Source organism: Perlucidibaca sp. (genome assembly GCF_057084925.1).
In genome coordinates this window covers 1-53926 of sequence record NZ_JBXMRC010000020.1, presented here as the reverse complement: position 1 = coordinate 53926, position 53926 = coordinate 1, and the positions used below count along the sequence as shown (strand labels likewise).

Genomic DNA, 53926 nt, shown 5'->3' with positions numbered 1-53926 from the left:
GCCGGAGCGTAAATATTGGGACTGGCGTGGTTTTGGGGGGGAATTTCTTGCGGGGTGGGGTTCCCGTTATTGAAGATGATGTGTTTATTGCATCAGGCGCAAAGATCCTTGGTCCTGTTCGAATCGGGAAAGGATCAGTGATTGGGGCCAATAGCGTAGTGACTACCGATATCCCGAGTGGTTCGGTTTATGCGGGCGTTCCCGCTCGTAAGATTAGGAATGTGCTTGAAGACTAGTATTTAGGCGTATTGGTGCAGATGGAAATGTAAATGTCCTTGATACTTTGTCACGCTAGCAACTGCGGCAGATGGTAATCTCCCCAGAAATTGATGGTTCTGAGAGTATTTATGCAGAGCTTGTTTTTTGTGCTGCTTTCGATAGTGTCTTCCTCGGCATTCGAATGCTGATTCTGACGATTCTGGTCCGCACCATGCGGCGGCTCGGTCAGGCAAAGGATAACGCCAACAAATTCGATGCTCTTCCACTTAATTTTGATTGCTTCACAATGGCTTTTGGCCCGTTTGGGGGGTATTGGCCCTGTGTTAGCGTCAGACAATTGTTGCGGAGTTACGATTCGGCGCACTTTCCCGGAGGCAACGCATGATAAGGCTGTCGATCTTGGTCTTGGCGAACTGGCGTACCTTTTGGAGATTGGGTGTAGCCAATCTTCTAAGGGCCCTAATTTATCGGATTCGCACAGGATTAGGTATCGGTAGGTTGTACTCCGACCGCGCGGGAGAGATTGCCGTGGGGGAGTTTTATGGTCGTCCTGAATTGTCATCATCTGGTATTCTGAGGTGTACTTCAAATTGGTGGCGTACCACCAACTTATTTGGATACATTGAGATACCGTTGGATAAGGAACATCCCCGTTGGCACAACAATCCTCTGACTGGGAAGGTGTTTCCCGGATCGAGCGATCCGTGGTGGAGGTTGCCTGATTTTTCCACATCATTCGGAGACATAAAGATCGTATGGGAGTCCTCCCGTTTCGATTGGTTGTTGAGCTTTGCTCAGAGGGCTGCTTCAGGTGAAGCCGAAGCGTCTGATAGACTAAATTTGTGGCTCCAGAGCTGGTGTGTAAGCAACCCGGCTTATCGAGGGCCCAACTGGAAGTGCGGTCAGGAAGCGTCTATACGAGTTATGCATTTGTCGATGGCTGCGCGTCTTCTTAAGCAGCAGTCGTCACCGTCGGCAGGCCTTCTAAACCTGATTGATCTGCATTTGCAGCGTATTGCCCCCACCATTTACTACGCGGTCTCCCAAGACAACAACCACGGCACATCCGAGGCGGCTGCGCTGTTCATTGGCGGAAGTTGGCTGTCCAGACACCGGCCTGCGTCGCGCGGAGCAAAGTGGCAGGCCATGGGGCGGCGCTGGTTGGAGGACCGGGTTGCCAAATTGGTCTCCTCGGACGGGAGCTTCAGCCAATACTCGGTTAACTACCATCGGGTGCTGCTCGACACCTTGTCGATGGCCGAACTCTGGCGTCGGGATCTTGCGCTGAATGACTTTACCGGGCAGTTCTATGAGCGCGCGCTGGCTGCAACGCAGTGGATGCGTGCAATGACTCGCGCGGACAACGGGGACGCACCAAATCTTGGCGCCAATGACGGTGCGCGCCTGCTGCCGTTGTCGGTAACTGATTACCGTGACTACCGGCCGTCAGTGCAGCTGGCCATGGCCCTGTTTGCCGGCAAATCGGCTTGGCCGGGTTCAGGTAGCTGGAATGAGCCGTTGTTTTGGCTTGGGTTGCCCGTGCCGGACCAGATTGAGCCGCCTCCCGCGACGCGTCTGTTTGATGACGGAGGTTACGCCTGCCTTTGCAGGGGGCATGCCTTTGCTGTTTTGCGCTATCCTCGCTTCCGTTTCCGCCCGGGCCAGGCTGATGCGTTGCACCTCGATTTCTGGCTGGGCGGCGACAATGTGCTTCGTGACGCAGGCTCTTACAGTTACAACGCCGGGGATGAGTGGCTGTCTTACTTTCCGGGCACCGGATCGCACAACACCGTGCAGTTTGACGGTCGGGACCAGATGGCGCGCATCAGCCGCTTCCTGTTCGGCGACTGGCTCAAGGTGTCCGGCAAGCCAGTGCTCACCACCACCGAAGTGGCCGATAGGGTCGATGTTGGATATCGCGATAGTTGGCGGTCGGAACACCGGCGCAAAGTAATCCTGGAAAATGGACGTATGGTGGTGGATGACCAGATTGCCGGCTTCTGCGATAGCGCCATCCTGCGTTGGCGCTTGCAACCCGGTGAGTGGACGCGTGAGGGCTGCACATGGACCAACGGCCGCATCAGTCTGACCGTGGTTACGGATCTGCCAGTTGAGCGTATGGGCCTAGCAGAAGGTTGGGAGTCGCGCTACTACATGCAAAAATCAAAGTTACCCGTTCTTGAGGTTGAGGTCAGACAGTCTGGCACGATAAGGACGATCGTCGAGTGGGATTCATGAATATTCTTTATTTTCACCAGCACTTTTCGACCCCTCAGGGATCGACCGGTACGCGGTCCTACGAATTGGCGCGTCGTCTCATCGCCCGTGGCCATGCAGTGACCATGGTCTGCGGCAGCACCGGGCACACGGGACTGGAGCAGGCCTTCGAAGACGGACGTCGTACCGGTAATGTCGGTGGCATAGATGTCATCGAGTTCGAACTGCCATATTCGAACAAGATGGGCTTCGTTCGACGAGTGATGGTGTTCCTGACGTTTGCTTGGCGCAGCATCATGGTCGCGCTGCGGCATGACTGCGATGTCTTGTTTGCCACCACCACCCCATTGACGGCCGGTATCCCCGGCATCTTCGCGCGGTGGCTGCGCGGCAAGCCATTCGTCTTCGAGGTGCGTGATCTTTGGCCTGAATTGCCCAAGGCCATGGGTGTTATCACCAATCCCGTTGTGTTGGCGATGATGTCGGCTCTTGAGTGGGTTTCCTATCACTCGGCTCATCGTCTGATTGGTCTTTCTCCGGGCATTGTCGAGGGGATCATGAAGCGTGGGATTGCGTCGGACCGTTTGATCGCGGTGCCGAACGGTTGTGACCTGGATATTTTTACCGAAGTGGTGGAGCCGTGGCGTCCCGAATCTGTGGCCGCCAGTGACCTTATGGCAATCTTTACTGGCACCCATGGCCTCGCGAATGGTCTGGATGCCGTTCTGGATGCTGCGGCGGTTCTGAGGCGTCGTGGGCGTAGCGACATCAAGTTGGTATTGGTGGGTGATGGCATGCTCAAGCCAGCCTTGCAGGAGCGGGCGGCACGCGAGGGGCTCGACAACGTGGTCTTTCATCCGCCGGTGACCAAAAAGACGCTGGCTGGCCTCATGGCATCAGCAGACGTTGGCATGCAGATCTTGGCCAATGTCCCAGCCTTTTATTACGGCACTTCTCCCAACAAGTTTTTCGATTATATTGCCGCCGGACTTCCGGTGCTGAATAACTACCCAGGCTGGTTGGCCGAGCTTATTCAGAAGAACCAATGCGGCTATCCCGTTGGCCCGGAAGCCCCAGAGGAGTTCGCCGATGCCCTAGTGCACGCGGCTGAACACCGCGACCTGCTGTCTGCCATGGGGCAGCGTGCACGCGAGCTAGCGAGGGTTGAATATGATCGGGATATTCTTGCATCGCGATTCGTGGCTTGGGTGGAGGGGGTGATGACATGATTAAGCGCGCCTTCGATATAGTTGCCTCTGCGGGAGGGCTGTTGGTGCTGTCCCCCGTGCTGTTGATCGTGGCCGGCCTGATTCGTTTCAATCTTGGTTATCCAATACTCTTTTGCCAGATTCGCCCAGGGTTGCAGGGTAAGCCGTTCCTGATGGTCAAGTTCCGCACCATGCGTGATGCTCTGGATGAAAAAGGTAATACATTGCCAGATGAGCTGCGACTGACTGCATTGGGGAGTTTCCTACGCTCCACGAGCTTGGATGAGTTCCCGGGGTTGTTTAACGTGCTCAAGGGCGATATGAGCCTAGTCGGACCTCGCCCCCTGTTGATGGAGTACTTGCCCCTCTACTCGACTGAACAGGCCCGGCGTCAGGATGCTCGCCCAGGTGTCACCGGCTGGGCCCAAGTCAATGGTCGTAACGCCATAAGTTGGGAAGAAAAGTTCAAGTTGGACGTCTGGTACGTGGATAACCAGTCGCTGTGGCTGGATATTCGAATTCTGTGGTTAACTGTGAAGAAAGTCTTGGTTCGTGATGGTATTTCGGCAGAGGGAGAGGCCACCATTTCTCGATTCACGGGTAGTTATAAGTCATGAGTTACCCACTGTACGGGGTGTATGGGGCTAGCGGGTGCGGCCGCGGCATAATGCCCTTGGCCAGAGCCATGCTGGCTGCGAAAGCCCTGCCGCAGAACAGGTTGGTGTTTATTGATGATACGCCCCAAGAGGGGCTGCTTAATGGCCATCCGGTTTGGTCTTGGCCGAAGTTTCTAGCACAGCCGGCCAGTCAGCGCCATGCCGTGATTGCCATCGCCAACAGCGCGATTCGGTCCAGATTGGCTAATCAACTGGCCGCGGCCGGCGTGTTGCCTTGGTCGGTGCAGGCCGGCAATGTGGTTGTGATGGATGAGGTGGTGCTAGGTGAGGGCAACGCCTTGAGTCCCTTTGTTACGCTGACCTCTAATATTCGCATCGGTCGATTTTTCCATGCCAATCTCTATAGCTATGTAGAGCATGACTGTGTGATAGGTGATTTCGTGACCTTTGCTCCCGGTGTCAAGTGCAACGGAAATGTGCACATCGAAGATCATGCCTACATCGGTACCGGCGCCATTTTGAAGCAGGGCACACCAGGCAAGCCGCTGGTGATTGGCAAAGGCGCGGTGGTTGGCATGGGCGCGGTAGTCACTAAAAGCGTGCCGGCAGGTGTTACGGTGGTGGGAAACCCGGCGCGAGCGATGACTAAAGTCTAAGTGACGCACGACCAAATGTAGGCTTTCTTCTAAAATGGGTAATGCAAGTAGTGCATGTTCCGCGCCTGCTAGTTAGTGACCAAGCCAATCCGTGTTTTGTCCAATCAAAGGCGTTTTTGTTCATGGAAGAGCAAAATGCGCACTGCCACTCTCATTGATGGCGGATATTTAGTAGGGAGACTACAGCAACTGGAACTCGCAACAAGTACAAACTGAACGTGCAGCGGATTGCGTCTTTCTTTGTCCTTGCGGCCAAGCTGCCGCGTCGAGAAAGAGTCGTATTAATATTGACTTGACAACCCCCTACAAATTCGATTGAGCAGTTCGATGGTCTAAGCTTTAAGTGTCTTAGCCTGAAAATTAAGACGTAGTTGTCGTAACATGCCATCTTGCGATTAGCTGCAATTTCACAAATCAACACAACACGCTTAACCTGAGCAAGATTACATGTTGAATACTCTATTTTCCCCTTGGCCCGCCTTTACAACTGAAGAGGCCGATGCTGTTCGTGACGTCATGCTCTCCAACAAGGTCAACTACTGGACAGGCACCGAATGCCGCGAATTCGAAAAAGAATTCGCTATCTGGGCTGATAGCCGTTATGCACTGGCGCTTGCTAATGGCACCTTAGCGTTAGATGTCATTTTTAAAGCATTGAACATTGGCCGTGGTGATGAAGTCATCGTTACCTCACGCACCTTCCTCGCCTCGGCCTCGTGCATTGTCACGGCAGGTGCTGTGCCCGTCTTTGCTGATGTCGATGCGAACAGCCAGAATATCACCGCCGAGACCGTGCGTACCGTACTCACGCCACGCACGAAAGCGATCATTGCCGTGCACTTAGCCGGTATGCCTTGCGATATGGATGCGCTGATGGAACTGGCGACTGAGCACAACCTGTATGTGATTGAGGATTGTGCTCAGGCTCATGGCGCTCGTTACAAGGGCCGCTCTGTTGGCAGCATCGGTCACGCCGCTGCTTGGAGCTTTTGCCAGGACAAGATCATGACCACCGGCGGGGAGGGTGGCATGGTCACGACCAATGATCGTGATCTCTGGCTGCGCATGTGGAGCTACAAGGATCATGGCAAAAGCTATGAGGCCGTCTACGAGCGTCAGCATCCGCCGGGCTTCCGCTGGGTGCACGACAGCTTTGGCACCAACTGGCGCATGATGGAGATGCAGGCAGTGATCGGCCGTATTCAGCTCAGGCGTATGGCGGCCTGGACGGCTACCCGTACCCGAAATGCCGAGGCGATCCTAGCAACAGCGGCGCTACTTCTGGCCCTGCGTGTACCGGACATTCCTGATCACGTGGTTCATGCGCATTACAAGGCCTATGTTTTCGTGCGGCCTGAACGCTTGGCGTCTGACTGGTCGCGAGACCGCATCATGGCCGAGATCAATGCTGCGGGTGTACCCTGCTTCAGCGGCTCTTGCTCTGAGGTGTACCTTGAAAAAGCATTTGATGACACCGGCTGGCGCCCGGCCGAGCGCTTGCCGGTGGCGCGCGAATTGGGTGAAACCAGCTTGATGTTTCTGGTACACCCCACGCTGACCGAGGCGGAAATTGCCAAAACGTGTTCGGTGCTAACCGAGGTGATGACGCGTGCCACAGCGTAAAAACACGCCTTCGATCTTGGCCCGTCACTGGTCCATTTGGCTGCAAGAGAGCCCGCGTCGCTTTAAACAAGGAGTATTGCTGGCCATTGATTGGATGGCACTACCGCTCATTTTGTTGGTAGCGCTCAGCATCCGTTATGGCGATTGGGGCTTTCATGGCCTAACACCACACACGGTGTTCTTATCCGGCGTGCTCATGACCCTGTGCTTTGTGATCTGCCACATCTACAGTGCCGTGGTGCGCGCCTTCGATGAGCATTTTTTGCAATCAGTGTTGCTAGCCTCGGTGGGCTGGTCGGTGCTTTTTTTGCTCTGCGTGACGGGTGGCTTCATGCAGGAATTGCCACGCAGCATTCCCATTATGAGTGGTTTCTTACTGCTCATGCATGTATGGGTAAGTCGTGCGGCGATTCGTGGCTTTATTGCTTACCGTTTAAGTCAGCATGAGCAAAAATCACGGCTCATGATTTATGGCGCAGGCCAGGCCGGGCGCCAGTTAATGGCCGCAGCCAGCGGCATGACAAAGTACCGGGTCTTGGGTTTTTTTGATGATGATGCCCAACTGATTGGTACCCAAGTGAACGGTTTGCCCGTATTTGCGGGCTTCGCAGCGAGCCACCACCTAAGTGCGTTAAAGGTGTCTGAAGTGATTGTGGCCATGCCTTCTGTGACGCGTCAGCGTCGCCGAGAAATTGTGGCGCAGTTGGAGAGGTCCGGCGTTTATGTGCGCTTATTGCCCGGATTAGATCAAATTGTGGCCGGCGATATTACTCTCGGTGATGTGCGTGAAGTCGATATTTTGGATTTGCTCGGCCGCGACCCCATGCCGCCCGATCTCTGCTTGTTTCAGCACCACATTAAAGATCGCGTGGTCATGGTCACCGGCGCGGCGGGTTCGATTGGTTCCGAGTTGTGCCGCCAAATACTCACTGCCGAGCCGGCATCCCTAATTTTGTTCGATCACAGCGAATTCGGCCTCTACAGCATTGAGCGGGAGTTGCGTGAGAAATTCCCGCAGGCCTGTTTAATCCCCTTACTGGGCAGCGTGTTGGAGCAAGAGCGATTGCAGCGCGTGATGCAGTATCACGGGGTGGAAACGGTCTACCATGCGGCAGCTTACAAACATGTGCCGCTGGTGGAGGCCAACCCGTTTGAAGGCATTCGCAATAACAGCGTAGGCACCTATTGTGCCGCCTTGGCGGCTCGCGATGCCGGCGTGGAAGTGTTTGTGCTGGTCAGTACCGACAAAGCCGTGCGCCCGACGAATGTCATGGGCGCTTCTAAACGGCTTTCGGAGTTGGTGCTGCAAGCCCTTGCGGCGGAGCCTATCCAGCCGAATCAGCTCGGTACGTGTTTCAGCATGGTGCGTTTTGGCAATGTGTTGGGTTCATCTGGCTCGGTGGTGCCCGTGTTTCGCCAGCAAATTGCTGAGGGTGGGCCCATTACCCTTACGCACCCTGACATTACGCGTTACTTCATGACCATTCCTGAGGCCGCGCAGTTGGTGATTCAAGCCGGTGGCATGGCCAAAGGCGGCGAAGTGTTTTTGCTGGAAATGGGCGAGGCGGTGCGCATTAAGGATTTAGCGCAGCAAATGATCCGCTTGTCGGGCTTAAGCGAGCGCACCCCGGAGAACCCAGAAGGTGATATTGAAATTGTCTGTACCGGGTTGCGGCCGGGTGAAAAGCTCTATGAAGAGCTACTGATCAGTGATGGCGGCGAAACAGAGACTGAGCATCCGTTAATTTACAAAGCACAAGAAGCGTTCATGAGCTTGCCTCAGGTTGAGGCTTTGTTTGCAGAAATCCGGGCATTGGCTGAAGAGCGCGATACCCAGGGCTTAAAGCGCTTGCTCATGCTGAAAATTCCCGGCTACAAGCCTGACTTCTCAGCGCCAGACTATTCCGCCTGCTTGCATGCGCGCCGTGAGAACCAAGAGTCGATTCGCTTGTTCGAGGCGGCGCTGCAGGAAGAAGCGGAGCTTGCGATGCAGAGTGATTTGAATGTCTGAATCTCGTCGTATTCGCCTTCGACGCACACTAGACCACCTAACTAGGCGTCACGCCTGGTTGGGTGATGTTCTTCGCAATCGCCGTTTAGCAAAGGTACTCGCGCTTTCCTATTGCGCACTGCTGCTGCTCATTGCCTACCAAATATTTTCGGCTTCAGCTCAAGGTGGGTTGGAGCTCTTGAAGTCGTTCTCGCCAGTATTTTTTGACTTGGCGTTAATCTTCACCATCACCGTGATGTTTCTGTTTTGGCGAACCTACTATGCGGATGAGCAGCACCGTATTGATCGTTCAAAATTGCCGGATGAGCGCTTTTTCATTTCACTTTCAGCCGACCATATTTCCGTATCCTTGAATGAAAGCCTGCATGAGCGCCACCCGGCCGTGGCGGCTATTCTATCTGCGCTGCCCATGGACTTGGATGAGTATTTCAATGTGCACGCTGGTGCTTTAGATGTTCCTAAGCTGACCTTACGTGAGCTACACAAGGACGCCACCGGAAATCTGCAGATACGCCTTGGTGTTGCCTCATTTCGAGAGTTCTTTTTCACTCATCACTTCCCTGATTTTGTCTTGTCGCGTAATGGATCGAGAGACATCGGGCATTCTGAAAGCCTGCGTTCCTTGTTTTCACCAGTCTATGAGCGTGTCTATCGGCGTTTTTTCAGTGGCGAATCCAGCAGCCTTCGCTTGTTAAACTACACCCCAAATACCCTAGGTATTACCGGGTTAGTGTGTATTCAGCATGAGCAGGATCAACTTTTTGTGATGCAAGTTAGGGGGCAACATGAATCTGCTGCCAAAGGCGTGGTGCAACTTACTTACGCTGGCACGATTAATGCTTTTCCAGACTTCATGCAAAACCCAGCCTTCACTTTGACCGATTTGATCGATGATGAATTTCGGGATGAGTTTGCCGGATCGTCTCTGGGTGTCGTATTGGGCAAATTACCGGCTGATCATCAAATTGTTGGCTTTTGCTGTAATTCGCAGTACTTATTTCAGCCCGAGCTCTTTGCGTTCACGCGCTTGCAAGTAGCCGATGCTGCAGTGATGCGAAGCCTGCGTATCAACTATGCCCATACTTCTAGCGGAAAATTTTTTGTGGTGAACTCAGTTGAAGAGTTATTGGCTATGGATGTTCGCGGCCAGATTTCCTTGCGACCGCTGTGCCGTCAGGCAATGCGTTCTGAGTTTTATGCGAATCTATCAACTTAAAGAGCTAGCTTTCTTACAGGCAACATCAAAAAGTGAACCCTAATCGCACACCGCTGAAACTACTGTGGTGTTTTCAGGTGCTGGTCATTTGGGCGCTCTTGCTGATTCCTATCACCGTCCCTGAAAGCCTGATGTTTAGCTGGGCCGACAAGCTCATCCACACCGGTTTATTTTTCTGGCTGACCGCGTCCGCGTTTTGGGTATGGCGTGCTGAATCCGTGGCGTGGTTTTTGTTGATGTTGGCGGTTTTAACGGAGTTGTCCCAGGCTATAACACCTTGGCGCAGTGCCGAAACCTTAGATCTACTCGCCGATGCCATCGGCATTGGTTTGGCGTGGTGTATTTGTCGCTGGCAACGGCAGCCCCCCGCTTAATGACCCGCTTCGGCGGGTTTTTTCTTTTTCAAAGGCCAATAGACGCAACCGCAATTTCAAACATAAGATGTGCGCACAATTCCATGCGCATGGAGATAAATATGCCACCTGCACAGTTTGGTGCCGGACCGCATCCTCGTTCACTGGGGAAGCGCGCGACTAACCTCAGCCTCAGTGCCGATGTGTTAGATGCTGCCAAGGCGTTGCAAATTAACCTGTCACAGGTATGCGATAGCTACCTGCGCGAGTGGGTTCAGCGTGAGCAGGAGCGTCGCTGGCGCGAGGAGCATGCGGCGTTCATTGCCGCTTACAATGCCACGATAGAGGCTGAAGGCTTGCCACTGGATGTGTGGAGAAGCTTTTGATGGCCAAGCCGAAATCACTCGTGCACTGGATTTCTTGTTTAACGGCTACTGAGTAGTCCACCCAATCTCTACAGGGAGTGTGATCGCGTGATCTCCACCGTTGTCTTACCCGTTGCCGGCCTCGGCACCCGTTTCCTGCCCGCCACCAAGTCGGTCCCCAAAGAGTTGCTGCCCGTGGTGGATCGCCCCTTGGTGCAATATGCCGTGGAGGAGGCCTTTCGTGCCGGTATTCGTCATGTCGTGCTGGTCAGTTCGCCGGTGAAGACGGCGCTGGAAAGGCATTTGCAGCCGGCCGATGCCGCATTAGTGGCAGAGCTGGAGGCCAAAGGTAAGCACGACCTAGTGGCGGCCCTGCAATCGGCCACGCCGCCCGGCATGTCGGTGACCGTGGTGTATCAGGAACAGGCCTTGGGGCTGGGTCATGCCGTGCTGTGCGCGCGTGATGTGCTGGCGGCCTTGCCCGGCGGTGAGCAACAAACCTTTGCCGTGATGTTGCCCGATGACTTTATTGATGCGCCCGTGGGCCAAGCCGGTTGCTTGGCCGACATGGCCGCCCTGCATCGCGACACCGGTGCTTGGTCGTTGGCGGTGGAAGAAGTGCCGCGCGCGCAAACCGACAAATACGGCGTGGTGAGCTTGGCTGAGGGTTCGCTGCGCATGACCGCCATGGTCGAGAAGCCGAAACCCGCCGATGCCCCGAGTAACTTGGCCGTGGTGGGGCGCTATGTGCTGCCCGGCGCGGTCTTTGCCGCTTTGGCCGACGTTAAGCCCGGTGCCGGCGGTGAAATTCAGCTCACCGATGGCATTGCTGCCTTGCTCGCGAGTCACGACATTCGCGCCCATCGCTTTGCCGGTGTGCGCTACGACTGTGGCAGCAAACTCGGCTACGCCAAAGCCAATATCGCTTTAGCCCTGCGTGACGCCGACATGGGGCCGGCGTTGAAGGCGTGGCTAAGCAGCGATATTCTTTAATTTTTGCATAGATAGTCGATTATTATTCGACTATCTATGCAAAAATAGCAGTCATGACAGGGCTTCCTCACGAAACGACCGTGCCGGTACCGCACCATGTCTTAATGGCCTCGTGGTCTGACTACCGTCGTCCAAAAGATAAATTAGCGCGTGCCGTGGCGGCAGGTGATTGGATCCCGTTGCGGCGGGGTTGGTATTTGTCTGGGCGCTTGCCGCCACAAACCCTTGAGTTGCCGGTTGTGGCCAACAGCCTCTGGGGGCCGTCTTATGTCTCTCTCGATTATGCCTTGAGTCATTACGGGCTGATTCCTGAAGGCGTGACGGAAGTCACCTCGGTCACGACGCGACGCAGCCAAATTTTTCAAACGCCCGTGGGGCGTTTTAGTTATCAGCATCTACCGCTGGCTTGCTATGCCTTGGGTCAGATCAGTCAGCCAACGGCAACGGGCATCGGCTACATGATGGCAAGCCCCGAAAAAGCCTTATGTGACAAGCTGCTACTCACGCGTCATCTCCAGGTCAGCAGCCCACTGGCGATGGCTCGACTGTTGTTTGACGACCTGCGGATCGACGAAGCACTGTTTCTGGACTTGCGCACCACGATCGTTCAGCAGGTCGTTTTCAGTGGCCATAAGAGGCAGGTGTTGTCCGTGTTACTCAAACTCATGGAGGCACAGGGATGTCGGTCTTGACGCAAATGCTGGCGCGTTATCCTCAGCAAACCCGTGATGATATTCATCACGCTTGGCGTGAAGTCCTGCAGGAAGTTGCCTTGGTGGGTCTGGCGCGTGGGGGTTTTTTTCAGCAGGCAGCCTTCTATGGCGGGACTTGTTTGAGGCTGTTTCATGGGCTGCCCCGATTTTCAGAAGACCTCGACTTTTCGTTATTGGCGGCAAAGCCAGGCTTTAGCTTTCAGCCTTACTTCAACGCTTTGCAAGATGAGTTTGCGGCCTTAGGCGTGCCTGTTGATATTTCGGAAAAAGTGAAGACGGCCGAAACAGCGATTGCCTCAGCATTTTTGAAGCCAAACACCACCGTTTACGATGTACGAGTTGCCGGCAAACGATCCCTTAAAATTAAATTCGAAGTAGACACCGATCCGCCGCTGGGTTTTGCAACTGAAGATCTGTTGTTGTTACAGCCTGCGGCCTGTTACGTGCGTTGTTTTTCGTTGCCTGACTTATTTGCAGGGAAAGTGCATGCACTGTTGTTTCGGCAATGGAAAAATCGAGTCAAAGGCCGCGATTGGTTTGATTTTGAATGGTATGTGCGCCAAGGTGTGCCACTGCATTTGAAGCATCTTGAAGCGAGAATGCGACAGAATGGCGATTGGGATGAGCGCGATTTAACCCCGATGGCGTTTAACTCGCTGCTGAAGGAAAAGATTGCCATGCTCAACATAGATTCTGTACGGGCAGATGTTTTGCGATTTGTGCCCGACGCCAATGCGTTAGCGATTTGGTCGACACAGTACTTTCAGCAATTAAGTCAACGGATTGTCCTGTTATGACGAACAAACCCCGCGAGCTTCGCCACCAGCTGCCCAGTTGGCAGCACCTGCGCTATGCTGAAGTGCCGCGCTGGCAGGCCTTGCATTTACGCGAGGTCTGGGGCGATGCCACGCAGGCGGCGCAGCGGGTGCGTGAGTTAACCCGGTGTCACGATGGCTTGCACCTCGATTTCAGTAAGCAACGCATCGACCCGCAAACCTTGTCGCATTTGCTCTCGCTTGCCGAGGAAGTGCAGCTGCCAGAGGCCATTGCGGGCTTGATGCGCGGTGATCGCGTCAACCTCACCGAAGACCGTGCCGCCTTGCACACGGCCCTGCGCTTGCCGAAAACTGCGGAGCTGGTGGTGGAGGGGGAGGATGTGGTGGCGCAGGTGCACGCCAGTTTGGCGCGCGTGCGTGGCATGGTGCAGCGCATTCATGAGCGTCAGTGGCGCGGCGTGACCGGTGAGGCCATGACCGATGTGGTGTGCATTGGCGTGGGCGGCTCCGATCTCGGCCCGTATTTGGTGACCAACGCCCTCGCGGAGTTTGCGCCGCCCATGGCCCAGGCCTTGCGAATCCATTTCGTGAGCTCCATTGACGGCACCCAAATTGCCGACTTGCTCAATACCCTGCGCCAAGACAGTACGCTGTTAGTCATTGCCTCGAAGTCGTTTACCACGCTGGACACCTTGTCCAATGCCGAGACCGCGCTGACCTGGATGCAGTCGCGCCTGAAACAGCGCGAGCGCATTTTGCAGCACCATGTGGTGGGCATCTCCGCCAAGCCAGAGAAAATGACCACTTACGGCATTCCCGAAGCGAATCAAATCCGCTTGTGGGACTGGGTCGGTGGCCGCTTTTCCTTGTGGAGCGGTATTGGTTTTCCCATTGCCCTGAAGCTCGGTATGGCCGGCTTTGAGCAGCTGTTGGCGGGCGCGCACGCCATGGATGAGCACTTCCGCACCGCACCACTGGCCGACAACCTACCGGTGATCATGGGCCTGCTCATGGCCTGGAACTCGACGTTTCTGGGTATTAACGGTCAGGCCATTTTGCCCTACGACGCCCGTTTGAAACTGTTCCCCAGCTACCTGACGCAGCTGGAAATGGAAAGCAACGGCAAATCGGTGGATCGCTACGGGGACCCCGTACCTTATGACACTTGCCCCATTCTCTGGGGCGAGGTCGGCTCCAACGCCCAGCATGCCTTTTACCAGCTGCTGCACCAGGGCACGCAACCGGTGGCCTGCGATTTTATTGCGCCGATTCGCCGTTACCAGCGAGCCGATGAGTCGGGCTTGGCCTTGCAGCATCAACACGAGTTGTCGTTGGCGAACTGCTTTGCCCAAGCGCGTGTGCTCATGCTCGGCGACGACACCGGCGTGGCGCACCGCTATTACCACGGCAATCAGCCGTCCAGTACGCTGCTCATGGACGTACTCACTCCGTACCGGCTGGGTCAGCTCATTGCGCTGTATGAGCACAAAGTGTTTGTGGCGTCGGTGATTTGGGACATTAACCCCTTTGACCAATGGGGCGTGGAGCTGGGTAAGCAGTTAGCCAGTAGCACGCACGCGGCCATGACTCAGCGACAGCCGGATCTTTCTGCGTTTGATGCCTCCACACAGGCTCTGTTACAGGCGGTGCGCTCATGAATTTAGTGATTCACGGCAATACCTTGTTTGCTTGGACGGCCGCGGCGCAAATGGCGGCGCTGGGCCATTCGGTGCTGCTCTGCCCGGCGTGGAGCGTACTCATTACGGTGCCCGACGATGAGGTGCTGCGCGAGCCCGGCTTGCGTGAGGCCGCGTTGGCGCAGCAGAGCGCGGGTCGTTTGCGGCTCGGCAAAGGCGTGGATGTGTTGTTGGCTGCCCCGGATACCGCTCCGGGTACCGCGCCGGTGCATCAGCATTGGCTGGCGCAAGATGCCGGCCCGCGGCGCTTGCAAGATCACTGTGAGGCCTTGCTCGTGGCTGCTTGCCAGCAGGCTAGCGCGGCCAGTGCTATGGCGCTGCCGGCGTTTGCCGTACTCACACCGTACCCGATTGGCACTTTGGTGAGCCTGAACGCGCATTTGCAGGCCGTTTTTGCCTATCAATGCCAGCAGGCCAAGGCTGACCAGCGGCCAGTGCCATCGCGGGCGCCCGTGCTCTACCACTTTCCGCTGTTCGTGCGTGGCGGTTTTGCTTTGCACGATTTCATGAACCCATCGCTGCTCCTGTTAGGTTGCGACGAGTCCGATGCCGAGGCATTTTTATTGGAAGGCCTGCGTCCGATTTTGCGCCGGGCTCAAGAAACGCTGTGGGTGTCGTTAGCGGCGGCCGAAGTCATTAAGAGTGGTGTTAATGCCATGCTCGCCACGCGTGTGAGCTTCATGAATGAGCTCGCCGAGCTCTGCGAAGTGTTGCAGGTGGATGTGGAGGATGTGCGCCAAGGTTTGGCCGCCGACCCGCGCATTGGCAGTGCGTATTTGGAGCCTGGCTGCGGTTTTGGCGGCCCCAGTTTTGCCGATGAAGTCATCGATTTTTCGCGGACTTTGGAGCAGTCGCTGGACAGGCCATCGCTGCTTGGCACCGTCATGAGCATTAACCAACGCCAGCGCGAGCTGTTGTTCCGCAAAGTCTGGCGCTATTTCCAAGGTGACTTGGCGGGGCGTTGTTTTGCCATTTGGGGGGCGTCTTACAAGCCGGGCTCCTCGAGCGTGCAAGGTTCGGCCGTGCATCCTTTGTTGCAGGCGTTGTGGGCACAAGGCGCCAGCACGGTGGTGTATGACCCCATGGCCGGTGCCAACTTGGCCGCGCAATACACCGACCAACCCTTGCTGACCGTTGCCAGCTCTCAGGCCGAGTCTTTACAGGGAGGTTCTGGGCAAGGCGTAGATGCCTTGCTGGTGGTCACCGCTTGGGACGAATTCAGTGCGCCGGATTACGCCTTGCTCAAGCGCGCCTTGCGTACGCCGGTTATTTTTGATGGCCGTAATGTCTACGATCCAGCGTTTATGCAGAGCCAAGGATTTATGTACGTAGGCATTGGTCGCGGCGAGATTGTCTAGTATGATTTTGTCTATGCTTTGTATAAGAAGGTTTTCATACACATGGGCTACCGAGTCAAAGTTAAGCGCGCCACTGGCCTGTCCTTAGTGATGCTGCGTGTGTTCCAGCAGCCGTATCGCTTAGTCAATGCGCGAGAGCTGCACATCTTGCCTGAGCTTTATCGTGAAGCAGCGGTGATTGATCAGGCCATGGATGCCTATATATTGCGGCGTCAAAAAGGCTGGTTGGCATTTTGGCTAGACCAACTGCTGGTGCTTTTGCATCTGCGCACGCGTGAGCTATCCAGCCCCTCCACACACTAAGCGCGTTGCAGATTTTTCCACGCCGTGTGAGTAAACTCACACGGCGTTTTTATTGGAATTTCACCTGGAAAATCGGCTTATGACACACCCTGCCAAGCTCCCCGCGTTTAAGGCCTACGATGTGCGTGGCCCGGTGCCGGCACAGCTGCACATTGATATGGTCTATGCCATTGGTCGTGCCTATGCGCGCGTGATTCAGCCGCAGGGCCCGGTGGCCATTGGCTACGATATTCGCGATACCAGTGCGGCGTTTGCCCGTACGCTGGCCGCTGGCTTAAATGCCGAGGGCGTGGCCACGCGTGACATCGGTCTGGGCGGTACGGAAATGGTCTATCACGCGGCAGGCCAGCCCGGCATGGGCGGCGGACTGATGGTCACCGCCAGTCATAATCCGGTGGGCGATAACGGCATCAAGATGGTGCGTGGCGAAGCGCGGCCCATCAGTGGCGATGATGGCTTGGCCGAGATGGAGGCGCTGACGCGCCAATTACTGGTTGAACAGGCGCAGGCGTTGGCGCAGGGCAATGGTTATGCCTTTGGCCCGCTGACTGATGGTAGCCAATATCAGCCGGACCCCCAGTTGCACGCCACGCTAGACTTGCACGCGAGTTACATCGAAAAAGTCCGTTCATTTGTGAGTTTCCCGGCCTTGCAGCAGGCCTTGCAGGCGCGTGCAGACGCTTGCCGCCCCTTGAAACTGGTGGTCAACGCCGGCAACGGCTGCGCAGGTCCGACCTTTGATGCACTGGTGGACGGCTTGCCGCTCAGCATCACCCGGGTTTTTCACACGCCCGATGGCCGGTTCCCGAATGGTGTGCCCAACCCGATGTTGGCCAAATGCCAAGAAGATACGGCCAGCGTGGTGCGCGCAGAACATGCTGACTTGGGGATTGCCTGGGATGGCGACTTTGATCGCTGCTTCTTCTTTGATGAAGCCGGGGGCTTTATTGAGGGCTATTACCTCGTGGCCTTACTCGGGACGCAACTGCTGCAGCATGAGCGCAACGGCGCCGTGGTTTATGACACGCGCTTAACGTGGAACACCATCGCGCAGGTGGAGGCGGCAGGTGGTCGCGCCCTGGTGAGCAAATGCGGTCATAGCTTTATTAAAGCGGCTTTGCGTAGCGAAAATGCCGTCTACGGTGGCGAGATGTCGGCGCACCATTATTTCCGCGATTTCCATTATTGCGACTCCGGCATGATTCCCATGTTGTTACTGCTGGAGCGCTTAGCGCTGAACGAACAACCGTTGTCGGCCTTGGTCAATGAGGCGCAGGCGGCTTATCCCTGCAGTGGCGAGATCAACTTTAAGGTCAGTGACGCCCGCGCAGCGATTGCGCGGGTGGAAGCGGCTGTGCAGGCCGAGTTGGACGCAGGGCGTGAAACGCTGGTGGCCGAGTCTGCGCTCGATGGCCTGAGCCGTGAATTCCCTCAGTGGCGTTTCAACCTGCGCATGAGTAATACCGAGCCGGTAGTGCGTTTAAACGTGGAGTCGCGTGCCGATGCTGCCTTGATGCAGGCCAAAACCGCGTGGCTGCATGAGCTGCTGACCGCATGATTCGCGATGACCGGCGTTGGTATGTCCTGCAGTGCAAGCCGCGTGAAGTGTTTCGCGCGGTGGAACAGTTGGCTAATCAGGACTATGAGGCGTTTGCGCCATCGTTTCGTCGCGAGGCGATCCGCAAAGGCAAGCGCGAGGTGGTGGTTGAGCCCCTATTTCCGCATTACTGCTTCGTGCGCCTCAGTGATATCGCCGATAACTGGGCGCCGATTCGCTCTACCCGCGGCGTGAGTAAGTTAGTGCGTTTTGGCGATTTGCCCTTGGCGGTGCCGGATGCCATTGTGACCGCGCTGCAGGCGCGGGAGGCCGCACTGGATAACCCGCATGCGCAACCGGAAGCGCTCTTTATGCCGGGCCAAACGGTGACGATTACCGAGGGCCCGCTGTCCGGATTGTCGGCCGTATTCGATGCACGTGATGGCGATGAGCGCGTGATTTTGCTGCTGAAATTGCTGCATCAACAGCAGCGCGTTCATCTGCCCATTAGCCATGTGCAGGCCGTAAAGGATTAAACTACGCGTCTGTTTGGCCGCGCTCACGAGAAGTCAGTTATGACCCGCTATTTGCTTTCCATCGACCAAGGTACGACCAGCACCCGCGCCATCGTCTTCGACGAACTGGGCAACAAACGCTCCATGGCACAGGTCGAATTGCAACAGCATTTTCCTGCTGACGGCTGGGTCGAGCACGATGCCATGGACATTTGGTGGGCCACCGAAACGGTCTGTCGCGACGTGCTGCGGCGCGTCGGCCTGCATGCTCGTGACCTCGCGGCGATTGGCATCACCAATCAGCGCGAAACCACGGTGCTATGGGATCGTAGCAACGGCATGCCGCTGCACAAAGCCATTGTCTGGCAGGATCGTCGCACCGGCGAGGCCTGTGCTCAGCTGAAAGCGGCGGGGCATGAGCCGATGGTGCAAGCCAAGACCGGCCTGCTGCTCGACCCCTACTTCTCCGCCACCAAACTGGCTTGGCTACTCGACAACGTACCCAATGCCCGCGAGCGTGCCGAACGCGGTGAACTGGCCTTTGGCACCATCGATAGCTGGTTACTCTGGCGTCTCACCCACGGCCGCCAACATGCCACCGATGCCACCAATGCCTCACGAACCTTGCTGTTCAATATCCACACCCAGCAATGGGATGACGAGCTGCTAACGCTGTTCCGTATTCCGCGTTCCGTACTGCCCGTAGTGAAAGATTCCAGCGATGATTTTGGCATTTCAGCGCCCGATTTCCTCGGTGCCAGCGTACCGATTTGTGGCATGGCGGGCGATCAACAAGCGGCACTCATTGGCCAAGCGTGTTTCCAGCCGGGCATGGTGAAAAGCACCTATGGCACGGGCTGTTTCATGGTGCTCAACACTGGCTCCACGGTCGTGAAGTCGGACAACCGTCTGCTCTCCACCGTGGCGTATCGCTTGAACGGTCAGCCCACCTATGCAGTGGAAGGCTCGATTTTTGTGGCTGGTGCCACGATTCAATGGCTGCGTGACGGCCTCAAGCTCATCGGCTCCGCTTCCGAAACTCAGGCGATTGCTGAAGCCACCGGCGATAGCCGAGGCGTGTATATGGTGCCGGCCTTCACCGGCCTTGGTGCACCGTACTGGGATCCCCGCGCGCGCGGCGCTATTTTTGGCCTCACGCGTGACACCGGCATCGGTGAAATTGTCACCGCCGGCCTGCAGTCCGTTTGTTTCCAGACACGTGACCTGATGGAGGCCATGACGCGCGATGGCGGCGATCCCGTCATTACCCTGCGTATTGACGGCGGCATGGTGGTGAATAACTGGGTCGCGCAATCGTTAGCGGACATCATTGGTGTGCCTGTTGATCGCCCCACTGTGACCGAAACCACCGCGCTGGGCGCCGCATTTTTGGCCGGCTTGCGCGTTGGCGTGTTCGCGTCTTTAGATGACATCACTGCGCTCTGGCATTGCGATCGCCGCTTTGCGCCAACGATGCCCGCAGATAAGCGCACTAGTCTCTATGCGGGCTGGCTCGATGCGGTGCGCCGCGTGGCGTCGCAGCCGCCAGCGGCGGAATAACGTAAGGATTTTTTTGCTGGTGCGGGGCTATGTTCTTTCTGACGCGTTTAGAACCCCAAAATGCGGTGAGCAAATTTTAATCACCGCATTTTGGGGTTCTAAACGTGTGCAAAACAGATGCACCCTCCCAAGGAGTTTCAAATGTCGACGTATTTAGTGACTGGTGGCGCAGGTTATATTGGCTCTCACACGGTGCTGCAGTTGCTGGAGCAGGGCGACCAGGTGGTGGTGTTTGATAACCTCAGCAACAGCAAGCCCACTGCCTTGCGCCGAGTCAGAGCCATCGCTTCGACTACGCTAGGCTGTGCGCCAGCGGAGGTGCCGCTGACGTTTTGCCAAGGTGATATTCGAGATGCCCATGCGTTGAGCGTTGTGTTTCAAACTCACCCGGCGATTGAGGCGGTGATTCATTTTGCGGGATTGAAAGCCGTGGGTGAGTCGGTGCAGCAGCCCTTGCGCTATTACGATAACAATGTGGTTGGCAGCGTGCGACTTTTGGAGGCGATGGCAGCGGCCGGCGTGACGCGTTTGGTCTTTAGCTCATCCGCCACGGTGTATGGCGACCCGCATGAGGTGCCGATTCGTGAGAATTTCCCGTTAAGCACGACGAATCCTTACGGTGCCAGTAAGTTGCATATCGAGGATATGTTGCGCGACTTGCATGCATCAGCGCCGGAGCTCTGGCAAATTGCGATCTTGCGCTACTTCAATCCGGTCGGTGCTCATGCAAGTGGCGACATTGGTGAGGACCCGAACGGTATCCCGAACAATCTCATGCCTTATATCGCCCAAGTGGCCAGTGGCAAGCTAGATCAGTTGCGAGTGTTTGGCAGTGATTATGCAACTCCGGATGGCACGGGTGTGCGTGATTACATTCATGTCGATGACCTTGCGCGTGGTCACTTGCTGGCCTTGCAGCGTCTAGCGCGCGGAACCGCGGCGGCAACGGGTGAGCTGGCTGGGAATTTGGTGACGGTCAATTTGGGTACGGGTAAGGGCTATTCCGTGCTGGATATGGTGGCGGCGTTTTCAGAAGCGGCAGGGCGACCTATTCCCTATCAGCTTGCGCCTCGTCGAGCCGGTGATGTGGCGCAATGTTTTGCTGACCCGAGATTAGCCGTGCAGGAGTTGGGCTGGTCAGCCACCAAAGATCAAGCCGATATGTGTCGAGACCACTGGCGTTGGCAGTCTAAAAATCCGCAAGGCTATGAAGACTAAGCGGATCACGAGGCTGCCTAGGTAGTAGGCAGCCCCACCAGTAAGAACTCCAGCAGCGCCTTCTGAGCGTGGAGCCGATTCTCGGCTTCATCCCAAACCATCGCGCGCGGGTCGTCGAGCATGTCTTCCGAAATTTCTTCGCCACGATGTGCCGGCAGGCAGTGCATGAACAGGGCGTCGTCTGCCGCTAAATCCATGAGGCGCGGATTGACCTGATACATGGCGAAGCGACGTTTGCGCACGCTCTGCTCCGACTCCTGGCCCATGCTGGTCCAAACATCGGTGGCAACTAGATGTGAGCCCTCGGCGGCTTCCTCAGCGGTTTTTACCAGTTCGGCGCAATGGGCGTACTGTTCGAGCAGCTCGGGGTCGGGCTCGAAGCCGTAAGGGCAGGCGATGCGCAGCTTGAAGCCGAACTGATGCGCCGCATGCACATAGCTGTTGCACATATTGTTGCCATCGCCAATCCAGGCAAATTCGCGGCCGGCCAGCGCGCCGCGGTGCTCAACAAAGGTCTGTAGGTCGGCGAGCAGCTGGCAGGGGTGATGATCATCGGTCAGCGCGTTGATGACCGGCACGCGTGAGTACGCGGCAAATCGCTCGATGGTGTTGTGCTCGAAGGTACGAATCATCACGGCATCGACCATGCGTGAAATCACGCGGGCCGAATCTTCGATGGGCTCGCCTCGGCCGAGCTGAGTATCACGAGGCGACAGGAAGATGGCCGAGCCACCAAACTGCGCCATGCCGGCTTCGAACGAGACGCGGGTACGCGTCGATGACTTCTCGAAGATCATCGCCAGCACACGATTTTTCAGCGGCTCATGCACCACGCCATCGCGCAGCATTTTCTTCAGCACGATGGCGCGGTCGAGCACGGCCTGCAGTTCGGCCGGCGTGAGGTCGAGTAGGGTGAGAAAGTGACGCGTACTCATGCCGCCACCACACCTTCGGCGGTCAGGAAGTCGCGCACCAGCGTGCTGATGCGCTGTACCAGTTCATCGGCTTCGGCAGCATTGATGATCAGTGGCGGCAGCAGACGGATGCGATTTTCTGCGCTGACGATGAGCAGGACGCCAGCCTCGCGGGCCAGTGCCACCAGTGGTGCGGCAGAGGCGACCGGCAGAATCACGCCGATCATTAGGCCGGCACCTTCAACGCAAACACCGTAAGCGCCGAGTTCGTCGCGGAAACCCTGCATGATGCGCTCGCCCATCGCACCGGCATTGGCAATCGGACCTTTCAGCAACTCCTGAACGGTGGTCAGCGCCGCACGCGAACCCAGCGGCGTGCCACCGTAGGTCGTGCCGTGCTTGCCTGGGCTGAACAGGCTGGCGGCCTTGCCGGCAACCAGTGTGGAGCCTATCGGGAAGCCGTTGCCCAGACCTTTGGCCGTGCTCACCACATCGGGCAGGATGCCAGCGTGCTGATAGGCAAAGTACTTGCCGGTACGGCCGTTGCCAGTCTGGATTTCATCGACCATGAGCAGCCAGTCGTGCTGATCGCAGATATCGCGCAGATCCTTGAGGTAGCCAAAGCCGTTGTGTGCGGTACGTACGCCGCTTTCGCCCTGAATCGGTTCGACCAAGATAGCGACGATATTCGGGTTGCTTGCGGCCACTGACCGGATTGCGTCTAGGTCATCAAACGGTACGCGTACAAAGCCTTCAACCAGCGGCCCAAAACCTTCTTGAATTTTGGCATTACCGGTAGCCGTGAGCGTGGCCATGGTGCGGCCATGAAAGCTGTTTTCCATGACGATGACGGTGGGGACGGCGATGCCTTTTTTATGGCCGTGCAGACGCGCCAGCTTGATGGCCGCTTCGTTGGCTTCGGCACCGGAGTTGCCGAAAAATGCGTGCTGCATACCTGAGACTTGGCAAAGCAGGTCGGCCAGCTCCTCTTGCAGAGGGACACGATACAAATTCGAGGTGTGTACCAACGTCGCGGCTTGGTCAGCAATCGCCGCCGCAACAACAGGATTCGCATGGCCGAGACCACATACCGCGATGCCTGCGGTGGTGTCTAAATAGCGCTTACCGTCGGTATCCCAAAGCCACACGCCTTCGCCGCGCACAAAAGCCACCGGCTGACGGGCATAAGTCGGCATCAGGGCGGGCGTGATCGGGGGCAGTGCAGGCGTGGTCATAACAAATCTCGACGGCAAGTCTTGGGGTAAAAAGGCTCAAGGCCAGCAGGGTAATCGCGGAGTGTAGCGCGGGTGCTGTTGCACGCCAAGAACGCGCAACATCTGCTACCATTTAAAACATCCTGTCACGGGTTATTTGGAGAGCACCATGGACATCGAAACCCTTATTAAGAAACAAATTGCCGACAACAGCGTCATCCTTTACATGAAGGGCACGCCACAGTTTCCGCAGTGCGGATTTTCTGCACGTACGGTGGAAGCACTGACGCAGGTTGGCGAACCGTTCGCTTATGTGAATATCTTGGAAAACCCTGAAATTCGTAGCACGCTGCCACGCATTGCCAACTGGCCGACCTTCCCGCAACTGTGGGTGAAGGGCGAGCTCATCGGTGGCTGCGACATCGTCATGGATATGGTTCAGAAGGGCGAATTGGCCCCGCTCATTAAAGAAGCGGCTGTTAAAGTCTAACGCGGTAATGTCACCATGAGCCCGGAGGCTTCCATGTTATCCATTGTCATGATGGCACTGCTGTTTCTTGCAGTGCTGGTTGTTGTCCTGAGTGTTAAGCAGGTTCCGCAAGGCTATGAATGGACCGTGGAGCGCTTCGGGCGCTACACCCATACATTAGGCCCCGGCCTACACTTCATCATGCCGTTTTTCGATCAGATTGGTCGCAAACTCAGTGTCATGGAGCAGGTGCTGGACATTCCGGCGCAGGAAGTGATTTCGCGCGATAACGCCATGGTGCGTATTGACGCGGTCTGCTTCTATCAAGTCATCGATACCGCGCGCGCGGCCTATGAAGTGCAGGGCCTTGGCTACGCGATTCAAAACCTCGCCATGACCAATATGCGTACTGTCATCGGCTCGTTGGATCTGGATGAAATGCTGTCGCAGCGTGACCAGATTAACGGTCGTTTGCTGGCAGCCATTGACCAAGCGACCAGCCCGTGGGGCATCAAGATCACCCGTGTTGAAATCAAGGACATCACGCCACCGACCGATCTGGTCGAGGCCATGGCCTCGCAGATGAAGGCTGAGCGTATGAAGCGCGCCTCGATTCTGGAAGCGGAGGGCCGTCGTCAGGCAGAAATTCTCACGGCTGAGGGTGAAAAGGTCGGTCAGATTTTGAAGGCAGAGGGTGAGCGCCAGGCGGCTTTCCTTCAGGCTGAGGCACGTGAGCGTCAGGCGCAGGCGGAGGCGAATGCCACCACAGTGGTGTCAGATGCGATTGGCAGCGGTAACTTACAGGCGATTAACTACTTCATTGCACAGAAGTATGTTGAAGCCTTTGGTCAGCTCGCCGCGTCAAACAACACCAAAGTCATCATGATGCCGGTCGAGGCCACGCAGCTGGTGGGCAGCGTTGCCGGCATCGGCGAGCTCATGAAGGCCATCCAGGGCGGCAGTGACGCCGTCACGAAGCGCTAATCATGACCGCCTCGCTGTGGTGGATTGCAGCGCTGGTGTTGGGTGGCTTAGAGCTGCTGAGCGGCTCTTTCTACCTGCTCATGTTGGCTATTGCGGCCGCGGTGACTGGCATTGCAGCGTTTCTTGGCCTAGCAGATACGATGGCTCAAGGTGCTCTGTTTTCGCTCTTGGCGCTGCTGCTGTGTGTGCTTTGGTCGCGGCGCAGACCGGCGGTACTGAAGTCTCAGGCCAATGTCATTAATCGCGGCAGTGCTCGTTGGCTGGGACGCGAAATCACCTTGCCCGAGGGTATCGTGAACGGTATAGCCCGCGTACAGCTTGACGATAGTCATTGGACGGTTCGCGGCCCGGACTGCCCGCCAGGAACCCATGCGTTTATCACGGAAGTGGACGGTAATGTCCTCGTGGTGACGCTGAAGGATTGAAAAACAATGCTGCGCCAAGCATGCTTAGCGTAGAAATGATTAACCCCCCACTCTTATAGGAGATGCCTCATGGCCGTTCTCGTTGGCAAACCAGCACCAGACTTCACCGTACCTGCCGTTCTCGCCGATGGCACCATTGTTGAAGACTTCAGCTTCAGTGCAGCCACTAAGGGCAAGTATGCCTTGGTATTTTTCTACCCACTGGACTTCACCTTTGTTTGCCCATCCGAGCTGATTGCTCTGGATCACCGCATTCCAGATTTCAAAGCCCGCAACGTGGAAGTGGTTGGTGTGTCCATCGATTCGCACTTCACCCACAACGCCTGGCGCAATACGGCTGTGAACGACGGTGGCATCGGCCAAGTGAAATACACGCTCGCCGCTGACATCACCCACGAAATCGCCAAGAACTACGACGTAGAGTCCGCCGGTGGCGTTGCTTTCCGTGGTGCCTTCTTGATCGATCCAGAAGGTGTTGTGCGTTCGCAAATCGTTAACGACCTGCCGCTGGGCCGTAGCATGGACGAAATCCTGCGCTTGTTTGACGCCCTGCAATTCCACGCTGAGCACGGCGAAGTCTGCCCAGCTAACTGGAAGAAAGGTGACAAGGGCATGGACGCATCGCCAGCCGGTGTTGCCAAGTACCTGTCTGAGAACGCAGACAAGCTCTGAGCTCAGCGCGCTGTAACTGACAGTTGAAAGCAAAAGGCCTTGTTTCGCCGGCTAATCATGCCGGTGAAACAAGGCCTTTTGCTTTCACGGCCAGCGTACCGGTGTCCGAATTCAGCACGCCTCTGAATTCGAAAGCCCCTGTCCTCGATCCCTGAGATGCTGCAAAGACCGAGAGCCGCCGTCCCTGCGGGAAGAAGATGCTTTTAGCGGGCATTCTAGCCCGCAAAAAGCATCTTCCTCCCGCAGGAGCTATCCAATCCATGCACCATTACATGGCATAAGGCTTGCAATGAGTCTTGGGTAACCAGGACGGAATGCCATGAGTGTGATTGCAACCCCTTTTGATGAGATGTATGCCGGCAACGGCAGCGTACGCCCGCACTACCGTCACTATGGCGACTGGCTGACCCAGCGCCCAGCCGAAGAGATGGCGCAGAAGCGTCAGGAAGCGGATCTGCTGTTTCGCCGTGTCGGTATCACCTTTGCAGTCTATGGTGATGAGGCCGGTGCCGAGCGCTTAATTCCCTTTGATACCATCCCGCGCATGATTCCCGCCTCAGAATGGGGCGTTTTGGAGCGCGGTCTGCGTCAGCGTGCACTCGCGTTGAACCTTTTTCTGCACGATATTTATCATGAGCAGAAAATCCTCAAAGCGGGCGTCATTCCTACCGATATCATTCTGAACAATGCCGATTACCAGCAGGCCATGGTCGGTATTACGTTGCCGAATCAGGTTTATGCGCACATCGCAGGCATTGATTTGGTGCGTGGCGATGACGGTACCTACTATGTGCTCGAGGATAATCTGCGCACGCCGAGCGGCGTGTCGTACATGCTCGAAAATCGCAAGATGATGATGCGCCTGTTCCCTGAGCTGTTTGCGACGCATGCGGTGGCACCGGTCGATCACTATCCAACGCTGTTACTAGAGACGCTGCAAGCCGCTGCCCCCGCTGGGGCTAACAGCCCAACGGTGGTTGTGCTTACCCCTGGTCGATACAACTCGGCTTACTTTGAACACGCTTTTCTCGCTCAGCAAATGGGTGTGGAGCTGGTGGAAGGGCCTGACTTGTTCGTGCGCGATGGCTATGTGTGGATGCGCACCACCTCTGGCCCTAAGCGCGTGGATGTCATTTACCGCCGTATCGATGATGCTTTCCTCGACCCACTGGCCTTCAATCCTGACTCTGTGCTTGGCGTGCCCGGCATTCTTGCCGTGTATCGCGCCGGTCGCGTGGCCATTACCAATGCGGTTGGTACTGGCGTGGGCGATGACAAGTCGATTTACCCCTATGTGCCCGACATGATCCGTTTCTATCTCAGCGAAGAGCCGATTCTGCAGAATGTGCCCACGTGGTTGCTGCGCAATCCGGATGATCTGAAATATGTGCTGGATCATCTGCCCGAGCTGGTCGTAAAAGAAGTTCATGGCTCCGGCGGCTACGGCATGCTGATTGGGCCGACCAGTTCTAAAGCGGAAATCGAGGCCTATCGATTGCGTATTCTCGCCAACCCCAGCGAGTTCATCGCGCAGCCCACGCTGTCTTTGTCGACCTGCCCGACCTTTGTCGAAAGTGGGGTGGCGCCGCGCCACCTCGATTTAAGGCCGTTTGTCTTGTCCGGCAAAGACGTGGTGATGGTGCCCGGCGGTTTGACTCGCGTCGCGTTAAAAGAGGGCTCATTAGTGGTGAACTCGTCTCAAGGCGGTGGCACCAAAGACACGTGGATTGTGGAGGATCGTGCATGTTAAGCCGTACCGCATCCTGCCTGTTTTGGATGGCGCGTTACATGGAGCGCGCGGAGAATTTGGCTCGATTACTGGACGTAAGCCAGCAGCTGGCGTTAATGCCGGGAGCTGATGAGTCCGTGGTGGCGATGCCGCTCGACATTATTGATTTGCGTGAGCAGTTTATGGCGAACGGCAAGCCGCTGAATGCCGAAGAGATCGCCTATTTCTTAATGCTGCAACATGACAGTCCCTCAAGCATTTTTGCGTCCCTAAAACAGGCTCGTGAAAACGCCCACGTGGTGCGCGGCACCATTACCGGCGAACTTTGGGAAGCGGTCAACGCGACGTGGCTGGAAATGAAGTCGATCAGTCGAGCCAAGCTCAAAAGCCAAGGCTTCAGTCGTTTTCTGGAGTGGGTGAAGGAGCGTTCGCATTTGTACCGAGGCGTATTGGTCGGCACCAGTCAGCGCAACGATGCTTTTCACTTCTCTCGTCTCGGGACTTATTTAGAACGAGCCGACAACACCGCGCGACTATTTCGTTATCACCTAGAGGCGTTTGCTGCACCCGATCAAACCGGCCGACCCTCCTACTATGCCTGGGCCGCGCTGCTGCGTTCGCTATCAGCGTTTGAAGCGTATCGTGATAGTTACCGTGACAGTCTTAGCGTGGATCATATTGGCGAGTTACTCGTGCTGCGAGAAGACTTGCCACGCTCCCTGCATGCTTGCTTCGCGGAAATAAACGACACCTTGGCGCACATTCAGGGCGAGCAGGCTCGCGAAGTTCGTCGTCTGGTTGCTGAAGGCTATGCGCGCTTACGTTTTGGCTCATGGCACGATGATTTTGCTGCCGATCCGGTGGCTGTGCTCGATCAGCTCATCATTGACTTTGCTATTATTGGCGAAGCCATTGCTCAAGCGTATTGGGCAGAAACCTAACGGATCAAACCCTCTCATGACGTACTGTATTGCCCTCAATTTGGCCGAAGGCTTGGTCATGGCTTCGGACACACGCACCAATGCGGGCGTCGATCATATTGCGACGTTTGCCAAAATGACGGTGCTGGAAGCGCCGGGCCGCGCGGTGATGGTGCTGATGTCGGCAGGCAATCTGGCGACTACGCAAAGCGTCTTGAGCTTGCTGCGTCAGCGGGTCAGTGACACCGGACAGCCAGCCATTCTGAATGTGCGATCGCTCTACGATGCTGCCGTGGAAATTGGCCAGCTACTGCGTGAGGTGATTTCTCGCGACTCCGGTCAGCACGCCAGTGGCGTCGATTTTGGTTCGTCGTTTTTGCTCGGTGGCCAAGTGGTGGGCGAAACCCCGCGCTTATTTAACATTTATCCGCAAGGCAACTTTATTGAAGCCACGGTAGATACGCCTTATTTTCAAATTGGTGAGGCCAAGTACGGTAAGCCTATTATTGATCGCGTCGTGAATTTTCAGACGCCGCTGAAGGAAGCCAGCAAGTGTGTGCTGATTTCCTTTGACTCGACCATTCGCTCGAATTTATCGGTGGGCTTGCCCATTGACCTGATGCTGTATCGACGAGATGGCTTTCAGGTCAGCAGCAAGCAACGCATTGGCGAAACAGATCCTTACTATCAGATGATTCGCCAAACGTGGTCGCAAGGTCTGCGCGAGACCTTTGCGCGTTTGGCAGATCCTGACTGGGCTAATTAATCGCTGGTGACTTCGTCGCTAGCGGATTCCGCAAACGGATAGGCCATTTCCCAGCGATTCACGATGCCGCAAAACAATTCCGCAGTGATGTGCGCATCGTAGAGTGCCGAGTGCGCCTCACTTTGATTGAACGCTAAACCCGCCGCTTCGCAAGCTCGGGCCAACACCGTTTGGCCATAGGCCAGACCTGCGAGGGTGGCGGTGTCGAACACGGAAAACGGGTGGAAGGGGGACTGATTTTTCAGGTTTTGCCGATCTATCGCTGCGTTCAAGTGAGCCAAATCGAAGTTAGCGTTATGCCCGACCAAAATGCAGCGCTTGCAGCCCGTCTCTTTTTGAACTTTCTTTAAGGCCGCGAAAATGGTTTTTAATGCATCCGCTTCGCTAACCGCCAATCGCAGCGGATGATTGGGGTTGATGCCGTTGAACTTCAGCGCTGCGGGATCTAACACCAAGCCTGCTTCGGGTTTAAGGTGAGCATGAAAACGTTGTACGGGCTGCCATTGTCCTTTGGCATTCGGTAGTACGACGACGGCAGCGACCTCTAGTAGGGCATGCGTCCCGGCATCAAAGCCCGCTGTTTCGACATCCACAACCACGGGCAGAAAGCCGCGAAAGCGCGCTTTAACCGCGGGGTTGCTCGCCAGTGTCGCGAGATCGGGCGCTGTCTCGAAATCACTCACGCTTGCACCTGCCAGCTGATGTGTTCGCCGGCACGAACGGGCACAACTTCTGTGCTGCCAAACGGGTAGCTGGCGGGAACTGACCACGTCGATTTGACCAGCGTGATCGTGTCTTGATGGCGCGGAAGGCGGTAAAAGTCTGGCCCGAAAAAGCTGGCAAAGCCTTCCAGTTTGTCGAGTGCGGAAACCGACTCAAAGGCTTCGGCATAGAGCTCGATAGCGGCATGTGCGGTGTAGCTACCGGCGCAGCCGCAGGCACTTTCCTTGGCACCTTTCGCGTGAGGTGCGCTGTCTGTGCCGAGGAAGAATTTCGGACTACCACTGGTGGCCGCTTCCAGTAATCGAGTCTGGTGGCGACCGTGCTTGAGGATGGGCAGGCAATAGAAGTGCGGGCGAATACCCCCGGCCAACATGTGGTTGCGATTGAATAACAAGTGATGGGCGGTGATGGTGGCGGCCACGCGATCGGGCGCGGCGTTGACGAAGTCCACGGCATCGCCGGTGGTGATGTGTTCAAGCACGACGCGTAGGGTGGGGTGACGAGCCACTAGCGGGGCCAACACGGTGTCTAGAAAGACTTTTTCGCGCTCGAAAATATCGATATGGTTGTGCGTCACTTCGCCATGAATCAGCAGGGGCATGCCAACTTCTGCCATGGTTTCAAGAACGGCATCAACCTTGCTTAAATCTGTTACGCCGGATTGCGAGTTAGTCGTGGCCCCGGCAGGGTAAAGTTTGACGGCATGAACAAAGCCGCTGGCCTTGGCACGCAAAATGTCATCACGCGAGGTGCCTTCGGTGAGGTAAAGCACCATGAGAGGGTCGAAGTTTGATCCTGTTGGGCGCGCCGCTAAAATACGCTCACGATAGCTGCCGGCTTGCTCGGGCGTGACCGCAGGCGGTACCAAATTGGGCATAATGATTGCACGGCCAAAATAACGAGCCATGGCAGGAACGGTATGGGCTAGTAGATCGCCATCACGCAGGTGCACATGCCAGTCGTCGGGGCGGGTAATAGTCAGTGATTGCATGGCCATTCCAGGGGTCGTCAAACGCAGTAAAGACGCATAGGCTACCGGATGGCGACGAGTCGGCAAAGGTCGCAATGACATTGAGTAAAAATATGGCAGGCGATAAATCCGCAAAAGCAGCAGCCTGGGAGGCTGAGTACGACGCAATACGCGAACTCTTGTCGCATAAATTCGGTGTTTTGCGCTTTCCTAGGCCGCTAGAAACAGACGTTCGTCAATACATGCACCAGCGTGCAGTGGCGACGTTGCGTGAAAGTTATTGGATGGTCTTTCTCCTGTACATAGGTTCAGTGGCTTTGGCTGTTCAGCAATTTGCGGCACCTTGGCGTTTACGTCAGTTCCCAGAGGATTTTCAGGTCACGCTGTGGTTATTTACCGCGACGGGTATCGCCGTGGTGCTGGTGGCCGTGTGCATTCGGTTTAAAGCACTCGATCGTTATCACCTGTGGTACGTGGCAGCGGGCTCAGCCATTGCCCTCATTTCGCTCACCATTGGGCCATCGTTTTACTCGGACGACGCGTTACAGCAGCAATCCTCGTATTTCATGATTTATGTGCTGCTGATTATTTATGGCGTAGCCAACCTGCGCTTGACGCAAGCGGCGGCGATTGGCGGTTGCAGCTTATTGGCGTCCTTTGCCATTCTCTATGCCACCGGCAGAACCCAAGAAGTGGGCACCTTATTGCAGTATGGCGTCATGGCTAATCTGGTGGGTTGTGGCAATGCCTATGTGCTCGAAGTACGCGACCGCCGCTTATTTTTGCAATCACGGTTGCTGGAGCTGGAGAAGCGCCAGCTCAACCGACTGTCTGAGCGCATGGTGCAATTGGCGCGTGAAGATGGTCTGACGGGCTTAGCCAATCGTCGCCACTTTAACGACACCTTTATGGTGGAGTGGGAGCGTGCGCGTCGAGAGCGTCAGCCGCTGGCGCTGATTTTTGTCGATGTGGATCATTTCAAAGCTTATAACGACAACCATGGACACCTTGAAGGGGATAGGGCGCTGGTCGCGGTCGCTGCCGCCATGAAACCGTTGGCTCGTCGTGCCGGTGACTTAGCAGCGCGCTATGGCGGCGAGGAGTTTGTTTTATTGCTCCCCAACACCACGAGTGAGGGTGCCAATGACGTTGCTCAAGAGTTACTGAGCCTTGTCGATAGCCGCCAAATTCCGCACAAAGCGTCATCGGTAGGGCGCTTTCTGAGCGTCAGTATTGGCGTCGCCAGTATCGTGCCCGATGTCCATTTGGCGCCTTCTCAGCTCATTGATCTGGCCGATGCCGCGCTGTATGCGGCGAAAGAGAGTGGTCGCCATCAAATCGTGGTCAATGATCTCGGCTGATACCACGCGATGGCAGCGGTTCCCCGCGACGCGCAGTTTCGCGTACAATTTGCCGCCTGCTTTCGCTGCAACCTGTTTCAGCGTCTGCCCCCATTTTCCTGCGCGTGAGTTCAATTCATGGCTGATATCAAGAAGGTCGTTCTGGCCTATTCCGGTGGTCTCGACACCTCCGTCATCGTTCGCTGGCTGCAAGACCACTACGGATGTGAAATCGTTACCTTCACCGCTGATCTCGGTCAGGGCGAAGAAGTCGAGCCGGCGCGCGCCAAGGCTCAGGCCATGGGCATCAAGGACATCTTCATTGAAGATCTGCGCGAAGAGTTCGTGCGCGATTACGTGTTCCCGATGTTCCGCGCCAACACCATCTATGAAGGCGAATACCTGCTCGGCACCTCGATTGCACGTCCGCTGATTGCCAAGCGTCTGGTCGAAATCGCCAACGAAGTCGGCGCCGATGCCATCTCGCACGGTGCTACCGGCAAGGGTAACGACCAGGTTCGTTTCGAGCTCGGCGCCTATGCGCTGAAGCCAGGCATCAAGGTCATTGCACCATGGCGCGAATGGGATCTGACCTCGCGTGAAACGCTGATGGCCTATGCCAAGACCCGCGACATCCCCATTGATTTCGCCAAGGCCGGCAAGAAGTCGCCGTACTCCATGGACGCTAACCTGCTGCATATCTCCTATGAAGGTGGCGTGCTGGAAGATCCGTGGACCGAGTGCGAAGAGTCCATGTGGCGCTGGTCGGTGGCCCCAGAAGCAGCTCCCGATGTTGCTACCTATATCGATCTGACTTTTGAGAACGGTGATGTTGTTGCCATCAATGGTGAGAAGCTGAGCCCAGCCACCGTGCTGACCAATCTCAACCAGATCGGCGGTGCCAATGGCATCGGCCGTCTTGATCTGGTCGAGAATCGCTACGTCGGCATGAAGTCACGCGGCTGCTACGAGACGCCGGGCGGCACGATTTTGCTCAAGGCGCATCGTGCCATTGAATCGATCACGCTGGACCGTGAAGTCGCCCATCTCAAGGATGAGCTGATGCCGCGCTACGCCTCGCTGATCTATAACGGCTACTGGTGGTCGCCGGAGCGTCTGCTGCTGCAGGGCTTGATCGACAATTCGCAGGTGCATGTGAATGGCGTGGTGCGCCTGAAGCTGTACAAGGGCAATGTCATTGTGGTGGGCCGCAAGTCGGAAGCTAACTCGCTGTTCGACACCCGCATCTCCACTTTCGAAGATGACGGTGGCGCTTATAACCAGGCTGATGCTGCCGGGTTCATCAAGCTCAATGCGCTGCGCATGCGCATTGCCGCCAACAACGGACGCGCACTGCTCGGCAAGTGATGTCCGCCGCTCCTGCCGCGCTTATGTTTCCAGGGCTACGGATGCCCGAGAAACATAAGCGCGGCAGCGGACTAGGCTACGGCGTAGTCAGCTTGAGCGGCACCACCAACATCCCTTCGGTGGCTACCCCTTGCCCCTGATCCAGCAAAAATATCCGCTCAGCCGGCACCACTTTGCTCTCCAGCAGCGCCGTGACAATGACCTGCCCGCGTTGCTGCGCCAGTGCATTGAGCGCGTTGTCGCTGACGGCTTGCAGCCCGGCAAGGGCATCCACTAAGCGTGCTTCATAGCCGGCCTCGTTGAGCTCCATTTTGCCGCTAGGCGCGGGCACTTGCGATAGCTCGCGCAGGGCGCTTACGGCTGATCGGCTTTGGGCCTGACGCAGCAAATATTCCAAGGCTTCGATGCGACTGTCTTTGCGGCCTTGCAGACGCTGGGCAATGGCGGCGTCGACTTTCTGGCGCTGCAACGCTGCACGATCCGCTTTGGCATCGCTGAGTCCGCGTACTTCAAGTTGCAGGGCGGGGCGTGCGCTCAGTACCTTTTCCAGCTTGCCAAGGTTGTCGCGAGCCGCCGGGCTGAGCTCCGTGCTGCCGAGTGCGAACGGGACTTCGCCGAGGCTTGCCCCATCACCACCCAAAAGGTTGCCGAGCACGCTGAAAGGCGCAGTAATGGCGCGTTGCAGCAAATTCACGAAGGCCTGCCAGATAATCGGACCGATAGAAAACTCGGGGTTGTCGAGGCTGCCGCTCAGGGGTAAATCGATGTCGATGTTGTCATCGACATCGCGCAGGATGGCGACCGCCAGTTTCAGCGGCAGGCCAATAGATTCCGGCGAATCGACCTTTTCACCCAGACGTAGCTGGCGCAAGACCACCTTGTTGTCGGCTTTCAACTGTCGCTTTTGAATTTGATAATTGAGGTCGAGATCGAGCTTGCCACGGTCGATGCGGTAACCGGCAAAGCGTGCGGCATAAGGTGTCAGGCTGCTCAGTTCGAGCTGGCGGAACTGTAGGGCCATATCGAGGCTAAGGTCGCTGGCAAGCGGATTCATCTGGCCACGAATGCTGACTTCGCCGGAGGGTGAGACCACGCCTTTCAGATCGACTTTGGCACTGGCAACATCACGACTGTCGAGGCCGGTAATGCGGCCTTGCAGCTTTTCGATGCCGGTAGCAAAGCCCGGCGTCATGCTTTGGTCACCAAAGAGCATGGCGCTGCGGCGAACGCTTACCGTGTCGATACGGACAGACATCGGCTTGCTGGCAGTAGCAGGTGGAGGCGGCGGTGTTGTGGCCTCGGCCTTGGGCGCGATGGCCAATTGCGCCAGATTGAGCTGACGATCCGGAGAAATGAGCACCTGCCCGAAGAGGCCGTCGGTATCGATGTTGTTGATACGCAGCTGATTGCGCTCAAGTTGCAGGTTGAGCCCGTTAATTTGCAGGCGCTGGGCGGCGAGTAGGCGAACCTGGTCCTTGCTGTTGAGGATGTTGAGCTGAGAAATGCCCGCATTACCGGTCAGGCGCACACCCGATTCTGGGTCCCATTTCAGTGCCAGCTCGCTACTTGCGGTGCCTTGTTTGAGCTCGATGGCCAGTTGTTGTGCGAGATAGGGTTGTGCCAGCGTCAGCGGCAGGGCGCTGCTGTTCAGGTTGAGGCTAACGGATGGCTGCTCAATGTCGACCTCACCCGCGATGGCGATGCGCCCTTGCTGGAGCTGCGCGGTGACTTGCAGTGGCAGTGGTTTAGGTGCTGGCCAGAGCAAGGTACCCGTGCTGACATGAATGTTGTTCAGCGTCGCTTTCATGGCGGGTTGCGTGCTGGCATCACGCCAATGGATGGCCCAGTCAGTCAAAGCCAGTTGATCTAGGGTGAGTTGCCAAGGTTTTGCCGGGGCAGTGGTTTTGGCCGCAGTTTCTGCAGCGTCGGCCTTGGCATTGCCGCGCTTGTTAGGCTGCGCCAGTGCCTGCAGCAGGGGCAGATTACCTCGGCTGTCGCGCTGTATCTGCAATTCAGCGGTGGCGGCACTGATCTGGCCAATGTGCACTGTCTGCGCCGGCCAAGCGACATCGATTTGGCTGATGTCTAGGCTGGGTAGATCAAACAGTGGTTGCTTAAGCTGACGCGGAAGGCGCAGCGAGAGGTCGCGTAATTGCAGGGCCGCTTGTGAGATTTTCGCCGAGGCCTGAGCGTTCACGACCTGGGCTTGATAGGGGAGTTGCAGTGCAAGCCGACCACTGCTCACGGTCAGCGGTAAAGGCTCTGGCAGCATGGCTTGCACGCGGGTGAGTGGCAGATTGGCGAGGCTGAACTTGCCTTGGCTGCTGAGGTTTTTCAGATCGATGCGGCCATCCCACGTCAGCTCGGTATCGTCATCGAGACGTGTGCTGAAGGCGATGCGGCCCTCTTCTTTGCTGGCATAGGAACGCAGATCGCGCACTTCAATGCGGCTAGAGGCCAAGCGCACATCGACCACCGGCTTCATCTTTTCATCGCGGAAATGCAGCTTGCCCTGATCCAGCAAAAAGTGGTCGATTGCCCAGCGCAGGTTGGATGGCGGCTCGTTAGGGTCCGATGCGGGCACCAGTTTGAGCAGATTGAGCTCACCCGCAGGGTTGATGATGGCGTTCACTTCCGGGCCGATTAGCGCAACATCATCGAGGCTGATGCTGCCGCGCCAGAGCGAGGCCAGCGAGAGGTTGACGCGAATCTGCTCAGCGGCGACTAAGACATCGCTGCCATCTTGAATCTTTAGGTGTTGCAGCGCCAACTCGCCTTGCAGTGGATTGAGACGGATGTCGCCAACACTCAGCTGCACGGGTAGTTTTTGCGCGACCGCCCAAGGCAATAGGCGTTTCAGTAAGGGTGGGCCGCCGAGCCAAAGTAGCAGGCAAAATGCCAGCCAAGCGACCAGCAGACGAAGGCTCCATATTTGCCAGCGAGGGCGTGTCTTAGGCGCTGTATTCGGCGTCGCGCCACTGAGTTGCTTGCCTTGTGTAGCCGTGGCTTCAGTCATATTGCTTGTCCTTGAAATCGCATAAGTCCTCGATCCGGCAGCTTCCGCAGCGCGGTTTGCGCGCGATGCATGTGTAGCGTCCGTGGAGGATGAGCCAATGATGGGCATCTTGCCGGAATTCTTGAGGTACGTGGCGCATCAACGCTGCTTCCACGGCATCTACATCTTTGCCTTTGGCAATGCCTGTGCGGTTGCTGACGCGGAAAATATGCGTGTCCACCGCAATAGTGGGCCAGCCGAACGCGGTGTTGAGCACCACATTGGCTGTCTTGCGGCCAACGCCGGGCAAGCGCTCCAAGGCGGCACGGTCTTCCGGTACTTCGCCGCCATGCTCGTCGAGCAGAATGCGGCAGGTTTTAATGGTGTTCTCCGCCTTGGTGTTAAACAGGCCAATCGTTTTGATGTACTGCTTCAGCCCCTCAACGCCAAGGGCCAGCATTTTTGCTGGGGTGTTGGCGATGGCAAACAATGGCCCCGTGGCCTTATTCACGCCAACGTCGGTGGCTTGTGCCGAAAGCAATACGGCAATGAGTAACTCAAAGGGATTGCGATAATGTAGCTCAGTGGTTGGGTGCGGATTGTCGGCACGCAGGCGAGCAAAAATTTCCTGGCGTTTAGCGGCATTCATGGCGGGCAACACAGATGTTTAATTTCAGGCATTCTATCGTGCAATTTAAGCAGTGGTATGAATTGGAGTGATCACGATGACGAATCGTAGTGGGAAGGGTGCATTGATTACCGGCGCATCAGCGGGTTTAGGCGAGGCATTTGCTCGCTTGCTGGCTGCTGAGGGGCACGATGTGATGTTAGTGGCGCGCCGCGCGGAGCGACTGCAAGCGCTCGCCGATGAGCTGTCGGCAACGCATGGTGTGCGAGCGATTGTCTGTGCACTGGATTTGTCGGCAGTAGGCTCGGCAGCTCAGGTCCAGGCAGCAGCGGATTCTGCCGATTTTCAAGTGGATATTCTGATTAACAATGCTGGGCTAGCCGAGCCGGTCTCGTTTCTGAATTTCCCCGTCGACAATGTGCGCGCCATGATTGAGGTGATGATTACCGGACTCACCGAGCTGACTCATCGATTTGCTCAGGGAATGGCTGATCGTGGCTGGGGTCGCATTATCAATGTCTCGTCCTTGGCCGCCTTCGCACCCAACTCACCCGGCATGCTCTACACCGGCATTAAGTCGTATGTGTTGAATATCTCGCAGGCATTAGACATGCAGCTGAAGCCCTCTGGCGTGCACGTCACGGCATTGTGCCCGGGCTTCACATGGACAGAGTTTCATGACACCCAAGGCACACGGGAGTGGGCGAATCAGTTGCCGGCCTTTGCTTGGCAGGATGCGCCGACCGTGGTGAAGGCAGGTTGGGAGGCGGTGACTCGTGGTGAGCCGGTGTGTGTGCCGGGTGTGGTGAACAAAGCCGTGGCATCGTTTACCAAGCATTTGCCTGAGCGTCTGCGCTATTTATTTGGCAAACACGCGCGGATGGTTCATTAAGCCAGCGCGGATTTCTCTAAAGCGTCCTGGGCTGCCTGGGCTGCTGCGCGCAGTTCAGGCAGCTGCGCCAGCAATACCTCACTACTCTCTCCCCGTGCTTGTAAGGCACTGAGCTGTTTCTCTGCTTTTTTGAGCTGGCTGCGCGCCATGGCGGCCGCAATCATCAGGGCGCTGCGTTCAGCATCGGTGAGCGCGGGCTTGGCTTTTTCGGCCTTGCGCTTAGCCAGCGCCTCTGCGGCTAAGGCTAAGCGGCTATTACGAGCCAGAAAGCGTTCGCGGGCTTTATCGGCGCGATTTTTTGCCTGCTGAAGGGCATCAGCAGACGCGTTCTGCGGTGGGTGCCACGTGAGCGGAATGTCAGCACCCGGCACTAGGTCAATACAGTCCACGGGGCAGGGGGCCACGCAGAGATTGCAGCCCGTACACTCCGCCTCAATGATGGTATGCATGAGTTTAGCCGCGCCAACAATGGCATCGACCGGGCAGGCTTGAATGCACTTGGTGCAACCGATGCATTCATCTTCGCGAATAAAAGCCACCAGGCGATGGCTGGGTGTGATGCCATAGTCGGGGTCGACCTGCTCCGGGGCTGGCACCTGTAACAAGTGGGCAAGTGCCTGAATCGTCGGGATGCCACCGGGTACGCAATGATTGATGGCCTCGCCCTGAGCCATTTGTTCGGCATAGGGACGGCAGCCGGACGTTTTGCACAGGCCACATTGGGTTTGTGGCAGCAGGGCATCAATCCGATCCACGAGGTCGATCGTGACAGTTGCGATGCGAGAGTTGGGCGTGGGTGACGACATGGGCTGAGCTGGCTTAAGTCAAAAATCGGCGCACTGGCAGCGGAATAATGGGTTGATTATTGCATCGTGACGCAGACTACGGCAAAGTCGGTCGTCTTTTAATTCTGGCAATTGACCATGTCTGATCTTTTACATCTCTCGGCAACGCAATTAGCCGCTCGAATTCGCTCCGGTGAAGTCTCATCGGCCGTGGTAGTAGAAGCGCATATTGAGCGCCTGCGTCAGGTTAACCCTATCATTAATGCCGTGGTGGTAGAGCGTATTGCGGATGCCCGAGTAGAAGCAGCGAATGCCGATCGTGAAATTGCTGCGGCACGCGCAGCGGGCACGCTCGATCAGCTGCCACCCTTTCTGGGCGTACCGTGCACCATCAAAGAAAGCTTCCATTTTGCAGGCATGCCTAATACCTCGGGTTTGGTCAGCCGCGTGGGCTTGAAGGTCGCAGAGGATGCGCCTACCGTGGCGCGCCTGCGAGCAGCCGGTGCAATTCCGCTGGGTGTGACCAATACCTCCGAAGTCTGTATGTGGATGGAAAGCTATAACCATGTCTATGGTTTAAGCCGCAACCCCTACGACCCTTCGCGTACCGTTGGCGGTTCCTCGGGTGGCGAGGGCGCGATTGTTGGCAGTGCCGCATCGCCCTTTGGTTTAGGGGGGGATGTGGGTGGCTCTATTCGCATGCCGGCGTTTTTTAATGGCGTCTTTGGCCATAAGTGCTCGCCGGGTTTAGTGCCAAATGAAGGTCAATTTCCTGGCCCCTCCGGCAATATTGATCGTCACCTGTCAACGGGCCCCTTGTGCCGTCGCGCAGAAGATTTAGAGCCCCTGCTGCGAATTATGGCGGGTGATGGCGCGGATCAGTTGAAGTCGGTTGGCGACGTTGATGTGTCTCGCCTGCGTGTTCTGCAATTTGCTCGTGAGCTAGCCATTTCGCCAGATGCCGATCAAATGGGCGCACGCGATCGTGCCGTTCAAGCCCTGATGGCTCGCGGCGCTCGTGTTGAGGCCGTGCACTTGCCGTTAATGGCCAAAGCTCGTGATTTGTGGACTGCCATGCTGGCTACTGCTGGCAGTGAGCACACGTTTGCAGACCACTTGTTTGGTTCGCGCAGCCCCTTACCGGCGCTGAAAGAGTTTGGTAAGTTGGCATTAAAGCGCTCGGATCACACCTTCCCCTTGGTGGTGTTGGCGCTGTTTGAACGCCTGCCCGAGCTGACCCCGGCGCGCACCGCAAAATTGCGAGCAGAGGCCCTCACCTTGAAGGCTCAACTGGAAGATTTGCTCGGCGATGACGGTGTGCTCATCACGCCGACCTATCCCACGGTGGCGCCTAAACACCACAAGGCTTTGTTGCCGCCCTTTAACTTTGTGAATTGCGCGGTATTTAATGCCCTGTCCTTACCCGTCACGGCCGTGCCGACCGGCCTCAACGCGGCGGGCGTTCCCACCGGTGTGCAGGTGGTTGCCAAAGAAGGTAACGATCACCTGACCCTGGCAGCGGCACTGGCGCTCGAAACAGCCTTGGGTGGCTGGGCTTATCCTGTGGTTCAAGGCGCTGTAGCGCGATAAGGAGTAGTAGATGGAAATTCGTCGTGGCATCGCCGAGGCTAATGGTATTGAACTGGCCTATGAAGATATGGGAGATGTCCTGCATCCCACCATTCTGCTGATTATGGGGCTGAGTGCTCAGCTCACCTTATGGCCACTGGGCTTTTGTGAGCAGCTGGTGAAGGCGGGCTATCGTGTAGTTCGCTTTGATAACCGCGACATTGGTTTATCCACCAAGCTGTCGCATTTGAAAGTCACCGGCCCGGTGTGGAAGCGCTTTCTGCGCGCTCAACTCGGCTTGTCCAGCCCCGTGCCTTATACGCTGCACGATATGGCGGAAGACGTGCGTGGTCTGCTCGATTTCTTGCAAATTCCTAGCGCGCACGTGGTGGGTGCATCCATGGGCGGCATGATTACTCAGGTCTTTGCGGCCAAGTATCCGCAGCGCGTACGCTCGGTCGGCATCATTTTCTCCAGTACCAACCAGCCCTTCTTGCCACCGCCCAAGCCGTCTGCCTTAAAGCCATTGATGTCCGGACCGGGCAAGGGTGCTACGCGCGAACAGATCATCGCTCATTCCGCTAAGTTCATGCGCACCATCGGCAGCCCCAAGTATCCGTTCACGCAGGATGAGTTGGTGGCCATGGCAACCGAGCTGAATGCGCGTAGCTATCATCCTGCCGGTGTGGTGCGTCAATTCAACGCCATTATCGGTACCGGTAGCCTGAAGCCGCTCACGCGTCGTATTGATAAACCCACCGTGGTTATTCACGGCACAGCCGATCCGCTGGTGCGTCCTGCTTGCGGCAAAGCCATTGCGCGCAATATCCCCAAGGCGCGTTTGGTGATGATTCCGGGCATGGGTCACGACCTGCCGCCTGGCGTGTGGGAGCGCATTACGCATGCGTTAATCGTGAACGCTAAGCAAGCCTAAGCAATCGGGCACTGTTGATGAGTGCCCTCATCGAGTCTGTCGCCAGCGACTAGGCGGCAGACCGGTCCACGCTTTAAACGCCCGACTAAACACCGCCAATTCGGCATAGCCCAAGTCAAGTGCCAGCCGTGTTAGGTCAATATCACTCTCGGCAAGGTGTGTGCAGGCCAGCTCAAATCGCACGGCACGCAAGCGCTCGTCGTAGTGGGTCTGTTCCGCCTTCAGCCGATCCTGCAACGTCCTTGGATGCAAGCCCACTAAGCCCGCCACCGCCTCTAGAGAACATTCACCCGTTGGCAGTAGCGCTGAAATACTCCGATCTACTTGCATGCTGATAGAGATGGGCGCCAGCTGCCAGTCATCGCGCCAATGCTGCGCTAGTCGAGACTGTAAACGAGGAGTTACCGCGACGGGTTGCGCCAGCAATGTCAGCGGGTAGCTCAACGAGTTAGTCGGCTCATCGAATTGCGGAGAACAATGAAAGGTCTCTTCCAGCGTGCGAACCAAGGCCGCAGTTGGGCGTGGCATGCTCATACAGACACGGATTGGCGGAGGGTGAGAGGGTTGCAGATCGCTCATGCCGCGTTCAAGCAGCGTGAGGCTAAGCATCATCATTTGTTGGCAGTTCACTTGCTCAGCAAAGGCTAACTGCAAGTCCAATTGAATTGCCTCAGCAGTAATCTCACTGTGTATTTGTATGCCTCGAGCATGAAAACCGAGGTTGCGTTGCAAGCCAAGCAGCGCCTCTCCCATGGTGCGCTGCCGGCATAACCAAGCACCCAGCGCCCCGACCACTTCTAAGCCCTGTTGGCGTCCCAATAAAAGGCCAAACGCGGGTTCAGCTAGGGTTTGTGCGGTGTGTTCGTATAGCCATGCCAATTTAGGGTAGGACAGGTATATGTCCGGATTCTCCAGAGCAGCTATCGGTAAGCCAACATCGGTGAGTAGGGCTCTGGGGTCATGTCTATAGCGACGAACGAGTTCGGCATAACCGAGTAAACCGCCACTGCGCGCAAGGTAGCGCATCAATTTCCTGCTCCAATGACGCTATTTTCGCCAGAAAGGCTCGCGATTTATCAAATCATGACCGGTTTTCAGCCGTATTGTCGATGCTTAACGATAACAATAAGTAGAGGCAGCTCAGGATATGACCACTCGCTACGATGTGCTGATTCAACGTGGACGCTACTTTGATGGCACGGGTGGCCCGTCAGCCATTCGCGATGTCGCCATCAAAGACGGGCGCGTGCTCAAGGTCAGCGCTGATCCGCTCGATGCTGCTCAGGCGGCACGGGTGATTGATGCCACTGGCCAGTGGATCACACCGGGCTTCCTCGACACGCACACGCATTACGATGCCGAGGTTATCGTTTCACCCAGCCTGTCAGAGTCGGTGCGCCACGGTGTCACCACGGTGCTGGTCGGCAGCTGCTCGCTGAGCATGATCTGCAGTGATGCAGAAGATGCCTCCGATATTTTTACCCGAGTAGAGACTGTGCCGCGGGAAAAGGTGCTGCCGATTCTGCAGCAGCACAAGACTTGGCGCACGGCTCGCGAATGGGTCGATTACATCAAGACGCGTCCGCTTGGGCCCAACCTCATCTCCTTCCTCGGTCACAGCGATTTACGCGTGGCCACGCTCGGCCTGCACCGAGCCACCGATCGCGCGGTGAAGCCTACCGAGGCCGAGCTGCAGACCATGGAGCGTCAGCTCGAAGATGCGCTGGATGTTGGTTTCCTTGGCCTGTCCACCATGCGCCTGAAGTGGGACAAGATTGACGGTGATCGTGAGTGGTCGAAAAGCCTGCCCAGCACCTATGCCCGCTTTGCCGAGATGCGCCGGCTCAATCGCATACTGCGCCGTCGCGGTCGCGTCCATCAGGGCGCACCGAATGCGGCTAATCCATTCCAGATATTTGAATATATTGGCGCCGCGCTGGGCTGGCTGCGCCGGCCCATGAAAATGACGCTGATCGCGCTCATCGAGCTGAAAGGCAACATCACCGTGCGGCCGATGGCGCAGATGGTCTCGCGCTTAATTAATGCGTTGGGCGGCAATTTCCGCTGGCAGTTCCTGCCGACGCCGTTCACGGTCTACGCCGATGGCATCGACGTGGTGTTCTTCGAGGAGTTCGGTGCCGGCGAAATGGCGCTGGACCTGCGCAATCAGGTCGAACGCAACGAGCTGCTAAAAGATGAAGCCTATCGCCGCAACTTTCGCAAATTCTATGGCGAGAAGCTGAGCCCGCGCGTCTGGCAACGCGACTTTGGCGATGCCATTGTGCTCGAATGCCCGGACGGCTCGTTGGTCGGCCGAAACTTTGCGGATATTGCGCGTGAACGCTCGGTGCATGTGGTCGATCTCTTTCTGGATCTGGTGGTTGAGTTCGGCCGTGCGCTGCGCTGGTACACCACCGTCGGCAACGATCGCGAAGCCACGCTGCTCAAGCTGGTGCAGGACCCGCGCACACTGATCACCTTCTCGGATGCCGGCGCTCACATCCGCAACATGGCGTTCTACAACCTGCCGCTGCGCTTTCTCAAGCTGATCAAGGGCGCTGCCGATCGCGGCCAACCGGTGATGACCCTGGAGAAGGCGATTTGGCGCTTGACCGGCGAGCAGGGCGAGTGGTTTGGCATTGATGCCGGGCATATCCGCGAGGGTGATAGAGCCGATTTGGTGGTGCTGGATCCCGCCGGTTTTGATCAGGACCTGCAGCAGGTGTCATGGGCCGACATGGAAAACTTCGGCTTGCAGCGCTTGGTCAATCGCAATCCGGGCTTGGTCCGCCATGTTTTCATCAACGGCCGTGCTGCGGTCAGCGAGGGTGAGGTGATGCCGGAGCTGGGCCGTGAGCAGGGCTTCGGCACCTTCTTGCCGGTGCGCTGAATCATGAACAACACCTCTTTGAGCGCCTGGCGCGCACGCTTTTTGACACTGGCGGCCCCTGCGCCGGCATCGATTCCCGGGTTTCGCCGGGTGGACTTTGTCGGGCCGTTCTGGTTGCGCGGCAGTGCGCCGTCGGCGATTGCGCTGGGTGGTTTGCCGGGCTGGCTGGGCAAGCGTTTCATCAGCGATACGCAGGCGATCAATGTGCTGAAGGGGGGAGAGGAGCGTTTGCCCATGCAGGTTGAGCTCACCGCCTCATGGCTGGATGGCAAGCCGGTGCTGGTTTGCCACTACGGCTCGGAGTCGCCATTCCCTTGGCGACGGGTGCGTGACGAGTTCCGCGAGTTGTCAGAAACGACCTGGCTGGGCATGACGATGATTGACTTGCCCGGCCTGCGTCGTGTGGGTTGGCCGTTTCTGCTAACGCGCGTCTGCTAACGCGGGGAGATCAGGCCGCTTTCGCGACCTCACCCTCCAGCTTTTCACGCCAGTAGGCCACGAGCGCACTGTTTTCGTGATCCCAGGGATGGAAATCCGGCTTGAAGAAGTCCAAGTATTCGCGAGTCAGGCCACTGAGAATGCCGTTGCGGCCGAACAGCTTGTTCAGACCGAAAGCCCAGCTGCGCAGATTGAAAAGCTGTTTGTCACGCGCCATGAACTGCAGCTGGAAAGCTGACACCACGGCGGCAAGGATGACCGACGCAAAGACCTGAAATACCACGCGCTCGGCATAGTTGTTACCTGGTACTTGCTTGTAAAGATCGAAGGCGACGGCCTTGTGTTCGGTCTCTTCGATGGCATGCCACATCCAGATCGGGCGCATCTCGTCCGACAGATTGTTCATGGTGTCGGTATCGGTGAGCAGGCGGTTGGCGATGATGCCGGTGAAGTGCTCCAACGCCACCGTCACTGCCAGCTGCTGACGCTTAGTCAGGATGCGACGGCCGAGGTTGAGCAGGCCCAACGTGAATTTCTCAGCACGTAATGCTGGCAGACCCTTGGCTTCCAGCATGTTATTCATGCTGACGTGTTCCAGCGAATGCATGGCTTCCTGGCCGATGAAGCCGGAGATGTCCTTAGCGGTGACATTTTCACCGGCGTGCTCACGCAGGGCGCGCACGGAGTCGACGAAGAAACGTTCGCCGACCGGAAACAAGCTGGACAGTGTGCCCATGAAGTGGGTGCTGAAGGGGTCATTGAAGGCCCAGTGATCTGGCACCTTGTTGGCATCAAAGGCGAAATCCATGCGGGTCGGTTTGATCTGAATCACATCCGGCGTGGCTTTGCGCGAAGCGTTAGTACCCATGGCAAGAACTCTCGAAAACGTGACGACAGAGTCACGACGAGACATAACTTACCGGTTCTATGTAACAGTGTCAAATGTAAAGGTTGAAGTATTTCCGACTTTATTCGGTTTCAGGCCTTCTTCACGAACTCGGATTTCAGCTTCATGGCCCCGATGCCGTCGATCTTGCAATCGATGTCGTGGTCGCCATCAACGAGGCGGATGTTCTTCACCTTGGTGCCGACCTTGACCACCAGCGACGAGCCTTTGACCTTGAGGTCCTTGATCACGGTGACGCTATCGCCGTCGGTCAGCACATTACCGTTGGCGTCCTTGATTACGCGTGCGCCATCGCCAGCTTCAGCAGCTTCGGTGGCTGACCACTCATGGGCGCAGGACGGGCAGATGAGCAAGTCGCCATCAGCATAGGTGTAGTCGGATTGGCATTTCGGGCAGGACGGGAGCTGACTCATGGAAGTATGGCCTTGAATTTTCAGAGGGGGAGGCGGGCGCTGAGCCAGCTGCCGATGTCGGTGATCTCGTCCAGGCAGACGGCATGTGCCATGGCGTAATCCTTCCAGACCACCTGGCCACCCAGGCTTTCCACCACCGCTGCGGCGGCGCGGCCCATGGCCAGCGGCACCACATCGTCGTGGCGACCGTGGGCAGCGAATATCGGCACGCTCAGACAGGCGGTGTTGAGCTCATCGCGCAGCAGCTCCGGCGTGGGCAAATAGGTGGACAGCGCGAGGATGCCGGCCAGCGGCTTGGCATGCGTGAGGCCGGTGAGCCAGGCAATGGCACCACCCTGCGAGAAGCCGGCGAGCACGATGCGGCTACAGGGCACGCCGCGCGCATTTTCGGCGGCGATGAGCTGGCGGATGGTCTCGCGGCTGGCGCAGATGCCGGCGACATCGACTTCGCGCTGATCGCCATCGAGCGAGAGGATGTCGTACCAGGCCGGCATCACATAGCCGCCGTTGATGGTCACCGGAATCGCTGGCGCATTCGGAAAAATGAAGCGCACGGCGGCATCGGCCGGCAGACCCAGCTCGCGGATGATGGGCACGAAATCATTGCCGTCGGCACCGAGACCGTGCAGCCAGATCACGGTCAGTGTGGGGTTGGGCGCGGTATCGCGAGTGATGACAGTGAGCAGGGACGGCATGGCGCAAATATCCTGATGAAGTGCAGGTCGCGAAGTGTAGCGGTGATTGACAGCCTGCGACGAGTATTGCTTGCTTGCGCCATTCCAAAAACAACTCGCCGAGGATGTCCGCATGAAGAAACTGCCGCGTGATGCGCAAAACGACTACACCCGTGAGATGGCCGCTGCGCGCCGAGCGGTGGTCACGGCCGAGACCGGTGCCGAGCTTGCCCACACCGGCAACTACTCGCTGGATCCGGCTGTGCTGCCCGGCAATATTGAGGGCTTCTCCGGCATCGTGCAGGTGCCGATGGGCTTTGCCGGTCCGCTGCGGGTCGATGGCGAGCATGCGCAGGGCGAGTTCTATGTGCCCATGGCGACCACCGAAGGCACGCTGCTGGCCAGCTACAGCCGAGGCATGCGCCTGACCCGCGAGGCTGGCGGCGTACGGACCACGGTCATCGATGACGCCATGCAGCGCGCGCCCATCTTTGTCTTCAGCGATGCCCGCTACGCCCGCGACTTCGGCCACTGGGTCGAGGCTAACTTCGCGCAGATCAAGGCCGCCGCCGAAGAAACCACGCGCTCCGGCAAGCTCCGCGACATCCAGCAGTTCAGCATGGGCAAGATGCGCTGGCTGCGTTTCAACTTCACCACTGGCGACGCTGCCGGCCAGAACATGGTGAGCAAGGCCACGCACCACGCTTGCCAGTGGATGCTGGCGCAACAGCTCCCGGGGCTGGAGCATTTCTCGCTGGCCGCCAACTTCGATACCGATAAGAAGCATTCGCAGGTTAACAGCCTGCACACGCGCGGCAAGCGCGTGGTGGCCGAAGTCACGCTGCCGGCCGCGCTGCTGCGCGATGTCATGCACACCAGCGGCGAGGCGCTGTTCAAGCAGCGCCAGCTCTCTAACATGGGCGCGCTCATGGCCGGCTCGGTCAACAACGGTGCGCACTTTGCCAACGGCATCACGGCGATGTTCATCGCCTGCGGGCAGGATGTGGCGAATGTGGCGGAGTCATCTGCCGGCTATGTGCATGGCGAGCTGAAGGCTAATGGCGATTATTATTGCTCGGTGACGATTCCGGCGCTGATCGTGGCGACCTATGGCGGCGGCACGGGGCTGCCGACGCAGCGCGAGTGTCTGGAGGTTATGGGCTGCTATGGCGAGGGCAAGGTGCGCAAGCTGGCTGAGATCGTCGCGGCCACCGTGCTATGCGGCGAGCTGTCACTAGCGTCGGCGATAGTTTCGGACCAGTGGGTGTCCAGCCACGACAAGTACGGTCGCAACCGGCCCTGAGGGCCGACATAGCTTCATGAAGTGTTAGAGGCTGGACTGCAATCGATCAATGTCTTGTTTTAGCAAGGTATTAGCTAATACTGAAAGTTCGACGCCACGAGCTTTTGCCAAGTCCATGAGTGCTAACTGCAGGGATTGATCGAGATAAACAGGCAGCAAAATTTCTTCGCGAACATGAAAAAATTTACCGCGCTCACCGTGGCTGAAGTCATATTCATTTTGCATGGCTTTACCCTCTGTACTGGCAATTTTCATGCGCAGTCGCTAAACGTGCAGAGATGATGCGGATGCGTATCCGGCTCGGATCTCTGTCACGCCATGTATGTATTACAACAGCAATCCGTTGCTGTCCAATCTCACCAAGCGTGATCCAGCGCTCTTCGATATCACTGTGCTCTGAGTCCGGGATAGTCAGTGCTTGTGGATCTGCAAACACTGCCGCGGCCATTTCAAAGCTGATGCCGTGCTTCTTCAAGTTGGATGCTGCTTTGGCGGGATCCCACTCGATGTGAAGACTCATGCTTACTTCACCGCCATACCCGGTTGCGCGCCGTCATCCGGCGTGAGCAGGAAGATATCGCTACCACCGGGACCTGCAGCCAGCACCATGCCTTCGCTCATGCCGAACTTCATCTTGCGCGGGGCGAGGTTGGCGACCATAACGGTGAGGCGGCCGACCAGCACGCTGGGGTCCGGGTAGGCGCTCTTGATGCCGGAGAAGACCTGGCGGGTTTCGCCGCCGAGGTCGAGCTGCAGACGCAGCAGCTTGTCGGCGCCCTCCACAGGCTCGGCCGAGACGATGCGCGCGACGCGCAGATCGACCTTGGCGAAGTCCTCGATGCCGATCACGCTCGGCGCGTCCGCCGGCTTGTCGGCCTTGGCGGCGATTGCCTTGGCATCAGTGGACTTTGCAGCGGCTTTTGCCGGTGCAACAGCCACCGGCTGGGCATTCGCCAGCGAATCCGTCGAGTCCGCCACCATGGCCGCAACCAGTGCCGGGTCGACGCGGGTCATCAGGGCCTGGAAGGTCTCGATGTGCTGACCGAGCAGCAGTTCGCGACGCGACTCCCAGTGGAAATCGGGCAGGTTTAGGAAGCCGGCGGAGGCTTCGGCCATGGCCGGCAGCACCGGTGCCAGATAGGTCATGAGCTGGCGGAACAGGTTGAGGCCGACCGAGCACACGGCCTGCACTTCGGCATCCATGCCTTCGACCTTGGCCAGTGCCCACGGCTTTTTCTCGTCGATGTACTGGTTGGCGCGATCGGCCAGCGCCATGATTTCGCGGATAGCACGGCCGAATTCACGCGCTTCGTAATGGGCAGCGATACTGTCGCCGGCGGCGATGAAGTCGTTGAGCAACTGCGGCTCGGCACAGTCGGCGCTGAGCTGGCCATCGAAGCGCTTGCTGATGAAGCCGGCGCAGCGGCTGGCGATGTTGACGACCTTGCCGACCAGATCCGAATTCACGCGCAGGGTGAAGTCTTCGAGGTTGAGGTCGATGTCCTCGACCTTGCCCGAGAGCTTAGCGGCGAAGTAGTAGCGCAGGTACTCCGGATTTAGGTGCTTGAGATAGGTCTGCGCCTGAATAAAGGTGCCGCGCGACTTCGACATCTTCTGGCCGTTCACGGTCAGGAAGCCGTGGGCGAACACGCCGGTCGGCTTGCGGTAGCCCGCGCCTTCGAGCATCGCCGGCCAGAACAGCGCGTGGAAATAGACGATGTCTTTGCCGATGAAGTGGTAGAGCTCGGTGTTGCTGCCCACTTTCCAGTAGTCATCGAAGTCCAGCCCCGGCGTCTTTGCGCACAAGTTCTCGAAGCTGGCCATGTAGCCCACCGGGGCATCTAGCCAGACATAGAAATACTTGCCCGGCGCATCAGGAATTTCGAAGCCAAAGTAGGGCGCATCCCGCGAGATGTCCCAGTCGGCCAGACCGGACTCGAACCATTCGGCGAGTTTGTTGGCGACTTCTTCCTGCAGCGTGCCGCTGCGCGTCCACGCCTTCAACATGGCCTCGAAATCTGGCAGCTTGAAGAAGTAGTGCTCGGACTCCTTCTCCACCGGTGTCGCGCCGGAGATGGTCGAGCGCGGGTTCTTCAACTCGGTCGGTGAGTAGGTGCCGCCGCAGACTTCGCACGAGTCGCCGTACTGGTCCAGTGCGCCGCATTTTGGGCAATCGCCTTTGATGAAACGGTCAGCCAAAAACAGCTGCTTTTCCGGGTCAAAGAGCTGGCGAATGGCGCGCGTGGTGATATGCCCGCCGCTCTGCAGCGAACCGGCAGCTGCACCGGGGATGCCATCACGCAGACGCGTGTAGATCTGCGAAGCGCGCGCGCGGTTCTCGTCGGAATGCGTCGAATGGTAGTTGTCGAAGCGGATGCCGAAGCCGGCGAAATCGCGCTCGTGTTCGGCCTTCACATTGGCGATCTGCTGCTCTGGCGGCAGGCCGTTCTGCTCGGCCTTGAGCATGATGGCGGTACCGTGAGCATCATCAGCACAAACATAGTGCGCTTCGTGACCGCGCGCGCGCTGGAAGCGCACCCAGATATCGGTCTGGATGTATTCGACGAGATGGCCGAGGTGGATCGGGCCGTTGGCGTAGGGTAGGGCGCTGGTAACGAGCAGGCGACGGGACATGAGCAACTTCGTTAGGTCAGAAAACAGGTGGACAATGATAGCATCGCCCTGCCGCATTACACTGCCTTGAAAAATTTCATGTCGTTGATCATCTACGTCGGGATGCCGTTATGGATATGCCAGAAGTACTCATCATTGGTGCAGGCTTAGCGGGCTTGAGCGCCGCTCGGCGTTTACAGCAGCAGGGCGTCAGTGTGCAGGTGTTAGAAGCACGTGATCGCGTTGGCGGGCGCAGCTGGACCGAGTGGCATGGGGAAACGCCGGTGGATCGTGGCGGCGCGTGGATAGGCCCGACGCAAAATCGGATGCTGGCCTTAGCGAAAGAGTTTGGCCTGAAAACGGTCGCTCAGGGGCGCGAAGGGCGCTCCGTGTATTGTATCGGTAACTCCCGCAAGGTCCATGGCGACAAGCTGCTGGGTTTGATCTCCACCAGTGGGGCGCCCCATGATTGGCGCATTCTTCCCGATCTGTTGAAGTTAGAGCATCGACTGAACGCTATGGCTGCCAAAGTGCCTGTCGGGCGTCCTTGGGATGCGGCAAACGCTCAAGCCTGGGATAGCCAAACACTGGGCGACTGGCTGCGTCAGCAAATAGGGCAAGAGCGCACCCGTGTGTTGGCCGAAGCTACGTTTGAAACCGTGTGGGGTGCTAACGCTCATGAGATGTCGCTGCTCTATGCGCTGCATTACATCGCGGCGGCGGGGGATGAAACTCATTTGGGTACGTTTAATCGCCTAACGGCAAGTATCAACGGCGCACAAGACCAACGCTTTGCGCTGGGCAGTCAGTCCGTGTCGCTTGCGTTGGCAGACAGTTTGGGTGATGCCGTGGTGCTGAATGCTCCGGTGCATCGCATCAGCCAAAACGACGAGGGCATTACCGTCGAGGCCGGGGAGCGTGTTTGGCAGGCGCAGTCCATCATCGTTACCGTCCCGCCCTTACTGCGGCCCAGCCTGGGCTTTGAGCCCGCTTTACCGCAAGCGCAACTCAGCCATTTGGCGCAGATGCGAATGGGGCGTCTCATGAAGTACGAGGCTATTTATGATCACCCATTTTGGCGGGATGCAGGATTGAATGGCACGGCCGTTTTGGCGGATGGCTTAGTGAATCTTGTTTTTGATGTATCTCCTGCGCAGGGCAATGAAGGCGCACTTCTCGCTTTTATTGGTGGCGCGCATTTAGCGCTAGCGCAACAAATGTCACCTGAAGCGCTACGCGAGCATGTCTTGTCCGCTTTTGCGCGTTGTTTTGGCGAGGCTGCGCTGACGCCACGAAACTGCATTTGCCAAGATTGGACGCAAGAAGGTTATAGCCTGGGCGGTCCCACAGCGATTTCTACTGTGGGGGCCTTAACGCAATATCGCGATGCCTTATCACGGCCCGTCGGCCAGATTTTTTGGGCGGGAACCGAGCTGCCCGGCTATTGGACCGGCTATTTAGAAGGGGCTGTTTTGTCTGGGGAACGTGCTGCCGAGCAGGTATTAGCGGCTCGACAGCGTTAACGGGCTAGGCGGCTTGAATCGCTTTTAACGCGTAGCTTTCCAAGGCTTTCACACGCGCTGCGATGAGGTGGCGATTATCGTGCTGCCAGGGGTGGAAGCCGGGACGGTAGAAGTCTAAATACTCCGGGATAATGCGCGTCAGCATGCCCGGCTTGACCAGCAAGAACTTAGCGAAGCCGAGTGCATCTCGCCAGTTTCCCAGCTGATTGTCGTGTTTGAGAAGGCTGTATTGCATACGCAACGTAATTAACAGAAAGAAGAACGTGGCCTGCGCCATGCCCCTAACCCGCAGCCAATAGTCGTCTTCCGTCGCGGCAAAAACATCAAAAGCAACGGCTTTATGCTCCGTTTCTTCGACGGCATGCCACATAAACATGTCGGCATAGACGCCTTGAATATCTTCAACAAAATCCGTTTGTTTCAACATAAGGTTAGCCAAGATGGCCGTGAAGTGCTCAAATCCCACGGTTAAGGCCAACTGCTCCCGCCGTGAATAGCGCTTCTTAGCGAAACTCAGCGCTTTTTTCATGAAGGTGATTTTGGACTCAAGCGGCAGCTTGTGTTGATCAATTAAGGCCTGATTAAAGGCTTCGTGTTCTTTACCGTGATTGGCCTCTTGACCAATGAACGCCCGAATCTGAGCTCGTAATTCTGGGTCAGTAATCTCGTTTTCATAATTGCGAACCGCATGAATAAAGAAGCGCTCACCATCAGGGAAGGTGGTGGAGAGTGCATTCATGAAGTGTGTGATCCACACATTCCCTTTGTACCAGTATCGCGGCAGCGCGGGGATAGCAAAGTCCATGCGGCGAACGGTAATGGGCAGAGGCGTTTTGCTGATCATGTAGTACCTCGAAATAAAATAGTGGGTAGTAAGAACCCTACCTATCGAAGCGTGACTGATGAGTCTTTTGATGAGTAGGCGGTGAGCTGCCGTAAATCGGTCATTTGTGGCCAGGTAGTCCATTGTAAGTGCAATACGTCAAACCTATACACACTTACCACGCAATAAGGGTTCAACGCAGTGAGTGACGCAGTAGTGTAAAGCCATCTAAAAATTTTAATGGCTAGACAATAGTCATATTAAAAGTAAAAGGTTAAGGCATGACAAAACTTAGAAAACTAAATGCAAGGGCGTGGCTAATTTCGAAGCTAAGAAGTTATAGCCCATTAGCGTTTGCTTTATCGTTATTTGTGGTTGGGTTTCTACTGTCTAGCAGTATTAGCTCGCTGATATATATTCAATATAAAAAAGATGCTCAGTTGGAACTTGAGAGCGAGTCAAAATACGCTGTAGAGAAAATACAAAGCATTTTATCTACCTATGAGATTGTTTTACGAGACATGAGAAGTCTTATGTACTCTGTTGGTTTGGATAATATCACCAGGAAAAAATTTAAAGACTATTTTTTATATCGAAATGTGACGGAGGAGTTTCCAGGGGCTAACGGCCTAGGATTTGTAAGAAAAGTAAAGCAAAATGATTTAGAAAGCTATATAAAGCTAAAGCAAGATAGTGAATATTCTGAATTTAAATTAAAAAACTTTTTTCCATATAAAGGTGATCATTGGATTATTGAGTATCTTGAGCCTTTATCTTTAAATAAATTAGCTATTGGTCTCAATTTGGCGTCAGAACCTAGCCGACTAGAAACTATTGTTGATGCAGTAAGGTCTGGTCGTGCGATGCTAACGCCACCAATTACGCTGGTG

51 protein-coding genes and 1 pseudogene are annotated in these 53926 nt (G+C 56.8%); 37 read left to right on the top strand and 15 right to left on the bottom strand.

Going from position 1 to position 53926, the window contains the following annotated elements:
- The 20 genes and pseudogenes from AC14IB_RS05905 to galE all read left to right on the top strand — a co-directional run.
- Positions 1 to 236: serine O-acetyltransferase (locus AC14IB_RS05905; protein ID WP_484231006.1), on the top strand; the 236-nt coding region annotated here is incomplete at its 5' end.
- Positions 237 to 600: 364 nt separating this feature from the next.
- Positions 601 to 2457, top strand: a complete 1857-nt coding sequence (locus AC14IB_RS05900; protein WP_484231005.1) for a heparinase II/III family protein — start codon at positions 601 to 603, stop codon at positions 2455 to 2457.
- The gene (locus tag AC14IB_RS05895; RefSeq protein ID WP_484231004.1) at positions 2454 to 3665 is read left to right on the top strand and encodes a glycosyltransferase family 4 protein; all 1212 of its coding nucleotides are present in this window, start codon (positions 2454 to 2456) and stop codon (positions 3663 to 3665) included. Before AC14IB_RS05900 ends, AC14IB_RS05895 begins: the two co-directional genes overlap by 4 nt.
- Complete coding sequence (locus AC14IB_RS05890; RefSeq protein WP_484231003.1) at positions 3662 to 4261, top strand: sugar transferase; 600 nt, start codon at positions 3662 to 3664, stop codon at positions 4259 to 4261. The genes AC14IB_RS05895 and AC14IB_RS05890 overlap by 4 nt, the downstream gene beginning before the upstream one ends.
- Positions 4258 to 4917 (top strand): acetyltransferase, encoded by a 660-nt coding sequence (locus AC14IB_RS05885; protein WP_484231002.1) that lies wholly within the window; start codon positions 4258 to 4260, stop codon positions 4915 to 4917. The genes AC14IB_RS05890 and AC14IB_RS05885 overlap by 4 nt, the downstream gene beginning before the upstream one ends.
- Before the next feature lie 447 nt (positions 4918 to 5364).
- Positions 5365 to 6540 (top strand): DegT/DnrJ/EryC1/StrS family aminotransferase, encoded by a 1176-nt coding sequence (locus tag AC14IB_RS05880; RefSeq protein WP_484231001.1) that lies wholly within the window; start codon positions 5365 to 5367, stop codon positions 6538 to 6540.
- Positions 6527 to 8287, top strand: a pseudogene (locus tag AC14IB_RS05875) (polysaccharide biosynthesis protein); the annotation flags it as partial. The gene AC14IB_RS05880 and the pseudogene AC14IB_RS05875, both read left to right, overlap by 14 nt.
- A 256-nt stretch (positions 8288 to 8543) precedes the next feature.
- On the top strand, positions 8544 to 9767 hold the full coding sequence (locus AC14IB_RS05870) for a hypothetical protein (protein ID WP_484231000.1): 1224 nt from the start codon (positions 8544 to 8546) through the stop codon (positions 9765 to 9767).
- A 32-nt stretch (positions 9768 to 9799) separates the two neighbouring features.
- A complete protein-coding gene (locus AC14IB_RS05865) occupies positions 9800 to 10141 on the top strand; it encodes a VanZ family protein (RefSeq protein ID WP_484230999.1) in 342 nt (113 codons plus the stop codon).
- Between the two features lie 101 nt (positions 10142 to 10242).
- Positions 10243 to 10506, top strand: a complete 264-nt coding sequence (locus tag AC14IB_RS05860; RefSeq protein WP_484230998.1) for a type II toxin-antitoxin system CcdA family antitoxin — start codon at positions 10243 to 10245, stop codon at positions 10504 to 10506.
- Positions 10507 to 10593: 87 nt separating this feature from the next.
- Positions 10594 to 11478, top strand: a complete 885-nt coding sequence (locus AC14IB_RS05855; RefSeq protein WP_484230997.1) for a UTP--glucose-1-phosphate uridylyltransferase — start codon at positions 10594 to 10596, stop codon at positions 11476 to 11478.
- Positions 11479 to 11531: 53 nt separating this feature from the next.
- Positions 11532 to 12170 carry a type IV toxin-antitoxin system AbiEi family antitoxin domain-containing protein gene (locus AC14IB_RS05850; protein WP_484230996.1) on the top strand — a complete coding sequence of 213 codons (639 nt, stop codon included), beginning with the start codon at positions 11532 to 11534 and terminating at the stop codon, positions 12168 to 12170.
- A gap of 83 nt (positions 12171 to 12253) precedes the next feature.
- Positions 12254 to 12988 carry a nucleotidyl transferase AbiEii/AbiGii toxin family protein gene (locus tag AC14IB_RS05845; RefSeq protein ID WP_484231009.1) on the top strand — a complete coding sequence of 245 codons (735 nt, stop codon included), beginning with the start codon at positions 12254 to 12256 and terminating at the stop codon, positions 12986 to 12988.
- Positions 12985 to 14625: a glucose-6-phosphate isomerase gene (pgi, locus tag AC14IB_RS05840; RefSeq protein WP_484230995.1), complete on the top strand. Its 1641-nt coding sequence runs from the start codon at positions 12985 to 12987 to the stop codon at positions 14623 to 14625. Before AC14IB_RS05845 ends, pgi begins: the two co-directional genes overlap by 4 nt.
- Positions 14622 to 16022 carry a UDP binding domain-containing protein gene (locus AC14IB_RS05835; protein WP_484230994.1) on the top strand — a complete coding sequence of 467 codons (1401 nt, stop codon included), beginning with the start codon at positions 14622 to 14624 and terminating at the stop codon, positions 16020 to 16022. The genes pgi and AC14IB_RS05835 overlap by 4 nt, the downstream gene beginning before the upstream one ends.
- 42 nt (positions 16023 to 16064) lie before the next feature.
- Positions 16065 to 16325, top strand: a complete 261-nt coding sequence (locus AC14IB_RS05830; protein ID WP_484230993.1) for a hypothetical protein — start codon at positions 16065 to 16067, stop codon at positions 16323 to 16325.
- Between the two features lie 79 nt (positions 16326 to 16404).
- On the top strand, positions 16405 to 17883 hold the full coding sequence (locus AC14IB_RS05825; protein ID WP_484230992.1) for a phosphohexomutase domain-containing protein: 1479 nt from the start codon (positions 16405 to 16407) through the stop codon (positions 17881 to 17883).
- Positions 17880 to 18398: a transcription/translation regulatory transformer protein RfaH gene (gene rfaH / locus AC14IB_RS05820; RefSeq protein WP_484230991.1), complete on the top strand. Its 519-nt coding sequence runs from the start codon at positions 17880 to 17882 to the stop codon at positions 18396 to 18398. Before AC14IB_RS05825 ends, rfaH begins: the two co-directional genes overlap by 4 nt.
- 39 nt (positions 18399 to 18437) lie before the next feature.
- Positions 18438 to 19937 carry a glycerol kinase GlpK gene (glpK, locus tag AC14IB_RS05815; protein ID WP_484230990.1) on the top strand — a complete coding sequence of 500 codons (1500 nt, stop codon included), beginning with the start codon at positions 18438 to 18440 and terminating at the stop codon, positions 19935 to 19937.
- 141 nt (positions 19938 to 20078) lie between these two features.
- A complete protein-coding gene (gene galE / locus AC14IB_RS05810) occupies positions 20079 to 21155 on the top strand; it encodes a UDP-glucose 4-epimerase GalE (RefSeq protein WP_484230989.1) in 1077 nt (358 codons plus the stop codon).
- Between the two features lie 17 nt (positions 21156 to 21172).
- Here galE and argF read toward each other — a convergent pair whose 3' ends face one another.
- Positions 21173 to 22090, bottom strand: coding sequence for an ornithine carbamoyltransferase (gene argF, locus AC14IB_RS05805; protein ID WP_484230988.1), 918 nt, complete (start codon positions 22088 to 22090; stop codon positions 21173 to 21175).
- A complete protein-coding gene (locus tag AC14IB_RS05800; RefSeq protein ID WP_484230987.1) occupies positions 22087 to 23304 on the bottom strand; it encodes an acetylornithine/succinylornithine family transaminase in 1218 nt (405 codons plus the stop codon). The genes argF and AC14IB_RS05800 overlap by 4 nt, the downstream gene beginning before the upstream one ends.
- A 148-nt stretch (positions 23305 to 23452) precedes the next feature.
- On the opposite strand from AC14IB_RS05800, the gene grxD reads away from it, so the two are divergent.
- The 7 genes from grxD (at position 23453) to AC14IB_RS05765 (ending at position 29248) form a co-directional block, all read left to right on the top strand.
- Positions 23453 to 23773, top strand: a complete 321-nt coding sequence (gene grxD, locus AC14IB_RS05795) for a Grx4 family monothiol glutaredoxin (protein WP_484230986.1) — start codon at positions 23453 to 23455, stop codon at positions 23771 to 23773.
- A 33-nt stretch (positions 23774 to 23806) separates the two neighbouring features.
- Positions 23807 to 24736 (top strand): SPFH domain-containing protein, encoded by a 930-nt coding sequence (locus AC14IB_RS05790; RefSeq protein WP_484230985.1) that lies wholly within the window; start codon positions 23807 to 23809, stop codon positions 24734 to 24736.
- Between the two features lie 2 nt (positions 24737 to 24738).
- Positions 24739 to 25161, top strand: coding sequence for an NfeD family protein (locus tag AC14IB_RS05785; RefSeq protein ID WP_484230984.1), 423 nt, complete (start codon positions 24739 to 24741; stop codon positions 25159 to 25161).
- Between the two features lie 69 nt (positions 25162 to 25230).
- Positions 25231 to 25833, top strand: a complete 603-nt coding sequence (locus tag AC14IB_RS05780) for a peroxiredoxin (RefSeq protein ID WP_068858300.1) — start codon at positions 25231 to 25233, stop codon at positions 25831 to 25833.
- 325 nt (positions 25834 to 26158) lie between these two features.
- Positions 26159 to 27583, top strand: a complete 1425-nt coding sequence (locus AC14IB_RS05775) for a circularly permuted type 2 ATP-grasp protein (protein WP_484231008.1) — start codon at positions 26159 to 26161, stop codon at positions 27581 to 27583.
- Complete coding sequence (locus AC14IB_RS05770; RefSeq protein ID WP_484230983.1) at positions 27577 to 28503, top strand: alpha-E domain-containing protein; 927 nt, start codon at positions 27577 to 27579, stop codon at positions 28501 to 28503. The genes AC14IB_RS05775 and AC14IB_RS05770 overlap by 7 nt, the downstream gene beginning before the upstream one ends.
- Positions 28504 to 28519: 16 nt before the next feature.
- A complete protein-coding gene (locus AC14IB_RS05765) occupies positions 28520 to 29248 on the top strand; it encodes a proteasome-type protease (RefSeq protein WP_484230982.1) in 729 nt (242 codons plus the stop codon).
- Here the strand turns inward: AC14IB_RS05765 and rnt are convergent.
- Together rnt and pyrC are read right to left on the bottom strand one after the other, a co-directional pair.
- Entirely contained in the window at positions 29245 to 29895 is a 651-nt protein-coding gene (gene rnt, locus AC14IB_RS05760; RefSeq protein WP_484231007.1) for a ribonuclease T, read from the bottom strand. The two genes, AC14IB_RS05765 and rnt, sit on opposite strands and share 4 nt — an antisense overlap.
- A gap of 32 nt (positions 29896 to 29927) precedes the next feature.
- Positions 29928 to 30962 (bottom strand): dihydroorotase, encoded by a 1035-nt coding sequence (pyrC, locus tag AC14IB_RS05755; protein ID WP_484230981.1) that lies wholly within the window; start codon positions 30960 to 30962, stop codon positions 29928 to 29930.
- Between the two features lie 92 nt (positions 30963 to 31054).
- Between pyrC and AC14IB_RS05750 the strand changes: the two genes are divergently transcribed.
- Together AC14IB_RS05750 and AC14IB_RS05745 are read left to right on the top strand one after the other, a co-directional pair.
- Complete coding sequence (locus AC14IB_RS05750; protein ID WP_484230980.1) at positions 31055 to 32302, top strand: GGDEF domain-containing protein; 1248 nt, start codon at positions 31055 to 31057, stop codon at positions 32300 to 32302.
- A 117-nt stretch (positions 32303 to 32419) separates the two neighbouring features.
- Complete coding sequence (locus AC14IB_RS05745) at positions 32420 to 33649, top strand: argininosuccinate synthase (RefSeq protein ID WP_484230979.1); 1230 nt, start codon at positions 32420 to 32422, stop codon at positions 33647 to 33649.
- A gap of 76 nt (positions 33650 to 33725) precedes the next feature.
- On the opposite strand, the gene AC14IB_RS05740 is transcribed toward AC14IB_RS05745, so the two are convergent.
- Together AC14IB_RS05740 and nth are read right to left on the bottom strand one after the other, a co-directional pair.
- Positions 33726 to 36665: a DUF748 domain-containing protein gene (locus AC14IB_RS05740; protein ID WP_484230978.1), complete on the bottom strand. Its 2940-nt coding sequence runs from the start codon at positions 36663 to 36665 to the stop codon at positions 33726 to 33728.
- On the bottom strand, positions 36658 to 37293 hold the full coding sequence (gene nth / locus AC14IB_RS05735) for an endonuclease III (protein ID WP_484230977.1): 636 nt from the start codon (positions 37291 to 37293) through the stop codon (positions 36658 to 36660). Before nth ends, AC14IB_RS05740 begins: the two co-directional genes overlap by 8 nt.
- Before the next feature lie 76 nt (positions 37294 to 37369).
- Between nth and AC14IB_RS05730 the strand changes: the two genes are divergently transcribed.
- A complete protein-coding gene (locus tag AC14IB_RS05730; protein ID WP_484230976.1) occupies positions 37370 to 38164 on the top strand; it encodes an SDR family NAD(P)-dependent oxidoreductase in 795 nt (264 codons plus the stop codon).
- On the opposite strand, the gene AC14IB_RS05725 is transcribed toward AC14IB_RS05730, so the two are convergent.
- Positions 38161 to 38970: an RnfABCDGE type electron transport complex subunit B gene (locus tag AC14IB_RS05725; RefSeq protein WP_484230975.1), complete on the bottom strand. Its 810-nt coding sequence runs from the start codon at positions 38968 to 38970 to the stop codon at positions 38161 to 38163. The two genes, AC14IB_RS05730 and AC14IB_RS05725, sit on opposite strands and share 4 nt — an antisense overlap.
- A gap of 117 nt (positions 38971 to 39087) precedes the next feature.
- On the opposite strand from AC14IB_RS05725, the gene AC14IB_RS05720 reads away from it, so the two are divergent.
- Both AC14IB_RS05720 and AC14IB_RS05715 read left to right on the top strand, forming a co-directional pair.
- Positions 39088 to 40539 (top strand): amidase, encoded by a 1452-nt coding sequence (locus AC14IB_RS05720; RefSeq protein ID WP_484230974.1) that lies wholly within the window; start codon positions 39088 to 39090, stop codon positions 40537 to 40539.
- A 10-nt stretch (positions 40540 to 40549) separates the two neighbouring features.
- The gene (locus AC14IB_RS05715) at positions 40550 to 41452 is read left to right on the top strand and encodes an alpha/beta fold hydrolase (protein WP_068858310.1); all 903 of its coding nucleotides are present in this window, start codon (positions 40550 to 40552) and stop codon (positions 41450 to 41452) included.
- Between the two features lie 27 nt (positions 41453 to 41479).
- On the opposite strand, the gene AC14IB_RS05710 is transcribed toward AC14IB_RS05715, so the two are convergent.
- Positions 41480 to 42478: an AraC family transcriptional regulator gene (locus tag AC14IB_RS05710; protein WP_484230973.1), complete on the bottom strand. Its 999-nt coding sequence runs from the start codon at positions 42476 to 42478 to the stop codon at positions 41480 to 41482.
- 121 nt (positions 42479 to 42599) lie between these two features.
- Between AC14IB_RS05710 and AC14IB_RS05705 the strand changes: the two genes are divergently transcribed.
- A complete protein-coding gene (locus tag AC14IB_RS05705) occupies positions 42600 to 44342 on the top strand; it encodes an N-acyl-D-amino-acid deacylase family protein (RefSeq protein ID WP_484230972.1) in 1743 nt (580 codons plus the stop codon).
- 3 nt (positions 44343 to 44345) lie between these two features.
- Positions 44346 to 44780 carry a hypothetical protein gene (locus AC14IB_RS05700; protein WP_484230971.1) on the top strand — a complete coding sequence of 145 codons (435 nt, stop codon included), beginning with the start codon at positions 44346 to 44348 and terminating at the stop codon, positions 44778 to 44780.
- Positions 44781 to 44790: 10 nt separating this feature from the next.
- Here AC14IB_RS05700 and AC14IB_RS05695 read toward each other — a convergent pair whose 3' ends face one another.
- The 3 genes from AC14IB_RS05695 to AC14IB_RS05685 form a co-directional block, all read right to left on the bottom strand.
- Complete coding sequence (locus tag AC14IB_RS05695) at positions 44791 to 45648, bottom strand: metal-dependent hydrolase (RefSeq protein WP_484230970.1); 858 nt, start codon at positions 45646 to 45648, stop codon at positions 44791 to 44793.
- Positions 45649 to 45758: 110 nt separating this feature from the next.
- On the bottom strand, positions 45759 to 46100 hold the full coding sequence (locus AC14IB_RS05690) for a zinc ribbon domain-containing protein YjdM (RefSeq protein ID WP_484230969.1): 342 nt from the start codon (positions 46098 to 46100) through the stop codon (positions 45759 to 45761).
- 20 nt (positions 46101 to 46120) lie between these two features.
- Positions 46121 to 46909, bottom strand: coding sequence for an alpha/beta hydrolase (locus tag AC14IB_RS05685; RefSeq protein WP_484230968.1), 789 nt, complete (start codon positions 46907 to 46909; stop codon positions 46121 to 46123).
- Here AC14IB_RS05685 and AC14IB_RS05680 point away from each other — a divergent pair.
- The gene (locus tag AC14IB_RS05680) at positions 46908 to 48077 is read left to right on the top strand and encodes a hydroxymethylglutaryl-CoA reductase (protein ID WP_484230967.1); all 1170 of its coding nucleotides are present in this window, start codon (positions 46908 to 46910) and stop codon (positions 48075 to 48077) included. The two genes, AC14IB_RS05685 and AC14IB_RS05680, sit on opposite strands and share 2 nt — an antisense overlap.
- Positions 48078 to 48101: 24 nt before the next feature.
- Here AC14IB_RS05680 and AC14IB_RS05675 read toward each other — a convergent pair whose 3' ends face one another.
- Genes AC14IB_RS05675 through metG form a run of 3 tightly spaced genes read right to left on the bottom strand, consistent with a single transcriptional unit; the run spans position 48102 to position 50711 of the window.
- Entirely contained in the window at positions 48102 to 48302 is a 201-nt protein-coding gene (locus AC14IB_RS05675) for a hypothetical protein (RefSeq protein ID WP_484230966.1), read from the bottom strand.
- A 4-nt stretch (positions 48303 to 48306) separates the two neighbouring features.
- Complete coding sequence (locus AC14IB_RS05670; protein WP_484230965.1) at positions 48307 to 48597, bottom strand: BrnT family toxin; 291 nt, start codon at positions 48595 to 48597, stop codon at positions 48307 to 48309.
- 2 nt (positions 48598 to 48599) lie between these two features.
- Positions 48600 to 50711 (bottom strand): methionine--tRNA ligase, encoded by a 2112-nt coding sequence (gene metG, locus AC14IB_RS05665; protein ID WP_484230964.1) that lies wholly within the window; start codon positions 50709 to 50711, stop codon positions 48600 to 48602.
- A 110-nt stretch (positions 50712 to 50821) separates the two neighbouring features.
- On the opposite strand from metG, the gene AC14IB_RS05660 reads away from it, so the two are divergent.
- Entirely contained in the window at positions 50822 to 52213 is a 1392-nt protein-coding gene (locus tag AC14IB_RS05660; protein ID WP_484230963.1) for a flavin monoamine oxidase family protein, read from the top strand.
- A 4-nt stretch (positions 52214 to 52217) separates the two neighbouring features.
- Here AC14IB_RS05660 and AC14IB_RS05655 read toward each other — a convergent pair whose 3' ends face one another.
- Positions 52218 to 53057: a metal-dependent hydrolase gene (locus tag AC14IB_RS05655; RefSeq protein ID WP_484230962.1), complete on the bottom strand. Its 840-nt coding sequence runs from the start codon at positions 53055 to 53057 to the stop codon at positions 52218 to 52220.
- A gap of 260 nt (positions 53058 to 53317) precedes the next feature.
- Between AC14IB_RS05655 and AC14IB_RS05650 the strand changes: the two genes are divergently transcribed.
- Positions 53318 to 53926, top strand: a 609-nt coding sequence (locus AC14IB_RS05650) for a CHASE domain-containing protein (RefSeq protein ID WP_484230961.1), incomplete at its 3' end; no start/stop codon positions are given.

What these genes read in the sequence shown, in the direction of transcription:
- AC14IB_RS05900 (WP_484231005.1), top strand. Translation starts at nt 601, where the DNA reads ATGATAAGGCTGTCGATCTTGGTCTTGGCGAACTGGCGTACCTTTTGG.
- AC14IB_RS05895 (WP_484231004.1), top strand. Translation starts at nt 2,454, where the DNA reads ATGAATATTCTTTATTTTCACCAGCACTTTTCGACCCCTCAGGGATCG.
- AC14IB_RS05890 (WP_484231003.1), top strand. Translation starts at nt 3,662, where the DNA reads ATGATTAAGCGCGCCTTCGATATAGTTGCCTCTGCGGGAGGGCTGTTG.
- AC14IB_RS05885 (WP_484231002.1), top strand. Translation starts at nt 4,258, where the DNA reads ATGAGTTACCCACTGTACGGGGTGTATGGGGCTAGCGGGTGCGGCCGC.
- AC14IB_RS05880 (WP_484231001.1), top strand. Translation starts at nt 5,365, where the DNA reads ATGTTGAATACTCTATTTTCCCCTTGGCCCGCCTTTACAACTGAAGAG.
- AC14IB_RS05870 (WP_484231000.1), top strand. Translation starts at nt 8,544, where the DNA reads ATGTCTGAATCTCGTCGTATTCGCCTTCGACGCACACTAGACCACCTA.
- AC14IB_RS05860 (WP_484230998.1), top strand. Translation starts at nt 10,243, where the DNA reads ATGCCACCTGCACAGTTTGGTGCCGGACCGCATCCTCGTTCACTGGGG.
- AC14IB_RS05850 (WP_484230996.1), top strand. Translation starts at nt 11,532, where the DNA reads ATGACAGGGCTTCCTCACGAAACGACCGTGCCGGTACCGCACCATGTC.
- pgi (WP_484230995.1), top strand. Translation starts at nt 12,985, where the DNA reads ATGACGAACAAACCCCGCGAGCTTCGCCACCAGCTGCCCAGTTGGCAG.
- AC14IB_RS05835 (WP_484230994.1), top strand. Translation starts at nt 14,622, where the DNA reads ATGAATTTAGTGATTCACGGCAATACCTTGTTTGCTTGGACGGCCGCG.
- AC14IB_RS05830 (WP_484230993.1), top strand. Translation starts at nt 16,065, where the DNA reads ATGGGCTACCGAGTCAAAGTTAAGCGCGCCACTGGCCTGTCCTTAGTG.
- AC14IB_RS05825 (WP_484230992.1), top strand. Translation starts at nt 16,405, where the DNA reads ATGACACACCCTGCCAAGCTCCCCGCGTTTAAGGCCTACGATGTGCGT.
- rfaH (WP_484230991.1), top strand. Translation starts at nt 17,880, where the DNA reads ATGATTCGCGATGACCGGCGTTGGTATGTCCTGCAGTGCAAGCCGCGT.
- glpK (WP_484230990.1), top strand. Translation starts at nt 18,438, where the DNA reads ATGACCCGCTATTTGCTTTCCATCGACCAAGGTACGACCAGCACCCGC.
- galE (WP_484230989.1), top strand. Translation starts at nt 20,079, where the DNA reads ATGTCGACGTATTTAGTGACTGGTGGCGCAGGTTATATTGGCTCTCAC.
- argF (WP_484230988.1), bottom strand. Translation starts at nt 22,090, where the DNA reads ATGAGTACGCGTCACTTTCTCACCCTACTCGACCTCACGCCGGCCGAA.
- AC14IB_RS05800 (WP_484230987.1), bottom strand. Translation starts at nt 23,304, where the DNA reads ATGACCACGCCTGCACTGCCCCCGATCACGCCCGCCCTGATGCCGACT.
- grxD (WP_484230986.1), top strand. Translation starts at nt 23,453, where the DNA reads ATGGACATCGAAACCCTTATTAAGAAACAAATTGCCGACAACAGCGTC.
- AC14IB_RS05790 (WP_484230985.1), top strand. Translation starts at nt 23,807, where the DNA reads ATGTTATCCATTGTCATGATGGCACTGCTGTTTCTTGCAGTGCTGGTT.
- AC14IB_RS05785 (WP_484230984.1), top strand. Translation starts at nt 24,739, where the DNA reads ATGACCGCCTCGCTGTGGTGGATTGCAGCGCTGGTGTTGGGTGGCTTA.
- AC14IB_RS05780 (WP_068858300.1), top strand. Translation starts at nt 25,231, where the DNA reads ATGGCCGTTCTCGTTGGCAAACCAGCACCAGACTTCACCGTACCTGCC.
- AC14IB_RS05770 (WP_484230983.1), top strand. Translation starts at nt 27,577, where the DNA reads ATGTTAAGCCGTACCGCATCCTGCCTGTTTTGGATGGCGCGTTACATG.
- AC14IB_RS05765 (WP_484230982.1), top strand. Translation starts at nt 28,520, where the DNA reads ATGACGTACTGTATTGCCCTCAATTTGGCCGAAGGCTTGGTCATGGCT.
- pyrC (WP_484230981.1), bottom strand. Translation starts at nt 30,962, where the DNA reads ATGCAATCACTGACTATTACCCGCCCCGACGACTGGCATGTGCACCTG.
- AC14IB_RS05750 (WP_484230980.1), top strand. Translation starts at nt 31,055, where the DNA reads ATGGCAGGCGATAAATCCGCAAAAGCAGCAGCCTGGGAGGCTGAGTAC.
- AC14IB_RS05745 (WP_484230979.1), top strand. Translation starts at nt 32,420, where the DNA reads ATGGCTGATATCAAGAAGGTCGTTCTGGCCTATTCCGGTGGTCTCGAC.
- AC14IB_RS05740 (WP_484230978.1), bottom strand. Translation starts at nt 36,665, where the DNA reads ATGACTGAAGCCACGGCTACACAAGGCAAGCAACTCAGTGGCGCGACG.
- nth (WP_484230977.1), bottom strand. Translation starts at nt 37,293, where the DNA reads ATGAATGCCGCTAAACGCCAGGAAATTTTTGCTCGCCTGCGTGCCGAC.
- AC14IB_RS05730 (WP_484230976.1), top strand. Translation starts at nt 37,370, where the DNA reads ATGACGAATCGTAGTGGGAAGGGTGCATTGATTACCGGCGCATCAGCG.
- AC14IB_RS05725 (WP_484230975.1), bottom strand. Translation starts at nt 38,970, where the DNA reads ATGTCGTCACCCACGCCCAACTCTCGCATCGCAACTGTCACGATCGAC.
- AC14IB_RS05720 (WP_484230974.1), top strand. Translation starts at nt 39,088, where the DNA reads ATGTCTGATCTTTTACATCTCTCGGCAACGCAATTAGCCGCTCGAATT.
- AC14IB_RS05715 (WP_068858310.1), top strand. Translation starts at nt 40,550, where the DNA reads ATGGAAATTCGTCGTGGCATCGCCGAGGCTAATGGTATTGAACTGGCC.
- AC14IB_RS05710 (WP_484230973.1), bottom strand. Translation starts at nt 42,478, where the DNA reads ATGCGCTACCTTGCGCGCAGTGGCGGTTTACTCGGTTATGCCGAACTC.
- AC14IB_RS05705 (WP_484230972.1), top strand. Translation starts at nt 42,600, where the DNA reads ATGACCACTCGCTACGATGTGCTGATTCAACGTGGACGCTACTTTGAT.
- AC14IB_RS05700 (WP_484230971.1), top strand. Translation starts at nt 44,346, where the DNA reads ATGAACAACACCTCTTTGAGCGCCTGGCGCGCACGCTTTTTGACACTG.
- AC14IB_RS05695 (WP_484230970.1), bottom strand. Translation starts at nt 45,648, where the DNA reads ATGGGTACTAACGCTTCGCGCAAAGCCACGCCGGATGTGATTCAGATC.
- AC14IB_RS05690 (WP_484230969.1), bottom strand. Translation starts at nt 46,100, where the DNA reads ATGAGTCAGCTCCCGTCCTGCCCGAAATGCCAATCCGACTACACCTAT.
- AC14IB_RS05680 (WP_484230967.1), top strand. Translation starts at nt 46,908, where the DNA reads ATGAAGAAACTGCCGCGTGATGCGCAAAACGACTACACCCGTGAGATG.
- AC14IB_RS05685 (WP_484230968.1), bottom strand. Translation starts at nt 46,909, where the DNA reads ATGCGGACATCCTCGGCGAGTTGTTTTTGGAATGGCGCAAGCAAGCAA.
- AC14IB_RS05675 (WP_484230966.1), bottom strand. Translation starts at nt 48,302, where the DNA reads ATGCAAAATGAATATGACTTCAGCCACGGTGAGCGCGGTAAATTTTTT.
- AC14IB_RS05670 (WP_484230965.1), bottom strand. Translation starts at nt 48,597, where the DNA reads ATGAGTCTTCACATCGAGTGGGATCCCGCCAAAGCAGCATCCAACTTG.
- metG (WP_484230964.1), bottom strand. Translation starts at nt 50,711, where the DNA reads ATGTCCCGTCGCCTGCTCGTTACCAGCGCCCTACCCTACGCCAACGGC.
- AC14IB_RS05660 (WP_484230963.1), top strand. Translation starts at nt 50,822, where the DNA reads ATGGATATGCCAGAAGTACTCATCATTGGTGCAGGCTTAGCGGGCTTG.
- AC14IB_RS05655 (WP_484230962.1), bottom strand. Translation starts at nt 53,057, where the DNA reads ATGATCAGCAAAACGCCTCTGCCCATTACCGTTCGCCGCATGGACTTT.